This window comes from Streptomyces sp. TG1A-60, assembly GCF_037201975.1.
Lineage (GTDB): Bacteria > Actinomycetota > Actinomycetes > Streptomycetales > Streptomycetaceae > Streptomyces.
Window position 1 is genome coordinate 4,941,109 of record NZ_CP147520.1, and the last position, 56,749, is coordinate 4,997,857.

Here is a 56,749-nt window from a genome sequence, read left to right on the forward strand (position 1 = left end):
TGCTGGCGATGGCGGTACGGGCCGAGGCGGCCGGCGTCGACCCCGAGTCCGCGCTACGGGCGGCGGCCCGGACGTACCGGGACGCCGTGCGGGCCGCCGAGGGGGTTGACGCTTAGAACCGTGTCCTTACGGCTGGTTGCGGCGGGTGGGGGCTTGTACGGGGCGGGTGCCGGACGACCGGACCGGTGGCGGCGCCCCGTGGAGGCGAGCGGCGACCACTCCGTCGCCGCCGGAGGCGACATCGCCGACGCCGTCACCGGCCAGATCTGCGACGCGCCGGTCATCCAGCCCGCACCCTCGGCACGTTCTCGGCGGGGCCGGAGTACGCACGCCCGCGCTGACGGCACTCCACGAAGCCCCGGTGTCCTGACGGCACTCGACGAAGCCCCGGACACTCCGGCTACCGTCGACGAGTGACCAACCAGCCCCATCCCAAGCCCGTAGAAGACGGCGCCCCGGACCTCTTCACCTGGGAATTCGCCACCAACCCCTACCCGGCCTACGCCTGGCTCCGCGACCACGCCCCCGTCCACAGGACACGTCTCCCCAGCGGCGTGGAAGCCTGGCTGGTCACGCGCTACGCGGACGCGAAGCAGGCTCTCGCCGACACGCGTCTGTCCAAGAACCCGGAGTATCACGACGAGCCCGTGCACGCGAAGGGGAAGACCGGCATCCCCGGCGAGCGCAAGGCCGAGTTGATGACGCATCTGCTGAACATCGATCCGCCGGACCACACGCGGCTGCGCCGGCTCGTCTCCAAGGCGTTCACACCCCGCCGGGTCGCCGAGTTCGCGCCCCGAGTCCAGGAGCTGACCGACCACCTCATCGACCGGTTCGCGGACAGGGGCGAAGCCGATCTCATCCACGAGTTCGCCTTCCCCCTCCCCATCTACGCGATCTGCGACCTGCTCGGCGTCCCCCGGGAGGACCAGGACGACTTCCGGGACTGGGCGGGGATGATGATCCGCCACGGCGGCGGCCCACGCGGCGGGGTGGCCCGGTCGGTGAAGAAGATGCGCGGCTATCTCGCCGACCTCATCCACCGCAAGCGCGCGGCGCTGCCCGACGCCCCCGCCCCCGGCGAAGACCTCATCTCCGGGCTCATCCGAGCCTCCGACCACGGTGAGCACCTCACCGAGAACGAGGCAGCGGCGATGGCCTTCATCCTGCTGTTCGCCGGGTTCGAGACGACCGTCAACCTCATCGGGAACGGCACGTACGCCCTCCTCACCCACCCCGGGCAACGCGCCCGTCTCCAGGCATCCCTGGCCGCCGAGGAGACCGCGCTGCTCCAGACCGGTGTCGAGGAACTCCTCCGCTTCGACGGCCCCGTCGAACTCGCCACCTGGCGCTTCGCCACGCGGCCCCTCACGATCGGCGGTGAGGACATCGCGCCCGGTGACCCCGTCCTCGTCGTCCTCGCCGCGGCCGACCGCGACCCGGCCCGCTTCGACGACCCCGACACGCTCGACCTCTCCCGCCGCGACAACCAGCACCTCGGCTACGGCCACGGCATCCACTACTGCCTCGGCGCCCCGCTCGCCCGCCTTGAGGGCCAGACCGCCCTGGCGACGCTTCTCACCCGTCTCCCCGACCTGCGACTCGGAGTGGATCCGGCCGATCTGAGGTGGCGGGGAGGGCTCATCATGCGTGGACTGCGCACGCTTCCGGTGGAGTTCGGTCCGGATCGTCGGCCCCCGAGGGCCCGTGTCGGCCGTTGACGGCCCGCGTCGGCCCCCGGCAACGGCCTCCATCGCCCCCCGCGACAGCCCGTGAGCGGCCGGTAGCAGTACCCCGTTCCGAGCCAGAAGATGACACACCCTCAAGTTCGTGATCTTCACGTGATCTGCGCTGCATTAACTTGTGACAACTGATCGTCTGCCGATACGTTCACGCATCAGTGCGAAGGGTCTGCGCCCGTCGCACAGGTCACCGCTGTCGCGTGAAAGGCAACCGCATGCTCTCCGGGAACGGTCGTCACCGTCGCCCCCGTCAGGCTCCGGCCCTCCTCGTCGCGGCCGGAGTGACCGGCTCGGCCATCGCCATCCCACTCCTCGGCGCCACCGGCGCGAGCGCGGCCAGTGGAACCACCTGGGACCAGGTGGCGGAGTGCGAGAGCGGCGGCTCCTGGAGCGCGGACACCGGCAACGGGCGCTACGGCGGCCTCCAGGTCTCCCAGGAGGACTGGGAGAGGTACGGCGGCCTCGACTACGCGACGAGCGCCGACCGGGCCAGCCGTTCGCAGCAGATAGCGGTCGCCGAGAGGATACTCGCCGACCAGGGCGTCGGCGTCTGGCGCACCTGCGGACTGCTTCACGACCTCGGCGGCGACTCCGGCTCCGCCGACGTGGACACCGGCGTCGCGGGTGACCCGTCGAACTCGGACGGTTCGGATGGTTCGAGCGGTACGAAGGATTCATCTGATTCATCCGGTTCGACCAGCTCGTCCGAATCCTCCGCGTCGTCGGGATCCTCCGGCTCGCCCTCGGGGGTCACCGAGGGTTCCGCCGAGGCTCTCGCCGAATCGGATGATTCGGGAAACTCGGACGAATCGGGTAAATCTGAGCAGAGCGACAGCTCTTCGGTCGTCGACGACAGCGAGACCGGCACCGGCCGCCACCGCGGCGCCAGTGCCGACGAGGCCGCGGGTGCCGGCACGGACGTGACCGACGGCTCCCGTGCCGACTCCTCGCCCTCCGGCCGTCACGCCTCCCGTGGCGGCGACGCGGCGCGCGAGGCCGTGGAGGGGGCGTACACGGTCCGCGCGGGCGACAGTCTGACCGTCATCGCGAAGTCGCTCGGCCTGGACGGCGGATGGCGGCAGCTGTACGCGGAGAACGAGGGCACGGTCGGAACTGACCCGGACCTTATCCTTCCCGGTCAGACCCTCGAAGTCGGTGTCGAAACGGGCGAAAAGTAGCGGGAGTTCAGTCAGGGTTCGCACCTGAATGCCCGTTTTGATCTCGGTGGGAGATGAATCACAGACCCCCTGATCGTCTTTGAAATTCGGCGAATCACGTGATTACGGTCGTGACCGCTCGCCCACAGCGGGCTCATGCGGCCGGCACGCCGAATCCTGCCAACGGCCGCATGGAACAGTCGTCGCGTCAAGCGCCGTAGGCAGGAGCGGGGGACCCAAGGTAAGCGCCGGGTCCGGTGGTTGAGGCCCTTCGGGGCCGCACGGCCGGAACCGGCTCGGGGTGAAGCCGCGCATCGTGAGCCGAGAGGCGAGCGGGCGCGGCCGGGCAACTCAACCGGCCCGAACCCGACAGCTCACCTCGTAGGCGTCGGTGAGGGGATCACTTCATGCTGCTTTCCAGCAAGGGCAAGCACCGCCGCCCGTCCAAGGCTGCCCGCGCCATCGCCGTCGCCGGTGTCACCGGTGCCGCCGCCATCGCCGCTCCGCTGATGGCCGCCGGCAGCGCCTCGGCCGCCACCGCCTCCGAGTGGGACGCCGTCGCCCAGTGCGAGTCGGGCGGGAACTGGTCCATCAACACCGGCAACGGCTACTACGGCGGCCTGCAGTTCGCCGCCTCCACCTGGGCCGGCTACGGCGGTACGCAGTACGCCCCCACCGCCGACCAGGCGAGCAAGGCCCAGCAGATCGCCGTCGCCGAGAAGGTCCTCGCGGGCCAGGGCAAGGGTGCCTGGCCGGTCTGCGGCACCGGCCTGTCCGGCGCCTCGTACGACGGCGCCGCCGCCTCCGGCGGCAGTTCGAACTCCGGCTCCTCCAACTCCTCCTCGCAGGGGAGCACGCAGGAGAACACGCAGAAGAGCACCCAGGAGAACCGCGCCTCCCGCTCCTCCGAGCGCCCCACCGTCGAGACCCCGACCGGCAAGAAGGTCGAGAAGGGCGACGGCGAGTACAAGGTCGTCAGCGGCGACACCCTCAGCGGCATCGCCGCGAAGAAGAACGTCAAGGGTGGCTGGGAGAAGCTCTACGAGCTGAACGAGGACATCGTCGACGACGCCGACTTCATCTACCCGGGCCAGCAGCTCCACCTGAGCTGACCCTCCGGACCGCCACGGTCGCCGGTCCCGGCCGCCCCCACGGCCGGGACCGGCGGGGCCGGTTCGGCCGGGCCGGAAGGCAGGCCGCTCACCGGCTGAACCGCAGCCCGCTCACATCCGTGTTCTCCATAGTGAAGACCTCGTGAGGGCCGTCCCCCCGTCCCCCACGAGCTCCCCGCCCCGGTGCGCATTCCCCCGTACGCACCGGGGCGGGGCTTTTTCTTTTCCCGTTCACCCCTTTTCCCGTTCACCCCCTCTTTGTTCCGTCCGGGAACAATGGGTAGTGTCTGGCTGTCCACGAGACGGTCGGTCGGCTGCCGGCCGCCCCGGGGCGGTTAGGCTCTAGTCGCCATCGCGTCACACCCCAAGAAGGAGATGCTCGTGCCGTCCATCGACGTCGTCGTAGCCCGGGAAATCCTGGACTCCCGAGGCAACCCCACGGTCGAGGTCGAGGTCGGCCTCGACGACGGCAGCACCGGTCGTGCCGCCGTTCCGTCCGGCGCCTCCACCGGTGCCTTCGAGGCCGTCGAGCTCCGTGACGGCGACCCCAACCGTTACCTCGGCAAGGGCGTGGAGAAGGCCGTCCTCGCGGTCATCGAGCAGATCGGCCCGGAGCTCGTCGGCTACGACGCCACCGAGCAGCGCCTCATCGACCAGGCGATGTTCGACCTGGACGCCACCGACAACAAGGGCTCCCTCGGCGCCAACGCCATCCTCGGCGTCTCCCTCGCCGTCGCCCACGCCGCCTCCGAGGCGTCCGACCTCCCCCTCTTCCGCTACCTGGGCGGCCCGAACGCGCACCTGCTGCCCGTTCCGATGATGAACATCCTGAACGGCGGCTCGCACGCCGACTCCAACGTGGACATCCAGGAGTTCATGATCGCCCCCATCGGCGCGGAGTCCTTCTCCGAGGCCCTGCGCTGGGGCGCGGAGGTCTACCACACCCTCAAGAAGGTGCTGAAGACCAAGGGCCTGTCCACCGGCCTCGGCGACGAGGGCGGCTTCGCCCCGAACCTGGAGTCCAACCGCGCCGCCCTCGACCTCATCATCGAGGCGATCAAGGAGGCCGGCTACACCCCCGGCGAGCAGATCGCCCTGGCCCTCGACGTCGCCGCCTCCGAGTTCTACAAGGACGGCTCCTACGTCTTCGAGGGCAAGGAGCGCTCCGCCGCCGAGATGACCGAGTACTACGCCGAGCTCGTCGAGGCGTACCCGCTCGTCTCCATCGAGGACCCGCTGTTCGAGGACGACTGGGACGGCTGGAAGATCATCACCGACAAGCTCGGAGACAAGGTCCAGATCGTCGGCGACGACCTGTTCGTCACCAACCCCGAGCGCCTGGCCCGTGGCATCGAGGAGGGTGCCGCCAACGCCCTGCTCGTCAAGGTCAACCAGATCGGCTCGCTGACCGAGACCCTGGACGCCGTCGAGATGGCCCAGCGCAACGGCTTCAAGTGCATGATGTCCCACCGCTCCGGCGAGACCGAGGACGTCACCATCGCCGACCTCGCCGTCGCCGTGAACTGCGGCCAGATCAAGACCGGTGCCCCGGCCCGCTCGGACCGCGTCGCCAAGTACAACCAGCTGCTCCGCATCGAGGAGATCCTCGACGACGCAGCGGTGTACGCCGGCCGCTCCGCCTTCCCGCGCTTCAAGGGCTGACACCGCCGCCGACAGCGGCGGAAGGCAAGGAGGAAACGTCGTACGTACGTCCCCGTACTCGGTCCCGTACCGTGTGCGGGGACGTACGCACGTGGGAGACACGCCAGACGCACAGGAGAAGGGGCAGCGGGACATGGCCGTGAAGGACCGGGACCGGGACCGCTTCTCCACCGCGACCCGGCTGAGGGTGCTCGGTGAGCAGACCGCCGCCCGGGTCTACCGCTCCCAGACCAAGCGCCAGGCCCACCGCTCCCGCCTCACCGGCCGGGCCGCCCTGCTCGCCCTCGTCCTCTGCTCGCTGATCGTGGCGCTCGCCTATCCCATAAGGCAGTACGTCTCCCAGCGGGCCGAGATCGCCGACATGCAGCGGCAACGCGAGGAGGCGCGCGAGCGGGTCGAGGAACTGCGCGACCTCAAGGCGCGCTGGAAGGACGACGCGTACGCCGAGCAGCGCATCCGGGAGCGGCTGCACTACGTGATGCCGGGCGAGACCGGCTACACGATGATCGACCCGGACGCGGCGACGCGGTCCCGTACGAGGCAGGGGGCGGCCGACCGCCCCTGGTACACCAATGTCTGGGACGGGGTCGACAAGGCCGACGCCGCCGACCAGTGAACCGTCAGCCCATGACGGCCGTGAACCGACGAGCCACACCGAGGACTTGAGTAGCAGGTTATGCAGACCCCTCCGCCGCCCACCCCGCGCACCAAGCCGACCGACGCCGACGTCGAGGCCTTCCAGCAGCAGCTCGGGCGCCCGCCGCGCGGGCTGCGCGCCATCGCGCACCGCTGCCCGTGCGGGCAGCCGGACGTCGTGGAGACGGCGCCGCGACTGCCGGACGGGACGCCCTTCCCCACGACGTACTACCTGACGTGCCCGCGCGCCGCCTCAGCGATCGGCACGCTGGAGGCCAACGGAGTGATGAAGGAGATGACGGAGCGGCTGTCGACGGACCCCGAGCTGGCCGCCGCGTACCGGGCCGCGCACGAGGACTACATCGCCCGCCGCGACGAGATCGAGGTCCTGGAGGGCTTCCCGAGCGCCGGCGGCATGCCGGACCGCGTGAAGTGCCTGCACGTCCTCGTGGGCCACTCCCTGGCCGCCGGGCCCGGTGTCAACCCGCTGGGCGACGAGGCCATCGGGATGCTGCCGGAGTGGTGGGCCAAGGGCCCGTGCGTGGTGCCCGCCACGCCGCCCGCCGGCGAGGGCCAGGAGGCAGGGAAGGGCGGGTCGGGTCACTTCGCGGCCGTGCCCCTCGACGCGGACGCGTCCGAGGAGGCCGGCCGGTGACCCGGGTCGCCGCCGTCGACTGCGGTACGAACTCCATCCGCCTCCTCGTCGCGGACGCCACTGTGTCCGACAGCGCCTTCGGCGCGGGGGTCACGGGTGAACTCGTCGAGCTGGACCGGCGGATGACCATCGTCCGGCTCGGCCAGGGCGTCGACCGTACGGGCCGGCTGGCCCCCGAGGCGCTGGAGCGGACCTTCGCGGCCTGCCGTGAGTACGCGGCGGTGATCAAGGAGCACGGTGCCGAGCGCGTCCGCTTCGTCGCCACCTCCGCCTCCCGCGACGCCGAGAACCGGGACGCGTTCGTACGCGGGGTGCTCGACATCCTCGGCGTCGAGCCCGAGGTGATCTCCGGCGACCGGGAGGCCGAGTTCTCCTTCACCGGTGCGACCAGGGAACTGAATGGCCGCGCGGACCTCGCCAAGCCGTACCTGGTCGTGGACATCGGCGGCGGCTCCACCGAGTTCGTCGTCGGGGACGACCAGGTGCGCGGCGCGCGTTCCGTGGACATCGGCTGCGTACGGCTGACCGAGCGGCATCTCGTGCGGGACGGCATGGTCGTCGACCCGCCCGAGGCGGAGCAGATCGCCGCGGTCCGCGCCGACATCGAGGCCGCGCTGGACCTCGCGGAGCGGAGCGTGCCCCTGCGGGAGGCGCGCACCCTCGTCGGGCTGGCCGGCTCGGTCACGACGCTGTCCGCCATCGCCCAGGACCTGCCCGCGTACGACTCGGCGGCCATCCACCACTCCCGCGTCCCGTACGACCGCGTCCGGGAGATCACCGAGTGGCTGCTGCGGTCCACGCACGCCGAGCGGGAGGCCGTGCCGTCGATGCATCCGGGGCGGGTGGACGTGATCGCCGCCGGCGCCCTCGTGCTCCTGTCGCTCATGGACCGGATCGGCGCGGCGGAGGTCGTGGTGAGCGAGCACGACATCCTGGACGGCATCGGGTGGTCTTTGGCACTCGACCCGCGTTGAGAGACGGACCCGGGACCGTACGCCGGTGACGGCGGCGATGGGGGCGGGCGCTACAGGTTGCGGTTGACGTCCCGCCGGTCGCCCACTTTGACGACGAGGATGACGAGTTCACCGTCGTTGATCTGGTAGGCGACCCGGTAGCTTCCGACCCGGAGCCGGTAGAGCCCCGACGGGCCGGTGAGCTTCTTGATGTCGGCGTCCTCGCGGTACGGGTCGTCGCCGAGCGCGGTCAGCGCGGTCAGGACGCGCATGGCGTCCGGCCGACTGATGGCCCGAAGCCGCCGCTGTGCCGCCGTGGTGAACCGGAAGGCGTATTTCACGCCGTCTCGTCGTCATGCTCGGTGAACAGATCCGCCAGCAGTTCCGCCATCGTCATGGTGGGGCCGCCCTTGTCCAGGACCGCCTCCGCTTCGCGCGCCAACATCACGTCGGCCGCTTCCTCCAGTGCTTCGAAATCCGCGATCGGAACGACGGCCGCCACCGGAGCGCCGTTGCGTGTGATGACCGTCGGAATGCCTTCCTCGGCCCGGTTGATGTGGTCCGCGAGATGCGCGCGGGCTTCCCGAACGGTCGCAGTGTTCTCGGCCATGGGCCTAGTGTACTCGTTTTCGTGTACACGGGAATGGGCCTGGGGAATCGCGATCGTGAGCGATCCGTCGCGTAGTCGCTACCCGCCGGTAGCCTCGCTTGAGCTGTTCGGATAACGTATGAGCGTCTTCGAGGGGTGCTTCGGCACCCCTCGAAGACGTCTCGGCGGAAAACTTCGTGAAGTTCTTCACAAGAGAATCGGCCCTGTTGGGCGGCCTTTTGAGGCTCCGCAGAGCCTTCTCGGGGTCCGGGGGGTCAACGACAGGCCCCCGAGGGGGTTTCACGGGGGTCTCGTCCGTGTGAAACCAGAGGGTGGTCCAGGGGATTCGAGAGGCCGGAACGGCAGTTCACGCGGCATTGACAACGGTCCGTCATGCAGGGTGGTTCCCCTGGTCGACCATGACCTGTGCCACGAGGGTGGCGCAGTGTAGCAGAAGGGGCGGGGAAGCTTGTGAAGGGGCGCACGAGCACCCCCCGGATGGCGGGTACATACTCGATGGCATGAGCACCACGGAGCGTCCCAGGATCCTCGTAGTAGGCGGTGGGTACGTAGGCCTGTACGCAGCTCGGCGCATTCTCAAGAAGATGCGCTACGGCGAGGCGACCGTCACGGTCGTCGACCCCCGGTCGTACATGACCTACCAGCCCTTCCTCCCCGAAGCCGCCGCCGGCAGCATCTCCCCGCGGCATGTCGTCGTCCCGCTGCGACGCGTGCTCCCCAAGGCGGAGGTCCTCACCGGCCGGGTCACCACCATCGACCAGGACCGCAAGGTCGCCACCGTCGCGCCGCTGGTCGGCGAGGCGTACGAGCTGCCCTTCGACTACCTGGTGATCGCGCTCGGCGCGGTCTCCCGCACCTTCCCGATCCCCGGCCTCGCCGAGCAGGGCATCGGCATGAAGGGCATCGAGGAGGCCATCGGCCTGCGCAACCACGTGCTGGAGCAGCTCGACAAGGCCGACTCCACGACCGACGAGGACGTCCGCCGCAAGGCGTTGACCTTCGTCTTCGTGGGCGGTGGCTTCGCCGGTGCGGAGACCATCGGCGAGGTCGAGGACATGGCCCGTGACGCCGCGAAGTACTACAAGAGCGTGTCCCGTGAGGACATGCGCTTCGTCCTCGTCGACGCCGCGGACAAGATCCTCCCCGAGGTCGGCCCGAAGCTCGGCCAGTACGGCAAGGAGCACCTGGAGAGCCGCGGGGTCGAGGTCTACCTCAACACCTCCATGGACTCCTGCGTCGACGGCCACGTCGTACTGAAGAACGGCCTGGAGGTCGACTCCAACACGATCGTCTGGACCGCCGGCGTCAAGCCGAACCCGGTCCTCTCGCGCTACGGCCTCCCGCTCGGCCCCCGCGGCCACGTCGACGCCCAGCCGACCCTCCAGGTCACCGGCACCGACTACATCTGGGCCGCCGGCGACAACGCCCAGGTGCCCGACGTCGCCGCCCGCAAGGCCGGCGTCGAGAACGCCTGGTGCCCGCCGAACGCGCAGCACGCGCTGCGTCAGGCCAGGGTCCTCGGCGACAACGTGGTCTCCGGCATGCGGGGTTTCCCGCAGAAGGAGTACGCGCACTCCAACAAGGGTGCGGTGGCGGGCCTCGGTCTCCACAAGGGCGTCGCGATGATCGTCATGGGCAGGATGAAGATCAAGCTCAAGGGCCGTCTCGCCTGGTACATGCACCGTGGCTACCACGGCCTCGCGATGCCGACCTGGAACCGCAAGATCCGTGTCTTCGCCGACTGGACGCTCGCCATGTTCCTCAAGCGCGAGGTCGTCTCCCTCGGCGCCATCGAGACTCCCCGCGAGGAGTTCTACGAGGCGGCGAAGCCGGCGCCGGTCGCCGCGGCTCCGGCCAGGACCGAGGAGAAGGCCAAGGCCTCCTGACCTCCGGTCGCCCCTGAACGACCCGAAGGACCTCCCGCCATCCGTGGTGCGGGGGGTCCTTCGGCGTTCCGGAGACTCTTCGACCGCCGGGCGCGTTCGAACTCGGGACGCCGGGGTTGTTTCGACAGGTGCGGACGCGGGTGGTGCGAGCAACGCTCACACACCCGCAGCCGAACAACACACCTCACGGCGGGACTACGGCGAAGCCCCGCCGGTGTTTACGTTGGCGTTGGACAATCCGGGATCTCTCGTCACGGAGGTGCGCGCCATGCAGGACGCCGCGTCGCGGCTGAAGGCCCTGTTCGAGCAGGTGTTGGGGACCCCGCTCCCGGTCCGGCTGCGGGCCTGGGACGGATCGGCGGCCGGCCCGCCGGAGGCCCCCGTACTGGTGGTACGGAACCGCAGGGCCCTGCGCCGGCTGCTGTGGAAGCCGGGCGAGCTGGGCCTGGCCCGCGCCTGGGTCGCCGGGGACCTCGGCGTCGAAGGGGACCTGTACGCCGTACTGGATCTGATGGCCGGACACGTGTGGGAGCGGGACGACGACGCCCGGAGTCTCACCGAGGTCCTGCGCGACCCGGATGCGCGGGCGGCGGTCAGGGGACTGCTGAAGCTGGCCGGGCCCGCCGTCCTCCTCCCGCCCGAACCGCCTCGCGAGGAGGTCCGAACCAACCGCCACCGGCACACCAGACGCAGCGACAGACGGGCCGTCAGCCACCACTACGACGTGGGCAACGACTTCTACGAGCTCGTGCTCGGCGAGTCGATGGTGTACTCCTGCGCCTACTGGGCGGCCTCCGACGGCAGCACCACCCTCGAAGCCGCCCAGCACGACAAGCTCGACCTGATCTGCCGCAAACTCGGCCTGGCCCCGGGCCGCCGGCTCCTCGACGTCGGCTGCGGCTGGGGCTCCATGGCCGTGCACGCCGCCCGCGCGTACGGCGTGCGCGTCGTCGGCGTCACCCTCTCCCAGGAACAGGCCGCGTACGCCCGTAAGCGCGTAGCCGAGGAGGGACTGACCGACCGCGTCGAGATCCGCGTCCAGGACTACCGCGACGTCACCGACGGCCCCTTCGACGCGGTCTCCTCCGTCGGCATGGCCGAACACGTCGGCGCGGACCAGTACCTGGAGTACGCGGAGAATCTGTACAGGCTCCTCGCCCCCGGAGGGCGGCTCCTCAACCACCAGATCTCCCGGCGCCCGCAGCGCGACGAGAGCACGTACGCCGTCAACGGCTTCATCGACGCGTACGTCTTCCCGGACGGCGAACTCGCCCCTGTCGGCACCACCGTCACCCAGCTCGAACGCGCCGGGTTCGAGGTCCGCGACGTGGAGTCCCTCCGCGAGCACTACGCCCTCACCCTGCGCGCCTGGGTCACCAACCTCGAAGCCCGCTGGGGGCAGGCGGTCGGCCTCGTCGGACCCGGCCGCGCCCGCGTCTGGCGGCTCTACATGGCCGCCTCCGCCCTCGGCTTCGAAGGCAACCGCATCGGCGTCAACCAGGTGCTGGCCGTGCGGCCCACGGAAGGGGGTGCGTCGGGGCTGCCGCTCAGGGCCCGGACCTGGGCCGCCTGACCGACCGTACGGGGCGTGGAGCGGCCACGTGCGCGCCCCCACGCACGCATACGGGCGTGGGCGGGCCCCCGTTCCTCGCCGGAACGGGGGCCCGCCCACTGACTTCCTCGCACCCTCCGGGGCTACTCCGACTTGATCGCCGTCAGCATGTTCAGCTTCGCCGCGCGGCGGGCCGGCCACAGAGCGGCCAGGATGCCGACCGTGGCGGCCAGGAGGAGGAAGACGGCCAGCCGGGCCCAGGGCAGGACCAGTTCGTACGTCGGCATCCTGGTGGCGAGCAGTTCGCCGACGGCCCAGCCGAAGAAGACACCGAGGCCGATGCCGAGGACACCGCCGAACAGGGAGATCACCAGGGACTCCAGACGGACCATCCGCTTGATGCCCCGCCGGTCGAGACCGATCGCGCGGAGCATGCCGATCTCCTGGGAGCGCTCGAAGACGGACATGGCGAGGGTGTTGACGACACCGAGGACGGCGACGATCACGGCCATGGCCAGCAGGCCGTACAGCATGTTCAGCATCAGGGTGAACATCCGCGCGATGTCCGCGGAGACGTCCTCGCGGTCCTGGACCCGGATGGCCGGATTCTCGCCGAGGGCGCGCTCCAGCCGGTCCTTGGCGGCGGCCGAGGCGCCGCCCGAGGTCTTGACCATGACCGTCATGTCGGCCGGGTCCGCCGAGGCCGGCAGCCGCTCGCCGAGCGTCCTGTTGTCCACGAGGACGCCCCGAAACAGCTCGTTGCCCCGGTAGACCCCGGCGACCGTCAGCCGCTGCCTCTCGCCGCCCCGGAACCCGGCGGTGACCTGCGAACCGGACTCCCAGCCGCGCCGCGCGGCGGTGTCCGCGTCCACGACCACGTCCGCGCCGCCGACCTCGAACGCGCCGTCGTCGACGGTGAGGTCGACGAGGTCGCCGAAGACCGCGCCGTTGACGCCGGTGAGGTACTCGGTCTCACCGTCGACGCGGGACTCGGCGTTGCGCAGCGGCGAGACCGCCGTGACGCCCTCGGTGGCGGCGAGCGTCTTCTCCACGTCCGGGGAGAGGAAGTTGCCGTTGGCCATCGAGACCACGTAGTCCGCCTTGATCGCGTCGGCGGCCATCTTGTCGATGGACGTCTGCAGACTGCCCGCCATCACCGTCATACCGGTGATCAGCGTCAGACCGATCATCAGCGCCGAGGCGGTGGCGGCGGTGCGGCGCGGATTGCGTACGGAGTTCTGCCGGGCGAGCTTGCCGGAGACCCCGAAGACCCGCAGGACGGGCGCCGCCGCCGCGACCAGGGGGCGGGAGAGGAGAGGCGTGAGGACGAAGACGCCGATGATCAGGAGCACCGCGCCGACGCCCATCGGGGCCTGCCCGTCCGAGCCGTCCATCGTCGTGGCGTACAGGACGGTGGCGGTGCCCGCGCCGGCGAGCAGAGCGCCGGTCGAGTTCCGTACGACGAGCGACTTGGCCGTCGCCTTCGCGTGCACGCTGCTCATCGCGGCGACCGGCGGGATCTTCGCCGCGCGGCGTCCCGGCAGCCAGGCGGCCAGCACGGTGATCAGTACGCCGACCAGCAGGGCGCTGACGACCGTGCCGCCGGAGATCACCAGCGGGCCGTCGGGGACGGTCGCGCCGAGCATCGCCATCAGCGACCGCATCGCCGCGCCGATGCCGACACCGGCGGCGAGACCGGTGACCGCGGCGACCGCGCCGACCACGAACGCCTCGGTCAGCACCGAACGCGTCACCTGGCGGCGGGAGGCGCCCACCGCGCGCAGCAGCGCCAGCTCTCTGGTGCGCTGGGCGACCAGCATGGTGAAGGTGTTGGCGATGGTGAACGTGCCGACGAAGAGCGCGATCCCGGCGAAGACCAGCAGCGCGTTCTTCATGCCACTCATCTCCGCGGCGATCTGCGCGGCCTGGTCGTCGGCGAGCTGCCGGCCGGTGGTGGTGCGGGCGGTGTCCTCGGGGAGGATCTTCTCGATGGCCGACTGCAGCTCGGCCTGGCTGGTGCCGGCCGCCGCCGTCACGTTGATCGCGTCGTACTCGCCGTCCCTGTGGAAGAGCCGCTGCGCGGTCGCCGTGTCGAACAGGGCGAGGCTGCCGCCGGCGGCCACGTTGCCGTCGTCCGTGGTGAAGATCGCGGTGATGGTGGGGGTGAGGACCGGCCCGTCGACGGACAGGCGGATCGTGTCGCCCACCTCGTACCCGGCCCGCTTCGCGGTCGCGGAGTCGATGGCTGTCTCGTTCTCGCCCCGGGGGGCACGGCCACCGTTCTTGATCGGATACCGGGGGTCGTTCGTGCCCCAGTAGTTCCCGCCCTGCGACTGGAAGCCGCCGCCGATCAGCTTGCCGTCCTTGTCGGCGAGCGCGGTGAACCCGCTCACCACACCCGTCGCGGACTCGGTGCCGGGCGCCCGCTCGACCTTGTTCAGCAACTCGGGCGTCAGCTTCGGCTGTTCGGCGACGCGGTCGCCCTCGCCCGGCCGGTACCCCGCCTCGATCGCGACGTCCACGTGGTCGAAGCCCTTGGCCGAGCTCTTCTGGAACGCGTCCGAGATGCTGTTGGTGAAGACCAGCGTGCCCGACACGAAGGCGACGCCGAGCATCACCGCGAGCACGGTCATCAGGAGCCTGGCCTTGTGTGAGAGCACGTTGCGCAGGGCGGTACGGAACATGAGGGGATCCCTGTTTCGGGGTCGGGAAGCGACGGTGGGTGGCCGCGAGGGCGACGTGAGGGAGGCGCGGCTCCGGTGCGAACGTTGCCTTCGCGGCGCTAGTGCCGGATCAGGCAATGTTTGCCCTGTCGACGACGGCGCGTAGGCGTCGGTCGTCGGCATGGCGGTTTCGCCAGATGATGTAGCGGCGGATCATGCTGCCCTGTTCCTTGTGGTCGGCATGGTCGGTGCCGTCGAGGGTGAAGTAGCGCAAAGCGGTGAACTGGGCCTCGACGCGGTTGAGCCACGAGGAGTTCGTCGGGGTGTAGGCGATCTCGACGTTGTTCGCCGCCGCCCAGGTGCCGACCCGCTGGCACTTCTTCGTGGTCAGATGCGGGGAAAAGTTGTCGCAGACGATCGCGATGCGGACACCGGCCGGGTAGAGGGTGCGCAGGTAGCGGCAGAACTCCAGGAACTGAGTGCGTCGCTTGATGGGCTTGATGTGGCCGTAGAGCTTGTCCTTGGCCAGGTCCAGAGCGGCGAACAGGTGCCGCACCCCGCCGTAGCGGTTGTAGGTCGCCCGCCGACGACGACGTGGTTCACGGTCGGGGTCCTTGTACTTGCCGCCGCGTTCGGCCCACTGCCGGCCAGGGTGGGGCATCAGGTTGAGCGGCCCGAACTCGTCCAGACAGAAGACGACTTCGGGCTCGCCCTCCTCGGGTATGACCTCGCCGTCGGCGATGGCATACAGGTGCTCGACGCGTGCCTTCTTGGCCGCGTAGTCCGGGTCGCGGGAGGTCTTCCAGGTCTTCAGGCGTTGAAAGGAGACGCCTTCCTCGCGGAGCAGGATGCGAAGGCCCTCGTGGCTGATGTCGTCGACCACCCCCTCGGCGACCAGGAAGTCCGCCAGCTTGGTCAGACTCCAGGTCGAGAACGGCAGGTCGTGCTCGGCGGGCTTGGACTTGGCGATCTTCTTGATCTCGCGACGCTCGGGCAATGTGAACGTCTTGGGCCGGCCGCCCTTGTACTTCGGATACAGCGACTCGAAGCCGTCGGTGTTGAAGTTGTGGATCACATCGCGGACCCGGTCGTCGCTGGTGAACGACACCTCGGCAATCTTCGCCACCGGCATGCCCTGCGCGGACAGCAGCACCATCTGGGCCCGCCGCCAGGTCACCACCGACCCAGTCCCCCTGCGGATGATCCGCAGCAGCCGTCTGCCCTCGTCGTCATCGATCTCACGCACGCGTACTCGTTCTGCCACCCGGACAGAGTGACGGACACGCGCCGCCCGACACAGCACCCGGACGACGCGTCACATCACAACAGGGCAAACGTTCCCTGCTACGGCACTAGCTCGTGCGGGCCTTGGTGTCGAACCGCTTCATGCGGTCCAGGACGGAGTCCGCCGTCGGCTCGTAGAACTCGTCGACGACGCGCCCGTCGGCGAGGAAGATGACGCGGTCCGCGTACGCCGCGGCCACCGGGTCGTGCGTCACCATCACCACGGTCTGCCCCAACTCCCGTACGGAGTTGCGCAGGAAGCCCAGCACCTCGGCCCCCGAGCGCGAGTCGAGGTTCCCGGTCGGCTCGTCCCCGAAGATGATGTCCGGCCGCGAGGCGAGCGCCCGCGCCACCGCGACGCGCTGCTGCTGGCCGCCGGAGAGCTGCGCGGGCCGGTGGCTCAACCGGTCGGCCAGGCCCACCATGTGGATCACGGTGTCCAGCCACCGCTTGTCCGGCTTGCGGCCCGCGATGTCCATCGGGAGGGTGATGTTCTCCAGCGCCGTCAGCGTCGGCAGCAGGTTGAACGCCTGGAAGATGAAGCCGATCTTGTCCCGGCGGAGCCTGGTGAGCTGCTTGTCCTTCAGCGAGCCCAGCTCGGTCTCACCGATGCGTACGGACCCGGCCGAGAAGGTGTCCAGGCCTGCCACGCAGTGCATCAGCGTGGACTTGCCGGAACCCGAAGGGCCCATGATCGCGGTGAACCGGGCCTGCCGGAAGTCCACGGTGACCTGGTCCAGGGCGACGACCCGGGTCTCTCCCTGTCCGTAGACCTTCGACAGTTCCGTGGCGCGGGCGGCCACGGCGGTGGACCGGTCGGCGAGGGGAGTGGTGGTCACGGGTGGGAACTCCTGTCGGGAGGAAGGCGTTTTGGGGTGTTCGGAAGGGCCGTGAGCGAGCCCGGGCGGGTCGAGGACGCGTCGAGGGGCGTGCCGGAGGCCGTACGAGGAACGACTCCATCGTCGGTGCCGAGGAGGGCCGTGTAGTCAGCCGCTGTTCCGGTTCCGGGGGGCGACTTCGGTCGCACGGGCGGACGGCGCGTCATACCCGGGGATGACGGCCGGACTTCGGGCGCGTCAGGGGCGGCACGATCGGTGTGCTCCGCACGCCCTGACCGACACGAGTCACCGTGTCACCGCCCGTATCGGCGGTGGGCCACGTGTTCGGGCGGTGAAATTCCGTCATTCCGCATACGCCCGGCCGTGCCGTCCGAAAGCCTGTTGGCAAGTGCTGATGGACTGTTCCGCGGGCTGATGCACCCTCAGACGTCAATAAAATAAGACAACATCGGTCCGCTCTTCGGCTGTTCGGGGGAAGGGTCCCGATAGGCTCGGAAGCTCAGCGCGGAGCCCATGGCCTGCCCGGATGGTGGAATGCAGACACGGCGAGCTTAAACCTCGCTGCCCCTCGCGGGCGTACCGGTTCAAGTCCGGTTCCGGGCACCTCCGATCAAACTCGCGCAAACCCCTCCATCCCGTCACGTATGCCTCATTCCGACGGCACGCGCTCCCTATACCACGGGCGCGCCGAGCCCTCTCGTCGGAGACGACCGGACGGTTCTGACGGCACCTCGGCGGAGGGGGGTGGTGGTTGATCTCCGGATGGTCGCGGGCCGGTACCGGGTTGGTCATGGGGTGAGGGGGGTGGGGCGGGAAATCAGGGAGGCGCGTAGCGTGTTCGATGAACAGGGCAGGGAAAGATCCTCCCCAAGCACTAGAGGCAATCCTTTGCCTACCCATTACTCTTGAGCCAAGGCCACGCAGGGTGGCCATGGAGGAGTGAAATGAGGAGCAGCAACCCGGTCTTCTCGCGACGGGGGTTCAGCCGCGACAACGGCCACGCGGGCTTCAACACCGCGCCGCAGGCCGGGGGAGCAGCTGTCGGCACCCAGGGCACCCCCTACGCCCAGGGCGGCAACCCGTACGCGACGAACCCGTACGCCCAGCAGGACTCCCAACACGGCGCCCCGCCGCAGGCCCCGGCCACCACCGACCGGATGACGATGGACGACGTCGTCATGCGTTCGGCCCTGACGCTCGGCACGGTCGTCGTCGGCGCGGTCCTCGCGTGGGCCCTCCTGCCGGTGTCGCCCACGAGTTACGGCCTCGCCATCGGCGCCGCGCTCATCGCCTTCGTCCTGGCGATGGTGCAGGCCTTCAAGCGCAAGGCCTCGCCCGCGCTGATCCTGACGTACGCCGCCTTCGAGGGTGTCTTCCTCGGTGTGCTCAGCGAGATGTTCAACTCGCGGTGGAGCGGCGCGCCCTTCCAGGCGGTGCTCGGCACGATGGCCGTCTCCGGCGCCACCCTTCTGGTCTACCGGGCCGGCTGGATCCGGGTCACCGCGCGGTACGCCCGCATCGGCATGACCATCGCGATCGCCTTCATCCTCGTCATGGCGGTCAACCTGCTGCTCGTCGTCTTCGGGCTCGCCCCGGACGGCGGACTGCGCAGCATGGGCCCGCTCGGCGCGATCGTCGGCATCCTCGCGATCCTGCTCGGCGCGTTCTTCCTGACCCTCGACTTCAAGCAGATCGAGGACGGCATCGCCTACGGCGCCCCGCGCGAGGAGTCCTGGCTGGCCGCGTTCGGCCTCACCATGACCCTGGTGTGGATCTACATCGAGATGCTCCGCCTGGTCGCCATCTTCAGCGGGGACGACTAGAGCGCCTTCCGCCGCGCAGTGACGGCGTGACACGGTCGAAGGGCCCGCGAACCGACAGGTTCGCGGGCCCTTCGTGGTTCTCGGCGCCCTCAGCGGAGCTTCCTCGCGGCCCTCCTCAGGTCGTACTCGTGAATGATCGCTTTGGCGTGGCCGTACGCGAGGTCGTACTCGTGCCGGAGCCAGCTGACCTTCTCCTCGAAGTTGAAGAGAGCGGGGCCTTCGTCGACTTTGCGAAGCCAGTCGGAGACCTCACGACCGGTGCACTGGGGGATGCGGGCGAGCAGATTGCGGTGGGTCTCCTCGGAGAAGACTTGGGACATCGGCGCCTCCGGACGAAAGGGAATGTAAGCCGGTCCTTCAGGTCACGTTGCCTGAGCGGCGGCCCGTTGGCAACAGCCCGGCGCGGGCGCGTACTCTCGCGGCGTGCTTGATACGACGCCGTTGACCCGTGCCGTGGACCATTTCGCCGACCGGTTGCGGGCCGCTCCGCAGAGCCGGCTGCAGCGGGGCGCCGCCGCGGAGGCACTGGGGCTGGCCAGGGAGTTGGCACTGCGTGCCCAGCGGCTGGAGTCGCCCGGGGGACCCCTGCGTGAGATGCCGGACGCGGGGATGTTCGCGGCGGCGGACCAGGTCATGGTGGCCGGCAATGATCTCGCGCTCGTTCTGGTGGACGAGAGCGAGCTGGCGCAAGCCGTGGCGCTGGTGGAGGAGGCGCAGCGGCGGGCCGGGGTGTGAGATCGCGCCCAGGTGCCGTAGGAGCGTGCTCCGGCTCGTGCGTGCGGGTCGTCCGTGGTTGCCCGCGCGGGTTCCCGTGCCCCTTGGGCGGCGCTCCTGCGGCGACTGCGGCGACTGCGGCGACTACAGAGCCGCGATGACGCGGTCCGCCAGGATGTAGACCATGTCCTCGCCGCACTGGAACGTGAGGGTGTAGGCGCCGGAGATGCCCGAGCCGCCCAGGAGGACGGGGGTGTCGCCGGTGTGGAGGGCGCCGGCGAGGCGTTCGGCGGTCTCACGGTGGCCGGGGGTCATGCAGAGGGTGGTGCCGTCGGCGAAGACATAGACGTCGAGGGTGCCGAGGGGACCCGGACGGACATCGGCCAGCTCGGTGCGGGACGCGGCGAGGTCCTCCAGGCAGGCGACCGTACGCTCGTGATCGTTGGTGACCGGGGACTGCACCGGCACGAAGTCGGGGTGCGAGGGGTGGCGGCGGCGGGCCGCGGCAAGCTCCGCGGACTCCCCGGCGAACTCGTCGCCCTCCAGGCTCGGCTCGATCACCGGCTCCAGGTGCTCCAGACCCGCGAAATCGGACTGCCGGGGCAGGAACAGGTCACTGTCGGGCAGACCCAGCAGCGAGGGCGCGTCGGAGACGTCACGGGCCTCCTGGGCGGCCCAGAAAGCCCGCGCCTCGGCCAGCTCCCGCTCCCGCTCCTCGGCGAGCGCCTCCGCGACGGCGGCGCGTATCTCCTCCGTGTCGGCGGCCGGACGGGCGGCCGGCACCAGGGCGCGCGCGCCCGCCGTCCGGCTCTCGGCGAGCTCGGCGCGCAAGGCGGCGACCTGCCGGCGCAGACCCGTGAGGGTGCGCAGGACGGCCACGCCCACGGCGGCGGTGGCGGCCGTGGTGAGCAGCAAGGCGATCGGCATAGCGCTCACTGACGTACTCCCGGTTCAAGGTCGACCCCGACTTCCTACATCAGCTTGAAGGGCGGACTAACCAGCTGTCAGTGCGTAACGTCACGAAACGGGCAGGATCCTACCCCCGGTGTTTGCTGGTGAAACGACTCTGACCTGCGCACATCCCTCTCCGGAGGGAGATAGGTCACATCCTGGGGGAGATTGGATCACAAAACGGCCCGGAGCCCCGTGGATTCCGGGGCTCCGGGCCGCAGCATCACCGCGCGCTCGTATGGCTACGGACGCGTGCGGTGCGGACCGGTCAGCTGAGGCGCTCGATGACCATCGCCATGCCCTGGCCGCCGCCGACGCACATCGTCTCCAGCCCGAACTGCTTGTCGTGGAACTGGAGGGAGTTGACGAGCGTGGCGGTGATCCGGGCGCCGGTCATGCCGAAGGGGTGACCGACGGCGATGGCGCCGCCGTTCACGTTCAGCTTGTCCAGCGGGATGTTCAGGTCGCGGTAGGAGGGGATCACCTGAGCGGCGAAGGCCTCGTTGATCTCGAACAGGTCGATGTCGTCGACGGTGAGGCCCGCGCGCGACAGGGCCTGCTTCGACGCCTCCACCGGGCCGTAGCCCATGATCTCGGGGGAGAGGCCGGAGACGCCCGTCGAGACGATCCGGGCGAGAGGTGTGAGGCCGAGCTCGCGCGCCTTGGTGTCCGACATGATCACCAGGGCCGCTGCGCCGTCGTTCAGCGGGCAGCAGTTGCCGGCGGTGACCAGGCCGTCCTCGCGGAAGACAGGCTTCAAGCCCTGTACGGCCTCCAGGGTGACGCCCGCGCGCGGACCGTCGTCCTTGGCGACGACCGTGCCGTCGGGCAGTGTCACCGGGGTGATCTCACGCTCCCAGAAGCCGTTCCCGACGGCCTCCTCGGCGAGGTTCTGCGAGCGGACGCCGAACTCGTCCATGTCCTGCCGGGTCACACCCCACTGGCGGGCCAGGTTCTCGGCGGTCTGCCCCATCGCGATGTACGGGTCGGGGAGCAGGCCGTCCTCGCGCGGGTCGTGCCAGGAGGTGCCGACCGACTTGGAGACGGCCTCCGTGCGGGCCTCCGCCTCGGCGAAGAGGGGGTTGTGGGTGTCGGGCAGGCCGTCGCTGGTCCCCTTCACGCTCCGGGACACCGTCTCGACACCGGCCGAGATGAAGACGTCGCCCTCGCCCGCCTTGATGGCGTGCAGGGCCATGCGGGAGGTCTGGAGGGAGGAGGAGCAGTAACGGGTGATCGTGCAGCCCGGCAGGTGGTCCATGCCCAGCTGCACGGCGACGATCCGACCCAGGTTGTGTCCCGCCTCGCCGCCGGGGAGGCCGCAGCCCAGCATCAGGTCGTCGATGTCCTTCGGGTCCAGCTCCGGGACCTTCGCGAGGGCCGCCTCGATGATCGTGGCGGTCAGGTCGTCGGGGCGCAGGTCCTTCAGCGAGCCCTTGAAAGCGCGGCCGATGGGGGAGCGGGCGGCTGAGACGATCACGGCTTCGGGCATCACGGCTCCATGTTCAAAAGGTGCGGCGCGCAGCGCCTCGTCTGTGGGGCGGTGGCGGGCGACGGGCAGGAGTACGGAAAGCGGGACTGCTGGGGAAGTTACCCGTACGTATGGGCCGGGTCACGGACCTGGGGGTGTGACTCCGGCCGCACTTTTCTAAGCGCTTGCTTTTTGGGTTGGCGGGTGCCCTGGAGCTCAGGCGCCCGGCTGCGCCTCCGCGGCGGCGTTCGGCGCGGGGTCCGACACCGGCACCCTCCGCCGCCGACGCCGCTTCAGCAGAGCCCAGGGCCCACGCGGCCCCGTGGGCATCGCGGCCGTCACCTCGGTGCCGGCCTCGGACGCCGCCTCGGCGGCGGCACGTGCCACCGGCAGGAACCCCTCGCGGCGGCTGACGTCCGGCCGCTCCTCCTCCGCCGGCCACAGCCCCAGCGCCGCGCAGACCGTCGGCAGGAGGGCCATCGCCGCGGTCGCGTACCCCTCGGCGGAGGGGTGGTAGTTGTCGGGGCCGAACAGTTCGCGGGGGTTCTGTTCGAACTCGGGTCCGAGAAGGTCGCCCAGGGAGACCGTGCGGCCCCCCTGCTCGACGGCGCCGATCGTCTGGGCGGCCGCCAGCTGCCGTGAGGCCCGGCGGGCGAGCCAGCGCAACGGCTGCTGCACGGGCTCGATGGTGCCGAGGTCGGGACAGGTGCCGACCACCACCTCCGCACCGGCGGTCCGCAGTCGCCGTACCGCCGCCGAGAGGTGGCGGACCGAGCGGGTCGGGGCATCCGGTGGGTCACGTCGTTCGCGCCGATCATGATCACGCAGACGTCGGGGACCTGCGCCGGGTCCTCCAGGACCAGCGCCACCTGCCGGTCCAGGTCGTCGGACTGGGCGCCCGGCAGCGCGACGTTGCGCAGCCGCACCGGGCGCTCGGCCACCGCCGCGAGCCCCGAGGCGAGGAGCGCCCCCGGCGTCTGCCGGGACCGGTGCACACCCTGGCCGACGGCGGTGGAGTCGCCGAGCATGACGAGCCGGAGCGGGGGTTCGCCGGGGACGTCGTACGAACTGCCGTACGCGCCGTAGGAGCCGTACGTACGGCCGTAGCGGCTGCCGTACGCGTGGCCGTACAGGCCCTCCGCGCTCGGCGGGTGCGGGCTGTGCCCGTTGCCCACGTGGCGCTTGGCCATCCGCACCTCGGCCAGCAGCACACCCACGGCCGCCGCACCGACCAGCCCGATGCCGCCACCGCCAAACGCCGCGCCCGCCGCGATGCGCCGGGCCACCCTCGCCCTAGACATGCTCGACATGCGTCGCCGCCACCTCCTCGTACCGGTACAACCACTCATTGCCCCGTACCGGCCCCCGGCCAATCCCGACCGGTGAGGAACGGGGAGAGAAGAGTGAGGGCGGGGCTTAGGCTGGCGGGACATCACGGCCATCCCTTTTTGCAGCTCCGGAGACAACGGTGCAATTCCACGACTCGATGATCAGCCTCGTCGGCAACACCCCGCTGCTGAGGCTCAACAGCGTGACCGAGGGTATCCAGGCGACCGTCCTGGCCAAGGTCGAGTACTTCAATCCCGGCGGTTCCGTGAAGGACCGCATCGCGCTGCGCATGATCGAGGCGGCGGAGAAGAGCGGCCGGCTGCGGCCCGGCGGCACCATCGTCGAGCCGACCAGCGGAAACACGGGTGTGGGGCTCGCCATCGTCGCCCAGCAGAAGGGGTACAAGTGCATCTTCGTGTGCCCCGACAAGGTGAGCACCGACAAGATCAATGTGCTGCGGGCCTACGGGGCCGAGGTCGTCGTCTGCCCCACGGCCGTCGCTCCCGAGCACCCCGACTCGTACTACAACGTCTCGGACCGGCTGGTCCGTGAGACGCCCGGTGCCTGGAAGCCCGACCAGTACTCCAACCCCGACAACCCGCTCTCCCATTACCACTCGACCGGCCCTGAGCTGTGGGAGCAGACGGAGGGGAGGATCACCCACTTCGTGGCGGGCGTGGGCACCGGCGGGACCATCTCCGGCACGGGCCGCTATCTGAAGGACGCCAGCGACGGCGGGGTCCAGGTCATCGGCGCCGACCCCGAGGGGTCCGTGTACTCGGGCGGGTCCGGACGGCCGTACCTCGTCGAGGGCGTCGGCGAGGACTTCTGGCCGACCGCGTACGACCGGACCGTCGCCGACGAGATCATCGCCGTGTCGGACAAGGACTCCTTCCAGATGACCCGGCGGCTGGCCAAGGAGGAGGGCCTGCTCGTGGGCGGCTCCTGCGGCATGGCCGTCGTCGCGGCGCTGAGGGTCGCCGAGCGGCTCGGCGAGGACGACGTGGTGGTCGTCCTGCTGCCCGACAGCGGACGCGGCTACCTGAGCAAGATCTTCAACGACGAGTGGATGGCCGACTACGGGTTCCTGGAGGACGAGGGGCCGAGCGCACGCGTCGGCGACGTCCTCAGCCACAAGGAGCACGGCGCCATCCCCTCCCTCGTCCACATGCACCCGGACGAGACGGTCGGCCAGGCGATCGAGGTGCTGCGCGAGTACGGCGTCTCGCAGATGCCGATCGTGAAGCCGGGCGCCGGTCACCCGGACGTCATGGCCGCCGAGGTGGTCGGGTCCGTCGTCGAGCGGGAGCTGCTCGACGCCCTGTTCACCCAGCGGGCCTCGCTCGGCGACCCGCTGGAGAAGCACATGTCCGCGCCCCTGCCGCAGGTCGGTTCCGGTGAGCCGGTCGGCGACCTGATGTCCGTGCTCGGCTCGGCGGACGCGGCGATCGTGCTGGTCGAGGGCAAGCCGACGGGTGTGGTCAGCCGGCAGGACCTGCTCACGTTCCTCGCCAAGGGCGGGGCGAAGCAGTAGGAAAACGGAAGGAACCACGTCAAGCGGCCCACCGAGTCGAAGATTTGTGCGTGTCGCGCGTCTGGCTTCGCAGAAGTGGTACCCCCGCGTCACGTCCGCGCAGCACCCGCTTAACACGGCTCCGGCACATTGGTGGCTGTCGGCAGGGCGGGAGCGGCTCCCCGCCCGGGCCGACGACGAAAACGGCGCCAAGGATCTCCGGAGCGGCTCCCGGGCCTCCCTGGACGCCATGGACGCGCAAGTCCGGCCCTGGCCGGCCCCCGCGTCCCTCGCGGGGACCGCCGTCGTCCCGCCCCCCGTCACACGGGGGTGCGGCGGTCCCCGCGCACCCCCGTCCCGCCGGACCCCGCCGGGACTACTCCTCCCGGTCCGGGTCCCCGGCCCTGCCCCGGCGCCGGAGCGGGTTCGGTGCACCACGCAGGGCCCACGCCACGTTCACGGCCACGATGCCCGCCCAGGTGACGAAGAGTCCCGGGAGGTCGGCGACGCCGCCGCCGATGCCGGACAGGGGGATGGCGGCGACGAGGGAGACGACGCCGAAGCCGTAGCGCTCGCCCCAGGTGTCGGTGGACCTGGGGGAGCTGGTGCCGCGGGCCACCACCATCTGCTGCTCGGCGACCTGCCGCCGGACCCGGCGTTCGACCGCGCCGTCGATGCGCTGGTCCACCTTCTCCAGGAACGACTCGACGAGCGCCGACTCGTAGTCGTCGCCCAGTTCTCTCCGGGCGTGCAGGGTGGCGGCGAGTTCCTTCTTCAGCTCGGCGTCCTTGAGCTGTGCGTCACGGGCGTCCATTCCGGTCATGCTGTTCACGGTAGGGAGCCGGGGGGTGCCTGGCACTGGGGATAGCCCCCCTGTTCGCACGCCGGTGAGAGCGGCGGACGTACTGGCTGAACGCGGTGATCCAGCCACGTCCGCTGATCGTCGGCCGCACGGCTTCGTAGCGGCCGGTCCGGGTGGTGTCCAGGAGGGTGCCGGTAAAGGTGGTGCCGATGATCGACTCGTGGACGAACGGGGTGTAGAGCGCGAGTTCGCCCCGGGCGTGCAGCGCGGCCATACGGCCGCTGGTGCCGGTGCCGCACGGGGAGCGGTCCAGGGTGCCGGTCCAGGTCGCCGGGTCGGCGAGGTCCACCTCGCCGTTCGGCAGGACGACCGTGTTGCGGCCGGAGACGCCCGGCGTCGGGGAGGGGCCGTGGAGCATCGTCAGGGAGATCTGGTTGATGCCCGGACTGAGCGGGTGGCTGACCGGGAACTGCCGCTGGGCGGGGGCGCGCAGTACCGCTCCGGCGCGGGCGGTCTCCTTGGCGGCGCCGGTTTCCAGGCGGACGCCGAGGTCGGCGGCGCGTGCCTGGACGTAGAACTGCCCGCCGCAGACGATGTCGACCGGCACGGGCCCGTACTCGGGCAGGTCCAGGACGTGGTCGGGGGCGAGGGCGGTCATCGAGATGATCGCCCAGCGAAAGCGCGGCGTGCAGGCGTCCGAGGCCTGAACGGTTCCGTTCCCTCTCCCACAGGGCGGACTTCCCCGGGAACACCCCGCAGGCGAAGCCCCACCAGGCCGGCGACCTCAGTCGGCGGAGACCTGTTCACGGTCCTTCACGCGCTCTGCTTTCCAGCGTCCGCTCTCGGCCGGCTTCTCCTGTCCGGCATCTCTCTTGCTCGGGCTGTATAACCTCATGCAGAGTTCTCGGTGGCTGAATAGTGTCGTGTCCGCCCGGGCCGAGGAGGCTGCGGGTGATGTCGTGCGGCTCGCCGACGGGCCCGCGCGGCCCGTGCCCGGCACGGCGGCCGTACTGCTCGACCGATTCACCGAGATCTGGACGGACGTCCAGGCGGACCCGCTGAGGGGGGAACGCGTCATGAACCCGGACAAGGGCACGGGCGGGACGGACAGTCCCGCCGCGCGGCTGCAGGCGCTCTTCGAGGGGCACCGGCTGACGCCCACCCAGCGGCGTATCGCCCACAGCATGGTGCGGCGGGCGGCGGACGTGCCGTTCCTGTCGAGTGTGGAACTGGCGGAGCTGGCCGGGGTCAGCCAGCCGTCCGTGACACGCTTCGCGGTGGCGCTGGGCTTCGACGGCTACCCGGCGCTGCGCCGGCATCTGCGGGACGTCGCGCCCGCCGAGCCGGTCGCGGACACCACCGCGTACAACGAGTACCAGCAGGCCGTCCAGGCCGAGATCGAGAACCTGCGGCATCTGGCCGAGGTGCTCGCCGACCCGGCCCCGGTGACGCGGGCCGGGCGGCTGCTGGCCGCGTCCCGGCCGCTGCCGGTGCTCGGCCTGCGGGCCGCGGCCTCCCAGGCGTACGGCTTCGCGTACTTCGCCGCCAAGGTCCACCCCGACGTACGGCTGCTGCACGAGGGCGGCAGCATGCTCCACGACCGTGTCGACGCGGCGGTACGGGCGGGCGCGACGGCCCTGCTCTGCTTCGCGCTGCCCAGGCATCCGCGCGAGGCCGTCGACGCCCTGGCGTACGCGAAGGAGGCGGGGCTCTTCGTCGTCACGGTCGCCGACTCCGCCTTCGCGCCCGTCGCCAAGGTCTCCGACCTGCTCCTGCCCGCCGCCGTCGGCACCGGGCTCGCCTTCGACACCGCCTGCGCCCCGATGCTGCTGGGCCGCGTGCTCCTGGAGGCCATGTGCGACGACCTGCCGGAGGCGCAGGCCCGCCTGGAGGAGTTCGACGCGCGGGCCGCGACGCGGGGGCTGTTCGTGGAGTAGTGCGTCCGGCCGGGGGCGGGCCGGGTGATTCTCAGGCGCGTTTCACGTTCGCTGGCTATCGTGCCGGGCGACTGTCGTACGACCTTGGAATGACGGGAGGCGTGGAGCGTGGCGCGCGGAGGGCAGGGGCTGGCCCGGGTGGCCGTCGTGGTGCGGGCCGGGGCGGCGCCGTTGTGGTGGCTCGGAGCGATCGCGGCGGGGATCGGGGTGGTGCCGTCGGGGGTGACCGGGCGGCGGATCGGGGTGCTGGCCGGGGCCGTGCTGTTCGTCGTCGCCGCCGGTGCGGTGGCGTGGGCGCGGCGCGACCGGTACCTCGCGTCGGCGCGCGGAGCCGCGCGAGCCGGCAAGCACGACGTCCTCCAGGATCGCGCCGTGACCCTCCGCGCCTGGCGCCGGGGCCACCGCTGGCGGCTCCTCCTCGCCTTCGCCGCAGCCCTCGGCTCCTCCTTCGCCGTCCCCGCGGCGGGCGGTCTCCTTCTCGCCGGCCTCGCCACCGGCCTCCACCTCAAGGCCGCCTGGCTCGGCCGCCGTGAACTGGCCACCGGCCGGCTCTTCTGGGTCCGCGTCGACCGGCTCTCCGCCCGGGGAGGAAGCCCGGCGGGCAAACGCGTGGCCGGCTACCGGGTGACCGGCATCGGCGCGGGGGACGCGGGGCCCGGGGGTGGGCGGCGGTAGGGGGCGTCGTTCCGGTCCGGTCCCGAGGTGTTGTCCCGGCCGTGGCGTCAGGACCCGCCGCGCGCCCGGAGGACCAGTTCGCTTCACCGGAGGTTCGGTGACACGGGCACGGGCACGGCTCGCGAGGCGCACATGGGGCGCGCCGGGCTCAGGCGGTGCGCAGGGTCCGCTTCGCGAGCTCGTACGCCGGGAGCGTCTCCTGGTGTCGGCCAGCAACGCCACCTGCGCCAGCACCGTCGTCCCCCGACCGCTCTTCCCACGGTCTCGCCCTCCCCTTCTCGGTCCAGGGCGGACACGCTAGCCCAGGCGCACGGCCGGGCGGCGCTCCCCGGGTGGGGTGCGCCGCCGTACGCGGGGCTCGCGGCGCTAGACCTCCAGCTCCGCCTCGATCCGCTTCAGTTGGTGCCTGGCCATGGCCAGGTTGGCCCGCTTGGAGTCGAGGACCAGGTAGAGGAAGAGGCCGTTGCCGCCGCGACCGGTGAGCAGGCGGATCAGGTGGTACGCGTCGGACAGGGTGATCAGGATGTCCTCGATCTCGCCCTTGAGCCCGAGGTGTTCCATGGTGCGCAGCTTGGCGCGGACGACATCGGTGTTGCCGGCGGCGGCCACGGTGAGGTCGAACCCCTTGCTGCCGCCGATCGTGCCGAGTGCCATGCCGCTGGTGTAGTCGACCAGGGCGGCGCCGGTCGCGCCCTCGATGGACGCGAGGGCCTCTTTCAATGCGGTCTCGGTGTTGGCCATGGTGTGCGGTGTCCTTTCAACTCTCACTGGTGGTAGGTGTGTTCGGAGTGGTTCGGGGGGTGGTGCGCGGGGCGGTGGGGCGGGGGGTCCGGCGGGGCATGGTCGACCTGACCGTGGCCTTGGCCGGTGTCTCGGACGAGGGCGTGATCGGGGCCGTGGTCGGGGCCGCGTCGGCGGTCTTCGCCACCGACCGGGCCGGGTTCCCGGGGGGCGCCTTGGCCGCGACCGCGTCGGTCGGCGGGGGCAGGGCGTCCACCAGTTCACCGATCCGGCCGCCGGTGCGGCGGCCCTCCAGGTGCAGCCGACCCACGTTGACCCGGTCCTGCGCCAGCAGCGTCAGCACGGCGGAGGAGCCGGCCGCGTATGTCGCCACATAGCCGTGGTCGCCGCGCAGCAGCAGTTCGCGGAGTTCACCCCGGCCGGCGGCGTCCGTCATCCGTACGGCGACGCCGAGCGCGGCGGCGGTGAGCGCGGCCAGGCCTTCCGGTTCCACGCCGGGGGTGTCGTGGGCGAGCACCAGCCCGTCCACGCTGGCCGCGAGCACGCCGGTCAGCTGGGGTACACGGGCCCTCAACCGGTGCAGTTCGTCGAGGACTTCGGCCTCCGCGGCCATGAGCTGTCTCCTCTCGGCGGGACGTTCCCGCTGCCGCTCAAAGGGCCTCCAGCGCATCCCTGAGCCTTTGCAGTAGGGCGATCTCGGGGTCGTCTGTGACGGTGAGCGGCCAAAGCGGGGCGGGAGCGGGGGCCTGGCCGCCGCCTCCGCCTTCGCCTTCGACTGGGACGTGGCCCGGGCGGGCTGAGGACGGGATGTGAATCGGAGGGGCCGGGAACGGGGCGTGCGGAGGGGCCGAGGACAGGGCGTGGCCCCCTCGATGGGCGGTCGGTCTCCGCGGGTCACTCGCCGGGTCGTGCGGCGGGTCGCCCGCCGGGCCGTGCGGCGGGGCTGTGCGGACGAGGCCCGCCGCCGCCAGGCGCCGGACGTCGACCAGCGTGTGGAAGGCGGGGCGCCCCAGGGCCAGGGATATCTCGGCGGCCGTGCGGGCGCCGTCGACCTTGCCGAGTACGGCTCCCTGACGGGCCGGAACCGGTGGGCCGTAGAGGTCGGCCGTCCTGATCAGAGGGGCGTCGTCCGTCGCCGGGTCGGGCCAGATACGGTGCAGCAGGTCGCGGCGGCGCCGGGCCTCGCGCTCCACGACGGCCACCGGCACCGGGCGGATCGAACCCAGCCAGTGCGCGGCCCCGTGACGGAAGCTGGCCGGCGCACCGCTCGGGCCCAGGACGAAGTACGCCGCGTCGAAGAGCGCCCCGGCGTGGCACAGCTCCAGCGCGCCCCGCGCGACCCGGCCGCTGTCCACGAGAAACCGTCCGACCCGCAGCCCGGCCCCGGCCGTGTCGACCGCCTCCCGCCAGTCGGCGGTGTCCAGGATGCCGCCGGTGGTGAGCAGCACGTCCAGTCCCGGGGAGCGGGGGCTCTCGGCGTGCACGACCGCGCCCTCGGACAGATACAGCGCACCGCTCTCGCGCAGCAGTACACCGGTGGCCCGCTCGGCGGCGAGCCGGCTCAGCGCGGAGGAGACGGCCTGCCGGGTGGGCGCCTCGCGCACCGGCAGCGGGGGCGCGGGCGCCGGTGTGGTGATCACGCTCATGCCAGCACCAGCCGTCCCGCCATCTCGCCGAGCCGGATCCGGGCCAGCGCGAGGTTGCCGTCCGTACGGGCCAGCCACAGGTGCAGGAACACACTGCTGTCGAACGTCGTCGGCACGAACCGCAGCACGTGGTATGTGTCCCGGCCGCTGACGATCAGGTCCTCGACCGGCAGATCCGCCCCGGACCAGTCCGAACCCGCCTCCGGCGCGAACGCCCGGTGCTCCGCCGCGAGCCGCGCCAGCTCCGCGGCCTCGGCCGCCGTCGTCTCGTGGTCACCGCCGGGCGCCTCCCCGACCGTGCCCAGCGCCAGCCCGCTGGTCCAGTCGACCACCGCGGCGCCCAAGGCACCGGGCAGCCTCATGGCCTCCACCAGACACTCGTCGATTCCGGGCACCGTGGCTCCCCCTCCTGCCTGCGGTTCGGCTGAGTGACGCAGACGCTACGCAACGTGTGCACGAGGAGTGAGGGATCCGGCATTTTCCAGCGGAACATGCGGACGGGCGACTAAGGTAGGTCAGCTTGCCCGGTTTTCACCGCTGTTGGGCGCCCGGACGCCAGCTGGCGCGCTGAGCTGGGGATATGTGAGCGCTCCGCACACCTGGCTCGGACGCCGAGGCCGGGCGTCATCCGTCCGGAGGGCTTGCGGGGCGCGCAAAGGGGGCAGTCGCCACTACCGGGCGCCCCCGGGGGCGCGGGGCGCTGCGCGATCAACCGCAGACAACCCCGGCCGCCGCACGACAGTTCACCGAACTGTCGGGTGACTCAAAGCCCCAGAAGGCCCGACCTCTCCACTCCCCCAGCCTCCGCCACGATCTCCTCCGCGCTCTGCGCCCTGCGCACGACCGCGAACCGCGTCTCCCCCTCGCCGGGGGCGTATCCGTAGATCCCGGGCCGGGGCAGAGAGTTGTACCCATAGTGGTGCGCGAAGTAATACGCGCCGGTGTCCAGCACGGCCGCGTAGTCCCCCGGCTCGAACGGCGGCAGCGCCCGTCCCTCCGCGAGCAGATCCCCCGCGAAACAGGCCGGTCCGGCCACGTCCTGCAGCACCGCCGACCCCTCCTTCACGCGGCCCTCCCCGTCGTACGCCGCGATCCTGAGCGGCCAGGCCCCCGGCGCGTACACCGTCCGCGTCGCCACCTGCACCCCCGCGTGGGTGACCGCGACGGCCCGCCCGCCCGCGCTCTTCGTGTACTCCACCCGCGCGAGAATCGTCCCGTGCTTCGCGAGCAGCGACCGTCCGAACTCGGTGACCAGCCCGTACCGCCCGTCGAACAACCCCGGCACCGCCTCCGCCAGCAGCCGCGCGTACTGCTCGTACGTCGGTGTCGCCGCCTCCGACGCGAAGTTCACCGGCAGCCCGCCGCCGATGTCGATCGTGTCGATCTGCCGCCGTCCGATCCGCCGGTTGATCTCCTCGGCCAGCTCGTACGTCTCGGTGATCCCCCGTGTCATCAGCGACAGCGGCATGCCCTGCGACCCGGTGTGCGCGTGCAGCCGGCTCAGCCAGGGGCGGTCCAGATACGCCCGAACGACCCACTCCCGGGCGCCCTCGTCCCGCAGTGCCACCCCGAACTTCGACGTGGCCGTCGCCGTGGACAGCGCGTCGATCGTGCCGCCGCCGACCTGCGGGTTGACCCGGATCCCGAGCGGGGAGCGGGTGGTGGCCGACCGTACGAGCGCGTCGACACGGTCCAGCTCCTGCGGATTGTCGGCGTTGACCGCGATGCCCAGGGCCAGCGCCTCCCGCAGCTCGGCCAGGGTCTTGGCGGGGGAGTCGAGCACGGTCCGCTGCGGCGGCACCCCGGCCGCCCGCGCCAGGGCCAGCTCGCCGGCGCTCGCCACCTCCGCGCCGATGCCCGCCTCGCGCAACAGCCGCAGCACGGGCACGAGCGGCGTCGCCTTCACCGCGAACGCGTGCAGTACGGGTGTGCCGGGCGCCGTCACCGCGTCGAACGCCCTCCGCAGCGCTCCCGCCGAGGCCCGGATCCCGGTGACGTCGAGGAGCCCGACCACCGGGGTGCCGGAACCGAGCAGCCCCTGCTCCACCGCCGCCCGCACGGCCTCGTCCCGCCGGGCGGCCCGCTCGTCGTCCGTGTCGTACAGCCGCAGCGTGCGCTCGCCGTCCCCCACGTCCCGCCGTGCGGCGGGCCTCTCCCCACCGGCCCCGTCCGTCACGTCTCCCATCCGGTCCCCCGTTGTCGTGTCGTCGTCCGAACCCATGCGGCCAGTGTGTCCAGCCAGACACCCGCCGCACGCCGTCACTGGCCGTACGGCTGTATTGACTAGCTCTATTCATGGAGACAGGATGTGAATAGTTGCTGTAAAGCGAGGAGGCAGACCAGTGTCAGGACCCCGCCCGCCCGTCTCCCACCACCCTCAACCACAGCCCTACGGGCCGCCCCCTCGTCCTGTCCGAGCGCCGCGCGGTACGGAACTCAGCGCCCTGGGCTGGCAGCAGGAAGCCGCCCTGCGCATGCTCCAGAACAACCTCGACCCCGAGGTCGCCGAGCACCCCGACAAGCTCGTCGTCTACGGCGGCACGGGCAAGGCCGCCCGCGACTGGCGCTCCTTCGACGCGATGGTCCGCACCCTGAGGACCCTCAAGCAGGACGAGACCATGCTCGTGCAGTCCGGCCGCCCCGTCGGCGTCATGCAGACCCACGAGTGGGCGCCCCGCGTCCTCATCGCCAACTCCAACCTCGTCGGCGACTGGGCGAACTGGGAGGAGTTCCGCCGTCTGGAGGCCCTCGGCCTCACCATGTACGGGCAGATGACCGCCGGCTCCTGGATCTACATCGGCACCCAGGGCATCCTCCAGGGCACCTACGAGACCTTCGCCGCCGTCGCCGCCAAGAAGTTCGACGGCACCCTCGCGGGGACCATCACCTTGACGTCCGGTCTCGGCGGCATGGGCGGCGCCCAACCGCTCGCCGTGACGATGAACGACGGTGTGGTGATCTGCGTCGACTGCGACCCCCGCGCGATCGAGCGCCGCATCGGGCACCGGTACCTGGACGTGAAGGCCGACTCGCTCGACCACGCCCTCCAACTGGCGGTGGAGGCCCGTGACGCCCGCCGTCCGCTCTCCATCGGCGTCCTCGGCAACGCCGCCGAACTCGTCCCCCGGCTTCTCGCGATGGGCGCCCCCATCGACATCGTCACGGACCAGACCTCGGCCCATGACCCGCTCGCGTATCTGCCGGTGGGCGTCGACTTCGACGACATGGCGTCGTACGCGGCGAAGGACCCGGCCGGGTTCACGGCCCGCGCGCGTGAGTCGATGGCCCGGCACGTCGAGGCCATGGTCGGCTTCCTGGACGCCGGTGCCGAGGTCTTCGACTACGGCAACTCCATCCGTGGCGAGGCCCGACTCGCCGGGTACGAGCGGGCGTTCGCCTTCCCCGGGTTCGTCCCGGCCTACATCCGGCCGCTGTTCTGCGAGGGCAGGGGTCCCTTCCGGTGGGCGGCCCTCTCCGGCGACCCCGCCGACATCGCCAGGACCGACCGGGCGATCCTCGACCTCTTCCCCGAGGCCGAGTCGGCTCAGAACGCGTCCCTGCACCGCTGGATCAGGATGGCCGGCGAGCGGGTGCACTTCCAGGGCCTCCCGGCCCGCATCTGCTGGCTCGGCTACGGCGAGCGGGACAAGGCGGGCGAACGCTTCAACGACATGGTCGCCTCCGGTGAGCTGGCCGCGCCGCTCGCCATCGGCCGCGACCACCTCGACTGCGGTTCCGTCGCCTCCCCCTACCGCGAGACCGAAGCGATGCTCGACGGCTCCGACGCGATCGCCGACTGGCCGCTGCTGAACGCGATGGTCAACGTGGCGTCGGGGGCGTCCTGGGTCTCCCTGCACCACGGGGGCGGCGTCGGCATGGGCCGCTCCATCCACGCCGGCCAGGTGACCGTGGCCGACGGTACGAAGCTGGGCGGCGAGAAGATCCGCCGCGTGCTGAGCAACGACCCCGGCATGGGCGTCATCCGGCACGTCGACGCGGGGTACGACATCGCGGAATCGGTCGCGGACGAGCGTGGTGTACGGGTGCCGATGCGCGAGGGCGGCGACACGTGACCCGGAACGGAGGGAGGCGCGGCGGGATTCCGTCGGCGGGCGCCGAGGCCTCGGCGCCACCCACGGGCCGGGCCGCGCCCACCCGCTCCCCCCGGCGAAACGACAGCCCCCAGCCCGCAGCGGGGGCCGACGGGGCCCACCCCTCACAGCCCGGGCGGGGGACGGACCGGGCCGACGGCCCCCGGGCCGGGCGGGCGCCGCGCACCGGCGGGGCCTCCTTTCATGAGATGTGGCGGGAGCTTCGGCCCATGGGGCGGCACCCGGAGTCCGGTGGATATCGGCGGTTCGCGTGGAGCGGGGCCGATGCCGAGTGCCGGGCCTGGTTCGAGGAGCAGGCGCGGGATCGCGGGCTGGACTACGAGGTCGACCGGAACGGGAACCAGTGGGCCTGGTGGGGGGACCCCGCTGCCGGGGACGCCGTGGTCACCGGGTCGCATCTCGACTCGGTTCCCGACGGCGGCGCCTTCGACGGTCCCCTCGGGGTCGTGTCCTCCTTCGCCGCGCTGGACGAACTGCGGGCCCGGGGCGCCCGGTTCGACAAGCCGCTCGCCATCGTCAACTTCTGTGACGAGGAAGGCGCCCGGTTCGGGCTGGCCTGCGTGGGCTCCCGGCTGGCGGCCGGGCAGCTGACCGTCGAGCAGGCGAGGCGGCTGACCGACGGGGACGGGATCACGTTGCCGCAGGCGATGGAGGCCGCCGGGTACGACCCGGAGGCGATCGGACCCGATCCCGAGCGGCTCACGCGGATCGGAGCGTTCGTCGAACTGCACGTCGAGCAGGGGCGGGCGCTGGACCTGTCCGGGGACGCCGTCGGGATCGCCAGCGCGATCTGGCCGCACGGGCGGTGGCGGTTCGACTTCCGGGGCGAGGCCAACCACGCCGGGACGACGCGGCTGGTGGACCGGCGGGACCCCATGGTGTCGTACGCGGGGACCGTGCTCGCGGCCCGGCGCGAGGCGCGTCTGGCCGGCGCCGTGGCCACGTTCGGCAAGATCTCCGTCGAGCCGAACGGGGTCAACGCCATCCCCTCCCTCGTACGCGGCTGGCTCGACTCCCGCGCCGAGGACCAGGCGACGCTGGACACGGTCGTCGGCGCGATCGAGGACGCCGCCCGCGACCAGGCCCAGGAGCACGGGATCGAACTCGAAGTCGTCCGGGAGTCCTTCACTCCCGTCGTCGAGTTCGCGCACGCGCTGCGGGACGAGATCGCCCGCATCCTGGGCCGGGACACGGCCGGCCTGAAGGTGCCGGTCCTCGGGACCGGGGCCGGACACGACGCCGGGATCCTCTCCGGGAGTGTCCCCACCGCCATGCTGTTCGTACGCAACCCGACGGGCGTCTCGCACTCCCCGGCCGAGCACGCCGCCGAGGACGACTGCCTGGCCGGGGTGACCGCGCTCGCCGACGTACTGGAAGGGCTGGTCCGCAGGTGACGGAGAGGACCTACTGGCTCGAACACGCCTGGCTCGGCACGCATGTCGAGCCGGGCGTGACCCTGACCGTGGCCGGGGAGGGCACCCCCGGAGCCGGCCGCGTCACCGCCGTGCGCACCACGGCGCCCACGCCGCCCCCGGGCGCCGTGGTCCTGCGCGGGCTCACCCTGCCCGGCCTCGCCAACGCCCACAGCCACGCCTTCCACCGGGCCCTGCGCGCCGCCGTGCAGGTCGGCTCGGGCACCTTCTGGACCTGGCGCGAGGTCATGTACCGGGTGGCGGACCGGCTGACTCCGGACACGTACCACGCCCTCGCACGGGCGGTGTACGCGGAGATGGCCCTCGCCGGCATCACCGCCGTCGGCGAGTTCCACTACGTGCACCACGCCCCCGGCGGCACCCCGTACGCCGACCCCAACGCCATGGGGGAGGCGCTCGTCGAGGCAGCCGCCGAGGCGGGCGTCCGGATCACCCTCCTCGACACCGCCTACCTCTCCGCCGGTTTCGGGCAGGAGCCCGGCCACCACCAGCTCCGCTTCTCCGACGGCACGGCGGAGGCCTGGGCGGAACGCTGTTCAGTTCTCAAGGACCGGGATCACGCGCGGATCGGCGCGGCCGTCCACTCCGTACGGGCCGTGCCGGCCGCGCAGTTGGCGACGGTGGCGCGCTGGGCGGAGGAGCGGCGGGCCCCGCTGCACGTGCACCTGTCGGAGCAGACGGCGGAGAACGACGCCTGCCGCGAGGCGCATGGCTGCACCCCCGCCCGACTCCTCGCCGAACACGGGGTGCTGGGCCCCCGCACGACCGGCGTGCACAACACCCACCTCACCGACGAGGACATCGCGCTCCTCGGCGACAGTGGCACCGGGACGTGCATGTGCCCCACGACGGAACGCGACCTCGCGGACGGCATCGGACCGGCCGCCGCCCTGCAACGGGCGGGCTCCCCGCTCTCCCTCGGCTCCGACAGCCACGCCGTCATCGATCTGCTCGAAGAGGCGCGCGCGATGGAGCTGAACGAGCGGCTGCGCACCCGTACGCGCGGTCACTGGACGGCGGCGGCCCTCCTGCGGGCGGCGTCGGCCGACGGCCACGCGGCGATCGGCTGGGACGACGCCGGTGTCCTGGAGGCGGGCGCGCTCGCCGACTTCACGACGATCGCGCTCGACTCGGTCAGGACGGCAGGGCCGCTTCCACGGCTCGGCGCGGAGACGGCCGTATTCGCCGCGTCGGCAGCAGACGTGTCGCATACGGTCGTGGGCGGCCGGCACGTCGTACGGGACGGGGCGCACGCGCTCGTACCGGATGTGCCGAGGGCCCTCGCGGACGCCGTCGAAGCGCTGCGCGGATGACCCCGAACGGACCGCCCGAGCGGCCGGCCCCCCGGCCCGACTCCCCTCCCGAACCCGACCCCACCGCCGACCAGGCAACCAAGGACGCCATGAGCAGCCCGACGACCGTCAGCCCCGCCAACTCCGCGAGCACCGCCAGCACGCTCATCACCAACATCGCTGCCCTGGTCACCAACGACCCCTCCCTCGGCGACGGATCCCCCCTCGGACTGATCCAGGACGCGGCCGTCGTCATCGACGGTGAACGCATCGCGTGGACCGGTGACCAAAGCAAAGCACCCGCCACTGACAACCGGGTCGACGCCGGTGGCCGGGCGGTGATCCCTGGCTTCGTGGACTCCCACTCCCACCTCGTCTTCGCGGGCGACCGGACCGCCGAGTTCAACGCCCGTATGTCCGGCCGGGCCTACAGCGCCGGCGGCATCCGTACGACCGTCGCCGCCACCCGCGCCGCCACCGACGAGGAACTGGAGGCCAACCTCACCCGCTACCTCCGCGAGGCCCTCCGCCAGGGCACGACCACCTTCGAGACCAAGTCCGGCTACGGCCTGACCGTCGAGGACGAGGCACGGGCGCTGCGCATCGCCGCCGCCCACACCGACGAGGTCACCTACCTCGGCGCCCACATCGTCCCGCCCGAACACGCCGAGGACCCCGCCGGTCCCGCGGAGTACGTCGCCCTCGTCACCGGCGAGATGCTCGACGCCTGCGCCCCGTACGCCCGTTGGGTCGACGTCTTCTGCGAGAGGGGCGCCTTCGACGCAGACCAGGCCCGGGCGGTCCTGACGGCCGGCAAAGGGAGGGGCCTGCACCCGCGCATCCACGCCAACCAGCTCTCCCACGGCCCGGGAGTCCAGCTCGCGGTCGAGGTGGACGCGGCGAGCGCGGACCACTGCACCCACCTCACCGACGCCGACGTGGACGCCCTCGCCCACAGCCGTACGGTCGCCACGCTCCTGCCCGGCGCCGAGTTCTCCACCCGCGCCGAGTGGCCGAACGCCCGCCGCCTCCTCGACGCGGGCGTCACCGTGGCCCTCTCGACGGACTGCAACCCGGGGTCGTCCTTCACCTCGTCCGTCCCGTTCTGTGTCGCGCTCGCCGTGCGGGACATGGGGATGACCCCGGACGAGGCGGTCTGGTCGGCCACGGCAGGGGGCGCGCGGGCGCTCCGCCGCGATGACATCGGCCGCCTCACGCCGGGCGCCTACGCCGATCTCGCGCTGCTGGACGCGCCCAGCCACGTCCATCTCGCCTACCGGCCGGGAGTGCCCCTGGTCACGGGGGTGTGGCGCAGGGGCGTACGCGTGGCCTGACCGGTTTCAGAGCCGCTCGGGTGACCTCCGGTTGTCAGGCGTGGACGGGGCCGGCTCCCGCCCGCCACCGCTGGCCGTCGCGCCCCGTCGCCTCGGCGAAGGCGACGGAGCCGAGCGCGTCCGGGGTCACGGCGTGCCCCGGCGCGATCGCCGGGCGGATCACTCCCCGGGAGTCGACCGCGAACCTCAGGTTCTCGCCGTGGTCGCCGTCGAGCGAGTCGCACTCCCGGACGCCCACACCGTCGTCGGTCGCCCCACGGCTGTCGAGGCACAGATCGGGGTCGGCGTAGGACTGGAGGGCGTCCCGGTGGGAATCGAGGCGCCAGCGCTGGGTGTCGCGTGCGGAGCAGGTGGCCGTGACGACGTCGGTGCCGTTCTCCAACTCGCCCCGGATGTCCAGGCACAGGCCCGAGGCGAGGTTCACGACCTGGGCGTAGGCGCCGTTCAGCGGCGGTCCGTACGGCAGCGAGGGCGACGGGCGGCCCGTCTTCGACGGGCTCGGACTCGGGCTCCTCGTCGGCTCGGGGGACTTCGGGGGCTTCGACGGCCGCTCGCTGCCCGAAGCGGTCGGGGACGGTGTCGGGCTCGCCGGGGTGACCGGCGGCACGGGCCCCGGCGGCGGGACGCCGGGCGTACCGACGGCATCCGCCGCGCCGCCCTGAGACGGCGAGTCGCCCGGCCCCGAGAGCAGCAGGAACGCCAGCAGCGGCGCCAACGCCACCCCCAGCGCCACCGAGCTCAGCACGAACCGACGTGACGGCGGCCACAGGGCCGCCCGAGCCCCGGTCCCGCCTGCCTCGGCCCTCGCCCCGGCCACCACGCCGCCCCTGTCGGCGGCACCAGGCCCGTCACCGGCTTCGCCACCGGGTCCTTCCCAGGCCTCGGCCCCGGCTTCCGCTCCGACTCCGGTCCCGGCCCTCGCCCCTGGTCCGGCCACCGCACCGGCACCGACTTCGCCACCGGGTCCTTCCCAGGCCTCGGCCCCTGTCGGCAAACCCGTCCCGGCCGCGGCCCAGGTCCCGGTCCCCGGTTCCGCGAAGTCCGCCGCCGCTCCCGCCGCTCCCGCCGCTCCCGCCCTCGCGCCCGAACGGCCGCCGTCACCCTCGTCGTCACGCCGGCCGTCAGGCCTGTCCGTCTCCTCGACCGCCTCACCGCCCGCGTACGCCGTGCCGCCCCATGGCAGGAGCCCCTCCGCCAGCGTCACGCGCGGATGGTCGCGCAGGGCGCTGAGTTCGCCGTACGCGGTCGTGCAGTGCGCGCAGTGCGCCATGTGGCTGTGCAGGTCGGGGCTGTGCCGGGGAGTGTCCGGGCGTACGGACTCCTCGATCAGACGGCGGAAGTCCTGACAGCGCGGGTCCTCGGAGGCCTGGAGACGGACCCTCAGGCAGGCCTGGCGCAGGGCGTGGAGCGCGGACTCCTGCCGGTACGTCACGTCGTCGGGGGCGAGACCGAGGAGCACGGCCGTACTGTCGTCGGGTTCGCGCTCCACGACGCCGTACCAGATGAGGCCCTGGGCGCGGGGCGGCAGCGACTTGAACGCGGCGAGCAGGGGCGGTACGGGGCCCTCGGGGCCCGCCGTGTCCAGTCGGTGGATCAGGGCGCGGTCGAGGCCGGTCGCGTGCTCGTCCGCGGCCCAGTCGGCGGCCACCCGGGCGGTCAGCAGAAGCAGGTGGTGGCGCCAGGGGACGGCGGGTTCGCTGCCGCGCGCGGTCTCCCGGGTGGCGACGGTGAACACCTGGGTCGCCAGTTGCCGTGCCGCGGACTCGCTCGCGGCGCACAGCCGGGCGTAGGCGAGGACCGACGGGTGGTGGCGTTCGCGCAACTCGCGCAGTGCCCGGTACGCGGTGGGGGAGTCGGCGCGCAACAACGCGGTGAGCCGCGCGTCGGACGTCTCCGCGTACCGCTCCTCGGACGCGTCGTCGGGGTGCTCGTCCCGAGCCCGAGCCATCCTCGTGCCTCCTCGCACCCCCGTGTCCGCCCGTCGGCTTCTGGCATACCCGACAGTCAGGCGGGTGTCCATAGTGACGGACGGAGACCCACGGGGAAGGTGTTTCCCGCGGGAATCGGGGCGCCGCAGGCATGAGCCGGGAACAGTTCGGCCGGGTACGGCAGGAGTGTAACCCCTGCCGTACCCGGCCGAACTGTGTCAGGTGCCGTCGGTGTCACCCCGGGGCGCGTTCACTCTTCGAGTGTCAGTCCCTTGCGCAGTCGTACCAGCGTGCGGGACAGCAGCCGGGAGACGTGCATCTGGGAGATGCCCAGTTCGTCCCCGATCTCGGACTGTGTCATGTTGGCGACGAACCGCAGCGAGAGGATCTTCCGGTCGCGCGGCGGCAGTTCGGCGATCAGCGGCTTCAGGGACTCGACGTACTCGATGCCTTCGAGCCCGTTGTCCTCGTAGCCGATCCGGTCCGCCAGCGCGCCCTCGGAGTCGTCCTCCTCGGGCTGGGCGTCCAGGGACGAGGCGGTGTACGCGTTCGACGCCGCCATGCCCTCGACGACCTCGTCGTTCGTCAGACCGAGGCGCTCCGCCAACTCTCCCACCGTCGGAGCGCGATCGAGCTGCTGGGCGAGCTCGTCGCCGGCCTTGGCCAGGTCGAGACGGAGCTCCTGAAGCCTGCGCGGCACGCGCACGGACCAGCTCGTGTCGCGGAAGAAACGCTTGATCTCGCCGACGATGGTCGGCATCGCGAAGGTGGGGAACTCGACTCCCCGGCTCAGTTCGAAGCGGTCGATCGCCTTGATCAGGCCGACCGTGCCGACCTGGATGATGTCCTCCATCGGTTCGCTGCGTGAGCGGAAGCGGGAGGCGGCGAACTTCACCAGAGCCAGGTTGAGTTCGACCAGGGTGTTGCGGACGTACGAGTATTCGTACGTGCCTTCTTCGAGGGACTCCAGCCGCTCGAAGAGGGTCTTGGACAGGGCCCGTGCGTCCACCGGCCCCACCTCGTCGTACGGGGGGATCTCCGGAAGGTCGGCGAGCGCGTCGCCCGGGTCATGGGCGAGGTCGTCCCGGATTTCTTCCGGAGAGGGTGCCGACGTCGCCCTCTGGGTATGCGATTCGTCGAGCCGGGGTGACATGATGTCCTCCATCGTTCTCGGCATATGGCCGCCGATGCCTATACGTGCACTGCGGTGTGCGGCGCCTCCAAAGCCGGCCGTGTCGATTTGTGTCTCCACTAGCCCTACCCGGTTTCGTGACGTCGCCGCAAGTGCGTCCTGCGGCGAAATGTCCGTTTGCGGGCGATTGTTCGGGTGTCGAGGAGTGTGGAGAAGGCGTAGTGTTCGGGGGCGAGTCAGCAGTCACGACGGTCGGGAGAGAGACGGCATGGACCGTGGGACGGTCGGCAGCGCACAGTCGGGCGGCCGACTACGGGTCGAGGTGCGGGAAGAGGGCCCCAGCGCCGTCGTGACCCCGGCGGGTGAGCTCGATCACCACACCGCCGATCTGTTGCGTGAGCCACTTGAGAGCTGCCTGGACAAAGGGTTCGTCCGCCTGGTGGTGGACTGCTCGTTGCTGGAGTTCTGCGACTCCACCGGGCTCAACGTCCTGTTGGGCGTCCGGCTCAGGGCGGAGTCCGCGGGCGGCGGCGTCCACCTGGCGGGGATGCTCCCGGCGGTGGCGCGGGTCTTCGAGATCACCGGGGCGGACGCGGTGTTCACCGTCCACGACACCCTTGAGGCGGCGTTGGCCGACTAGGCGCGGCCGGCCCGGCCGGGGCCTCCGCCCCGGGGTGCCGGTGGACCGGTCGGCCGGACCGGTCGGGCTCGTCGGACCGGTCGCCCCGCCGTCGGGGCCGCACCCCAGGTGTCCCCCCGGACCGGCGGGTTGTGCGCGTCACAAGTTCTGTGCCGAAAACATGGGTGTTCTGACGGTTCGCTCGGGCAGGAGACATCCTGAACGTGTCGGTGCAGGGGCCGGGAAACGGTTCGGTTACGGCGCGCGTACGAGCGGCGGCGTGGGCGGTGGAGGTTCGGCGGTGGCCTGGTGGCAACCCGGCAGAGGCTTGAAAAGTACGGAAGCTCGGATGGCATTACGGATGACAGCAGAAAACGGCACGTGCCGCGGGTCTTCGTCCCGCACCCTTGATGAGTCCTGAATCGTGAACTGGTGAATCGGTGAGGTGAAGCGCTGATGAGCACCACCCGGCCTTTCTCGCCGGGCGACCGCGGCCCGGAACCGGGTGCCGGCGGCGCTTCCGGGGTGCCCGGCGATGATCCGCCGCCCGTGGCACCACCCGCCGCGGGGCGCCACTTTCGTCGGCTGAGCTTCGACGGCGAGAGCGGTGTGGTGCCGCTCGCCCGTGACTTCACCCGCCAGGCGCTGTACGAGTGGGGGTGGCTGCCCGCCGCGACCGCGGATCATCGGGCGGCGGCGGAGGACGTGCTGCTGGTGGTGTCCGAGTTGGTCACCAACGCGTGTCTCCATGCGGAGGGCCCGGCCGAGTTGCGGATCGGCTGCGACAACAAGGTGCTGCGGATCGAGGTGTCCGACCGGGGGACGGGAACCCCGGCGCCACGGACGCCGCACCGGGCCGGGCGGCCCGGTGGGCACGGGATGTTCATCGTGCAGCGGCTCTGTCTGGACTGGGGGGTCGTACGGACTCCCGGGTCGGCCGGGAAGACGGTGTGGGCGGAGCTGGGAGCACCCGCGTAGGGGTTCCACTGCGTAGGCCGGGTGCCGCCGCGGTGCAGTTCGCCCTGTTTGGGCTGCGGGTCGTCTGTAGTTGACCGCGCCCACGCGGTGGAGCCGCCTGTCGACACGGCCCCGCGTCCCTTGTGTTTCCGGGCGTGCCCATCGGCGAAGGGCCGGGCCCGGTTCATCGACACACATCCGACACCTGCGTGTGTCTTCCTTCTGCAGGAGTCCCGGCGTACCTTGAGCGGCCGATCTGATGTTCCGTCAGAATGTGGGGTGCCGAGGTGTCGTACCGGACGTACCAGCAACGAACCGCCGCGCTCGCGTCCCTCGTGGCCCTGGCCGGCTCGGTGGTGCTGATGGCCGCCCCGGTGGCCCATGCCGAGGTCGTGGACGTCGAGTACAACTGCGAGACGCCGATCGGGGACAAGTCCGCGGTGTCGCCCATCGACATCAAGGGCGTCGAGAGCGGCGACGGCTACGAGATCACGATGTCCTGGCAGAGGGGCGTCTCGTCCAGCCCGGTCGAGCTGGGCAAGGGGGCGGTGACCCCGAGCGCCACGATCCAGCTGGGCGGGGCCGACAGCGGCACGCTCACGGTGACCGGGCCCGCCAACCAGGAGGCGATTCCGGCCAACACGCCCATCAAGATCAATGACCTGAGCGGCACGTACACCCCGAAGAACACCGGCAAGGTCGACTTCACCGCGGGCGTGCTCACCATCAAGGCCCTCGGGACGGTGACGACCTGCACGCCCGGGAACGACCCCGGCCCGTCGTTGACACTCGACGTCACGGCTGCGGGCGGCAGCGCGTCGGGCGGTACGGGTGATACGGGCGGCACGGGCGGCGGTTCCGACACAGGCGGCTCGGGCGGCTCGGAGGCCGAGCTTCCGCGAACCGGCCCCCTGGACTCGGCGGTCGCGCTCGGCACGCTCGGCGGCACGGTGCTGCTCGCGGGGACGGCGGGGGCGCTGTGGGTGACGCGCCGGAACCGGGCGGTACCTCGCTGACGGGAGCCGGAACGTGATCAGAAGGCGGCGAACCCCGACATCGGCCCCGCCCCTGCCTCCACCTCCGCCGACCCTGCTCGCCTTCGTGCTCGGTCTCGTCATCGTGCTCGTGGCGTCCCCCGGGGGCGGGGTCGCCCAGGCTGTGGAGGGGCCGAGCGTTCGGGTGTCCAAGGGGCAGGCGGGTGTCGGTGGTTCGGTGATCGTGACCGGTGGTGGGTGGCGGCCGGAGGCGATCCTGATGGTGCTGATCTGTGGTCGGTCCGTACCGTCGCGGGATGTGCCCGGCGGCACCGACTCCTGTGCCAACGCCGAGGGGCGGGCCGTGACCGCCGACGGCAAGGGCCGGTTCCGCCGGGAGTTGCCGGTGGCCGAGCCGCCCGTGCCGTGCCCGTGCGTCGTGCACGTCTCCACCATCACGGGGCCGAAGGCCGAGGCCGCCGCGGCTTTTCAGGTCGCCGGGCACTCGGTCGAGCCGTTGCCCCGGGAGGCGGCCGGTGGACGCCTCTCACTACTGACGGAAGGCCGACTACGGGGCTCCAGCGGGCTGTTGACCTGGTTCGGGGCACCGCCCACCCGTGAACTGGTCTTCACCGTGGGCAATGTCGGCACCTCCCCGGTGAAGAACCCCGTCTTCCAGGTCGGCACCTCCCACGGTGTGTTCGCGCCCCGGTGGGAGGAACAGCAGTGGCGCGGCACGATCCGGCCGGGCGCGGAGGCCCGCGTCACCCTGCCTGTGGACCTCGCGGCGGGGGCCCACGGCGACTACACCGTCTCCCTCAAGCACGGCGGCAAGGTCCTCGCCGAAGAGCCGTGGGGCGTGGGCCGCCCCTGGGGCGTCACCCTCTTCTGGCTGATGCTCTGCCTCGTCGTCCCGGCCGTGCTGTTCCGGATCGGGATGGCGCTGGTGGACCGGGTGCGACCGGGCCGGACCACGGCAGAGCGGCGGCGGACGCCCCGACTGCCCCGGTGGGTGCCCACGCCGGGCCCCTCGACCGCCGCGCACGCTCAGCCCCGTCGGCCGTCCCGGTCGCGTACGGCCTCGGCCCTGCCGTGGTTCACGCCGGACACCGATGCGGGGGCGGCGCGGGCAGGGCGGCTCTCCGCACGGCAGGAGGACCACTCCTGAGCGCGGGACGGGGCGCCGCACCCGGAGGTGCGGCGCCCCGTCCCGCGTCGCATCATGCGGACGCCGGTCTCAGCCGACGTCGCCCGTGAGGGCCCGGACCTTCCTGCGGTACATGTGGATCGCGAAGCCGGCGAGGACGGCGAGGGTTGCCTCGACGGCGACCATCCCGGTGCCGCTGAGGTCGAAGCCGCCGACGGCGGGGTTGGAGAGCAGTCCCGTGACGGAGTCGCCCGCGGTGACCGCGAGGAACCACACGCCCATCATCTGGCTGGCGTACTTCGCAGGGCCATCTTCGTCCAGGCCGGCACCGGGCGGCCGGGACGTCCCGCACACAGAAGAGACCTTCAGCGCGGATATGCCGTCAAAGTCCCCTGTGTGTCATTACAGGCGTTCCGTCACCATACGGCAGGAGGCTACGGGAGACGGAAGGGCTTGAACGGTGAATTACAGGTAAGAAGACAACTGTGATCGCGCATTCCAAGGTCATCTCGAGGGTAATGGCTCATGAATGCAAGGCAAGGTCGTGGCGGGCGCGATGCCGCCACCTGACGGACGCGGAGTCGGCGCGCGACCCCCACCGGATCCGGACGCCATCTCCACGCACGCCACCGGACCTTCACCGGGGCGGGACGAAACGCCCGCCGGAGTCGATCATGCCCGGTGGAGGTAAGAGAACCGTTGGACCAAGGTGTGAATCACGCTTGTCGATCCCCCTCCACCTGCGGTTCTCGTCGGACTACCATCACCCCATGACCCGTGTACTGCTCGCCGAGGACGACGCGTCCATCTCGGAGCCGCTGGCTCGCGCACTGCGCCGGGAGGGGTACGAGGTGGAGGTCCGCGAGGACGGACCCACAGCGCTGGACGCCGGAATGCAGGGTGGCGTCGACCTGGTCGTACTGGACCTGGGGCTGCCCGGCATGGACGGCCTGGAGGTGGCCCGCCGACTGCGCGCCGAGGGCCACACCATCCCGATCCTCATCCTGACCGCGCGCGCCGACGAGGTGGACACCGTCGTCGGCCTGGACGCGGGCGCCGACGACTACGTCACCAAGCCCTTCCGCCTCGCCGAACTGCTCGCCCGCGTCCGGGCCCTGCTCCGGCGCGGTGCCGCCGAGCCCCAGCAGCCGCCCGCCACGCACGGTGTGCGCATCGACGTCGAGTCCCACCGGGCCTGGATGGGCGACGAGGAGCTGCAGCTCACGGCGAAGGAGTTCGACCTGCTGCGGGTGCTCGTGCGCGACGCCGGGCGGGTCGTCACCCGTGACCAGCTGATGCGCGAGGTCTGGGACACGACCTGGTGGTCCTCGACCAAGACCCTCGACATGCACATCTCCTGGCTCCGCAAGAAGCTCGGCGACGACGCGGCGAACCCGCGCTACATCGCGACGGTACGTGGGGTCGGCTTCCGGTTCGAGAAGAACTGAGCCCTGCCAAGGGCCGAGCCGGGCGCCTCATGGCTCGGTGGCCGCGCGGTACGGCGGCGGACTGTGTGTGGCTGGTCGCGCGGTTCCCCGCATCCTCAGGGCCCTTCTGACGGATCTCCGTGGCATCGAGACGCCCGGCACTCACGCTCGCCGCACCGGGCACGCTCGCCGCACCGGGCACGCTCGCCGTACCGGGCACAGACCCCGGTACGTCCATGCCGGACCGGCCCCGACGGGGCGCGGCGGGCGCTTCTTACCCCCGCCCACGGCAGCCGTCCGGTGCCGCACAATCAGAGGTCCCAGAACACTCGCCCCGCCCGGAGGGCCGCCGTGCGCCGCCGTCTCATCCAGTCCACCCTCGCCGTCGTCCTCGTGGTCATCGCGGTCTTCGGCGTCTCCCTCGTCATCGTCGAGACCCGCACGATCAGCAACAGCGCCCAGGAACGCGTGGAGTCCGAGGCGGTGCAGCTGACGAGCATCGTGGACAGCCGGATCATCGGCGACGAAAGGATCACCGCGGAGGTCCTCCGGAACCAGGTCGGCGACGAGCGCTACGCCCGTATCGAGATCCCCGGCCAGCCCACGATCGAGATCGGCGAGAAGCCCGCCGGGGACGTCATCCGCCACCGGGCCAAGGGCGAGAAGGACGAGATCGTCACGGTCGAGGAGTCCCGCTCGGCGGTCAGCCGGGAGGTCGGCCGTACGCTGCTGATCATCGCGGCGGTCGCCCTGCTCGCCGTCATCGCCGCCGTCGTCCTCGCCGTACGCCAGGCCAACCGCCTCGCCTCACCGCTCACCGACCTCGCCGAGACAGCCGAACGGCTCGGCTCCGGCGACCCGCGCCCCCGCCACAAGAGGTACGGCGTGCCGGAGCTGGACCGGGTCGCGGACGTGCTGGACTCCTCCGCCGAGCGCATCGGCCGCATGCTGACCGCCGAGCGCCGCCTCGCCGCCGACGCCTCCCATCAGCTGCGTACGCCGCTGACCGCGCTGTCCATGCGGCTGGAGGAGATCGGCCTCACCGACGATCCCGCCACGGTGAAGGAGGAGGCGCACATCGCGCTCACCCAGGTCGAGCGCCTCACGGACGTCGTGGAACGGCTCCTCACCAACTCCCGCGACCCCCGCAACGGCTCCGCCGTCTCCTTCGAGCTCGACGAGGTCATCAAGCAGCAGCTGGAGGAGTGGCGGCCGGCCTACCGCAGCGCCGGGCGCGCCGTGGTCAGCTCGGGCAAGCGGCATCTTCAGGCCGTGGGTACGCCGGGCGCGGTCGCGCAGGTGCTGGCCGCGCTGATCGAGAACTCGCTCATGCACGGCGGCGGCACGGTGGCGTTGCGCACCCGCGTCACCGGCAACCAGGCGGTGATCGAGGTCACCGACGAGGGGCCCGGCGTGCCCGCCGACCTCGGGGCGCGGATCTTCGAGCGGGCGATCAGCGGGCGCAACTCGACGGGGATCGGGCTGGCCGTGGCGCGGGACCTCGCGGAGGCCGACGGGGGACGGCTGGAGATGCTTCAGGCGCAGCCGCCGGTGTTCGGGTTGTTCCTGTCGCGTACGCCGGTACGGACACCGTCGGGCGACGACCGGCCTGTCCGCTAGGCGGTCGGGTTCCGCGGATGTCCCGTGGCCTCGCGGCGCGACGCGGCGACCGCGGGTCGTCCGTGGCCGCTCGCGCGGTTCCCCGCGCCCCGTCCGGGGCGCTGCCCGCGCCCGTAGGCTACGGCCGGCCGTTCGACCGCTTCCCCGCGCCCCCGGTGAGCGCGGGCGGGTGGGCGGTCCCCGCTTCGAGGAACGATTCCGCGCCGGCCGTCGCCTCGCGGCCCGGGAGGGCCCGGAACACCCAGGTGCGGTACGACCAGAACCGGAAGAGCGTCGCGATGCCGATGCCGAGGAACTTGAAGATGTTGGACTGCAGTGGACTGTCCCAGCCGAAGCCGTACGTGGCCGTGTAGAGGACGCCGTTCTCGATGACGAGGCCGACCACGCTGAACAGCAGGAAGAGCGACATCTCCCGCGTACGGCCGCCCTTGTCGCGGTCCCGGTACGTGAAGTGGCGGAAGCCGACGTAGTTGAAGGCGATGGCGACGACCGTGGCGATGACACTGGCCCGGACGACCTGGAGGTCGGTGGTGTGCCGCACGAGGTTGAAGACCGCGAGATTCACCAGCAGCCCCGCACCGCCCACCGCGCCGAACTTGGCGACCTCCCGCAGGAGCAGGTCGATCCGGCGGCGCAGGGCGCCGCGGGGCTTCGCATCAGGCCCCGAGGTGGTACTTCCCATGGTGTGCGGCCCCGTCGCTCGGTCCGGTCGGTGAGGTACCGGTGGTCAGCCGGTTGCTGTTCCGTCCGAAATGAGTTGGTCCTCGGTCGAAACCCACTGCTTCAGCCATGCTAACCAGCGCTCCTGGGCAATGCCTGTGCAGAAGCTCACAGGGGCGGCCCGGCCCGGGAAAGGGCGGGGAGGACGGTCGGCGGGGGGTGGCCGATTCCGTGGCCGATACTCTGGGGGTGTGACGTTCCCGGTAGTCGGCATGGTCGGCGGGGGCAGCTCGCTCGTATGACACACGAGGCGGGCATCCCGCTCGGCATCAGGTTCAAGCTCCTCAGTGACACCCCTCAGGATTCCGCGGCGCAGGTCGTCGGCGATGTCGTCATCGGCGACTACCGCGACCTCGACACGCTGCGTGCGTTCGCGCGGGGCTGCGACGTGGTCACCTTCGATCACGAACACGTACCCACCGAGCATCTACGGGCCCTGGAGGCGGACGGCATCCCCGTGCGCCCGGGTCCGGACGCGCTCCAGCACGCCCAGGACAAGGGTGTGATGCGGGCGAGGCTCGACGCGATCGGCGTGCCGTGTCCCCGGCACCGCATCGTCGCGGACCCCGATGACGTGGCCGCCTTCGCCGCGGAGGGCGACGGCTTTCCGGTCATCCTCAAGACCGTCCGGGGCGGCTACGACGGCAAGGGCGTGTGGGTCGTCCGGTCGGTCGAGGACGCCGCCGAGCCCTTCCGCGCCGGCGTCCCGGTCCTCGCCGAGGAGAAGGTCGACTTCGTACGGGAGCTGGCCGCGTGCGTCGTACGGTCGCCGCACGGCCAGGCCGTCGCGTACCCGGTCGTGGAGTCGCGGCAGGTGAACGGCGTCTGCGACACCGTCATCGCGCCGGCCCCCGACCTCGATCCCGCCCTCGCCCTGAAGGCCGAGGAGCTCGCCCTGACCCTCGCCGGGGAACTGGACGTGGTCGGCCATCTGGCCGTCGAGCTGTTCCAGACCCGCGACGGGCGCATCCTCGTGAACGAGCTGGCCATGCGCCCCCACAACTCCGGCCACTGGAGCCAGGACGGCGCGATCACCAGCCAGTTCGCCAACCACGTACGGGCGGTGCTCGACCTGCCGCTCGGCGACCCCCGCCCGCGTGCGGAGTGGACCGTCATGGTCAACGTCCTCGGCGGCGACTACCCGGACATGTACTACGCGTATCTGCACTGCATGGCCCGCGACCCCCAGCTCAAGATCCACATGTACGGCAAGGACGTGAAGCCCGGCCGCAAGGTCGGTCACGTCAACACCTACGGCGACGACCTCGACGACGTGCTGGAGCGCGCCCGTCACGCCGCCGGATACCTGAGAGGCACGATCACCGAATGAGCCCGGTCGTAGGCATCGTCATGGGGTCGGACTCCGACTGGCCCGTCATGGAGGCCGCCGCACAGGCCCTCGACGAGTTCGAGATCGAGTACGAGGTCGACGTGGTCTCCGCGCACCGGATGCCGCGCGAGATGATCGCGTACGGCGAGGAGGCCGCCGAGCGGGGGATCAAGGTGATCATCGCGGGCGCGGGCGGCGCCGCCCATCTGCCGGGCATGCTCGCGTCCGTGACCCCGCTGCCCGTCATCGGCGTCCCCGTGCCGCTGAAGTACCTCGACGGGATGGACTCCCTGCTGTCGATCGTGCAGATGCCGGCCGGTGTGCCCGTCGCGACCGTCTCCGTCGCCGGGGCCCGCAACGCCGGTCTGCTGGCCGCGCGCATCCTGGCCACGCGGGACGAGGAACTTCTCGGCCGGATGCGGGAGTTCCAGCAGGAGCTGAACGACCAGGCCACCGAGAAGGGCAAGCGGCTGCGTACCAAGGTCGAGGGAGCCGGCAACGGCTTCGGCTTCGGGAAGTAAGTGACGCGATGACGGGGATCACGGGGGAGACAGGCATGACATCGCTGGCCAAGGCGCGGGAGCTGCTGCGGGAGTTCCCGGTCGCGGACGGGCACAACGACCTGCCCTGGGCGCTGCGTGAGCAGGTCCGCTACGACCTGGACGCGCGGGACATCGCCACCGACCAGAGCGCCTGTCTGCACACCGACCTGGCGCGGCTGCGCGCGGGCTGCGTCGGGGCGCAGTTCTGGTCGGTTTACGTACCCTCGGACCGGCCGGGGGCCGTCCCGGGCACGCTCGAACAGATCGACTGCGTACGGCAGTTGATCGACCGTTACCCGGCCGAGCTGCGGGCCGCGCTGACCGCCGCCGACATGGAGGCGGCCCGCGCCGAGGGCCGCGTCGCCTCGCTGATGGGCGCCGAGGGCGGCCATTCCATCGACAACTCCCTCGCCACCCTGCGGGCGCTGTACGCGCTCGGTGTCCGCTACCTGACGCTCACCCACAACCACAACATCGCCTGGGCGGACTCCGCGACCGACGACCCGGCGGTCGGCGGCCTCACGGCCTTCGGCCGGGCGGTCGTGCGGGAGATGAACCGCGAGGGCATGCTCGTCGACCTCTCGCACGTGGCCGCGACGACGATGCGCGACGCGCTCGACACCTCGGCCGCCCCGGTGATCTTCTCCCACTCGTCGTCACGGGCCGTCTGCGACCACCCCCGCAACATCCCGGACGACGTCCTGGAGCGGTTGCCGGCCAACGGGGGCGTGGCCATGGTGACGTTCGTGCCGAAGTTCGTGCTCCAGGCCGCCGTCGACTGGACGGCCGCCGCCGACGAGAACATGCGCGCGCACGGCCTCCACCACCTCGACACCACCCCCGAGGGGATGGCCGTCCACCGCGCCTTCGAGGAACGGAACCCCCGCCCGGTAGCCACGGTGTCCACGGTCGCCGACCACCTCGACCACATGCGCGAGGTCGCCGGCATCGACCACCTCGGCATCGGCGGCGACTACGACGGCACCGCCTTCACCCCGGACGGCCTGGACGACGTCTCCGGCTACCCGAACCTGATCGCCGAGCTCCTCGACCGCGGCTGGTCCGGGACCGACCTGGCCAAGCTGACCTGGCAGAACACGGTCCGGGTGCTGGGCGCGGCCGAGGACGTGGCCCGGGATCTTGGGACCCGCACGGGCCCCTCGAACGCCACGTTGGAGCAGCTGGACGGGTGACACCCGGGGCGCCGGGGGTCACCCGGACGGCGTACGGCGGCCTCGCCGCCGCCGTACGACCCGAACGCCCCACCCACCAGGAAGGCGGGCGGCTCCCGTGCCACGGTGACCAGTACTGCGATCACCCAACGGCTACGGAGGACCGCCATGGCAGATCTGCAGGACGAACTCCAAGCGGCCGGCGAGGCCGGCGAGCTCGACACGCCGCCCGCCACCCGTACGAAGCGGAACCCGAAACGGGGCCACCGTCCGGCGGCGGAACCCATGACCTCCGACGCCCGTGGCCCCGACGGCGGGCCTCCCCGCGCCGCAACCTCCGATGCCGCCGCGACCGGGACCGTCCCCGCCGAGGCCACCGAGCCCTCCGCGGAGCTGGCGAAGGCACATGCCTTCCTCGCCGTACACCCCGTCGCCGACGGCTACAGCGGGCTGCCGAGAGTGCTGCGCCAACTGCCCCGGTACGACCTGGAGCTGAGCGAGGGCAGGGTGGACACCGACGTGCCCCGGATGCGCAAGGGCCGTATCGGCGCGCTGTTCTGGGCGCTGCACCTGCCGGAGGGCGTGACGGGCGACCGGGCCGTCGGCGTCACCCTGGAGCAGCTGGATTTGGTCCAGAGGGTCGTCCACGCGAACCCCGAGGGGCTGCGGCTCGTGCAGGGCGCGGGGGAGATCACCGACGCCCGCAACCGCGGCCGGGTCGCCGTCCTGCTCGGACCCGCCGGCGCCCCGGCGATCGGCGACTCCCTCGGCATCCTGCGCGCCCTGCACGTACTCGGCCTCAAGGCCCTCACCCTCGCCGGCGCGTCCTGGGCGGGCGAGAGCGGACTGAGCGGGTTCGGCGAGGAGGTGGTCCGCGAGATGAACCGCATCGGCGTCGTCGCCGACCTCTCCGGCGCCTCCGAGCCGACCGTCCGCCGGGCCCTCGCGCTCTCCCGCGCCCCGGTCCTGTGCACCCGCTCGGCCGCCGCCGCCCTGGTGCCCCATCCGGCCAACCTCTCCGACGACCTCCTCGCCGAACTGGGCGAGGCCCACGGACTGTGCATGGTGCCGCTCACCGCCGAGCAGACCGGCCCGTCGGTCCGCGCGGTCGCCGACCACCTCGACCACGTCCGCGCTCTCGCCGGCCCCGAGTGCGTCGGCCTCTCCGGTGCCTACGACTCCGGTGCCGCCCACCCCCAGGACCTCACCGACGTCTCCTGTTACCCCCGCCTGGTGGTCGAACTCATGCGTAGAGGCTGGTCCGAGACCGACCTCGCCCTCCTCACCTGGGGCAACGTCCAACGAGTCCTGCGCACCGCCGACTTCACGGCGAGAGCGGCAAGGGACCGCCGAGAGGCCTCGTCGGCGAAGATCGCCGACCTGGACGGCTGACCGCCGACCGCGCCCGCGTGTCCCGAAGGGGTCCTCGCGGACCACGCGACCTCATCGGACGCTCGGGGTGCGAGGACCCCCGACCGAGGGGCGCGGGGAACCGCGCGACCAGCCACGCTCGGCGCGCGGCCGTCGACCGCCCCGCGGCCCCCTACCGCCCCCTATCGCGCACTCAGCTCCGGCACAGACAGAACGGATGCCCAGCCGGGTCCGCGTACACCCGGAACCCACGCTCACGGTCCGCCACATCCAACGGCTTCGCCCCGAGCGCCAGCACCTCCTTCTCCGCCGCGTCCATGTCCTCCACGGTCAGGTCCAGATGGAACTGCTGCGACCGCTCCGGCGAGGGCCACTCGGGCGCCACGAACCCGGGCGCCGCCTGGAACGCCAGCGACGCGCCCCCGCCCGGCACCTCCAGGTCCACCCAGTCCCCCTCCCCGCTGACCTTCCCGCCGACCACCTCGGCGTAGAACCCGGCGAGCGCGGCCGGATCGGGACAGTCCAGGACGATGACATCCAGCTTGGCGATGGCCATGGCCTTCTCCTTGCTCTCGCGGGGTCGGTCACCTGTCGGTTACCTGTAGAGCAGGATAACCGGTAACGGTTACCGCATGCATCCCTATAAGCGGTAACGTCACAGGCATGAGCGAGAGAGCGTCCGCCCCCGGCGGGCTGGCCCTCGTCGAGAGCCTGGTGAACACGCTGGACATCGAGACGGGCGCCGACGCCCTGGACACCCCGCAGGGCCGCGCCCGCCTGGACCTCACACCCGGGGAGGACATCGCGGCCGTACGCGAACTGCGGGAGTCCCTCCGGGCGGCCCTGCTGGCCCACGCCGGCCACGCAGCGCACCGCCCGGTGACCCCGCTCGGCGAACTCCTGGCCGCCGCGCCGCTCGTCGTCGCGGTCTCCGCCGAGGACGGCTCCGCGGCCCTGCGCCCCGCCGCACACCCGGCCCGCCTCGCCTGCCGCGTGGCCGCGGCCGTCGCCGAGGCACTCACGGCCGGTACCTGGCAGCGCCTCAAGGCCTGTGAGGCCCCCGACTGCCACTGGGCGTACTACGACCGCAGCCCGGCCGGGCGGGGCCGCTGGTGCACGATGCAGGTGTGCGGCGCCCGCGCGAAGATGCGCCGCTACCGCGCGAAGTAGGCGCTTCGCCACCGCCCGCCACGTGAGCGGGCCCTGGTGCGTGCGATCGCAAGGCGCCGGAGCGTCCTCACGGCGGAGTTATGAGGGCGTTTCGGCAACGCGGCGAGCGTACGTGCCAGGGTTCGGGCGCCAGACAGGAGAGGTCACCCGGCAGGCTCTGAGCCTCGGCCGGAACGCCGTCACCTTCCTGCCGCGTGGCTCGGCCCTACGCGGTCGGCCGGCCCATCGCCCGGTACGTCCAGCCCGCCCGGCGCCACAGCTCCGGGTCCAGCGCGTTGCGGCCGTCGAGGAGGACCCGCTCGGCCGCGACCTCGCCCAGCGCCGCCGGGTCCAGCTCGCGGAACTCCCGCCACTCGGTCAGGTGCAGCACGATGTCGGCGCCCCGTACGGCGTCGAGCGCGGAGCCGGCGTACCCGAGCGTCGGGAAGAGCCGCCGGGCGTTGTCCATGCCCTTGGGGTCGTAGACGGTGACCTGGCCGCCCTGGAGATGGATCTGCCCGGCCACGTTGAGGGCGGGGGAGTCGCGTACGTCGTCGGAGTCCGGCTTGAAGGAGGCGCCCAGTACGGCCACCCGCTTGCCCAGGAAGGGCCCGCCGCCCAGGGCCTGCCGCGCCAGCTCCACCATCTGCCCGCGCTGCCGCATGTTGATGGAGTCGATCTCCCGCAGGAAGGTCAGAGCCTGGTCGGCCCCCAGCTCACCGGCGCGGGCCATGAAAGCGCGGATGTCCTTCGGCAGACAGCCGCCGCCGAAGCCGATCCCCGCCCGCAGGAACTTCTTGCCGATCCGGTCGTCGTGCCCGATGGCCTCCGCCAGCTTGGCGACATCACCCCCGGCGGCCTCGCACACCTCGGCCATGGCGTTGATGAAGGAGATCTTGGTGGCGAGGAAGGAGTTCGCGGAGGTCTTCACCAGCTCGGCGGTCGGGAAGTCGGTGACGACGAACGGGGACCCCTCGGCCACCGGCGTCGCGTACACCTCCCGCAGCAGCTTCTCGGCCTTCTCGCTCCGCACACCCACCACGATCCGGTCGGGGTGCAGCGTGTCGTTCACGGCGAAGCCCTCGCGCAGGAACTCCGGGTTCCAGGCCAGCTCGGCGTCCTCCCCGGCGGGCGCGTGCTCGGCGAGATAGGCGGCCAGCCGGTCGGCGGACCCCACCGGCACGGTCGACTTGCCGACGACGAGGGCCGGGCCCGTCAGATGCGGGGCGAGCGAGGCGAAGGCGGCGTCGACGTAGGACATGTCGCAGGCGTACTCGCTGTGCCGCTGTGGGGTGTTCACGCAGACGAAGTGGATGTCGCCGAAGGCCGCGACCTCGGCGTAGTCGGTCGTGAAGCGCAGCCGCCCGCTGGACCCCTCGATCCCGGCGACATGCCCCCGCAGCAGCTCCTCGAGACCCGGCTCGTACATCGGGACCTCGCCCCGCCGGAGCATCTCGACCTTCGCTTCGACGACGTCGAGCCCCAGTACCTCGAACCCCATCTCGGCCATGGCCGCGGCGTGGGTCGCGCCGAGATAGCCGGTGCCGATCACGGTGATCTTGAGGGCCATGGGTGCTCCTGGGGTGTCCGGCCGTGGGGTGCGCTGCGAGTGCACGACAAGTGCGCTGCCTGAGCATAGTCGGGGCGTGTCAGGGCCCTTCACCGGGCAGATTCCCCGAGTGTCGCGGCCTGTGGCGTGGCCTGTCGTCAAGCTCACGTATCACTCGCGTGGGCAGGCCTCTAAAATTCGGGTTACTTAACGGTAGTTAGCATCAGGAGCGTGAGAGACCTTGGCCGGATCGGCTGATTTCGACCTGTACCGCCCGTCCGAGGAGCACGAAATGCTCCGTGACGCGATCCGGTCCCTCGCCGAGGCGAAGATCGCGCCCCACGCCGCCGCCGTGGACGAGGAGGCCCGCTTCCCGCAGGAGGCGCTCGACGCTCTGGTGGCCAACGACCTGCACGCCGTGCACGTCCCCGAGGAGTACGGCGGCGCAGGCGCCGACGCGCTCGCCACGGTCATCGTGATCGAGGAGGTGGCCCGCGCCTGCGTCTCCTCCTCCCTCATCCCGGCCGTCAACAAGCTCGGCTCGCTGCCCGTGATCCTCTCCGGCTCCGAGGAACTGAAGAAGAAGTACCT

50 protein-coding genes, 1 tRNA gene, 4 pseudogenes and 1 riboswitch (2 of these 56 running past the window's edge) are annotated in these 56,749 nt (G+C 71.5%); of the genes and pseudogenes, 33 read left to right on the top strand and 22 right to left on the bottom strand.

All coding sequences use genetic code 11. The features are described from left to right. From WBG99_RS21495 to WBG99_RS21535, 9 genes are all read left to right on the top strand, one after another. Positions 1-116: the 3' end of a nucleoside triphosphate pyrophosphohydrolase gene (locus WBG99_RS21495; protein WP_338897846.1), read on the top strand. The gene continues 898 nt to the left of window position 1, outside the view; 116 of the gene's 1,014 nt are visible here — the last part of the coding sequence; the start codon falls outside the window, past its left edge; it ends in the stop codon at positions 114-116. Between the two features lie 4 nt (positions 117-120). Next, positions 121-417 (top strand): hypothetical protein, encoded by a 297-nt coding sequence (locus tag WBG99_RS21500; protein ID WP_338897847.1) that lies wholly within the window; start codon positions 121-123, stop codon positions 415-417. Beyond that, positions 414-1,721: a cytochrome P450 gene (locus WBG99_RS21505; protein ID WP_338897848.1), complete on the top strand. Its 1,308-nt coding sequence runs from the start codon at positions 414-416 to the stop codon at positions 1,719-1,721. Before WBG99_RS21500 ends, WBG99_RS21505 begins: the two co-directional genes overlap by 4 nt. Positions 1,722-1,957: 236 nt before the next feature. Then, positions 1,958-2,920 (top strand): transglycosylase family protein, encoded by a 963-nt coding sequence (locus tag WBG99_RS21510; RefSeq protein ID WP_338900425.1) that lies wholly within the window; start codon positions 1,958-1,960, stop codon positions 2,918-2,920. 182 nt (positions 2,921-3,102) lie between these two features. Next, a riboswitch (cyclic di-AMP (ydaO/yuaA leader) is annotated at positions 3,103-3,302 on the top strand. Positions 3,303-3,306: 4 nt separating this feature from the next. Continuing rightward, the gene (locus WBG99_RS21515) at positions 3,307-4,011 is read left to right on the top strand and encodes a transglycosylase family protein (RefSeq protein ID WP_338897849.1); all 705 of its coding nucleotides are present in this window, start codon (positions 3,307-3,309) and stop codon (positions 4,009-4,011) included. 381 nt (positions 4,012-4,392) lie between these two features. After that, on the top strand, positions 4,393-5,673 hold the full coding sequence (gene eno / locus WBG99_RS21520; protein ID WP_338897850.1) for a phosphopyruvate hydratase: 1,281 nt from the start codon (positions 4,393-4,395) through the stop codon (positions 5,671-5,673). A gap of 133 nt (positions 5,674-5,806) precedes the next feature. Beyond that, entirely contained in the window at positions 5,807-6,289 is a 483-nt protein-coding gene (locus WBG99_RS21525) for a septum formation initiator family protein (RefSeq protein WP_338900426.1), read from the top strand. A 60-nt stretch (positions 6,290-6,349) separates the two neighbouring features. After that, positions 6,350-6,964: a DUF501 domain-containing protein gene (locus tag WBG99_RS21530; protein WP_338897851.1), complete on the top strand. Its 615-nt coding sequence runs from the start codon at positions 6,350-6,352 to the stop codon at positions 6,962-6,964. Next, the gene (locus WBG99_RS21535; RefSeq protein WP_338897852.1) at positions 6,961-7,938 is read left to right on the top strand and encodes a Ppx/GppA phosphatase family protein; all 978 of its coding nucleotides are present in this window, start codon (positions 6,961-6,963) and stop codon (positions 7,936-7,938) included. Before WBG99_RS21530 ends, WBG99_RS21535 begins: the two co-directional genes overlap by 4 nt. Positions 7,939-7,988: 50 nt before the next feature. Here the strand turns inward: WBG99_RS21535 and WBG99_RS21540 are convergent, their stop codons facing one another. Together WBG99_RS21540 and WBG99_RS21545 are read right to left on the bottom strand one after the other, a co-directional pair. Then, a complete protein-coding gene (locus tag WBG99_RS21540) occupies positions 7,989-8,258 on the bottom strand; it encodes a type II toxin-antitoxin system RelE/ParE family toxin (RefSeq protein ID WP_338897853.1) in 270 nt (89 codons plus the stop codon). Continuing rightward, entirely contained in the window at positions 8,255-8,527 is a 273-nt protein-coding gene (locus WBG99_RS21545) for a type II toxin-antitoxin system Phd/YefM family antitoxin (RefSeq protein WP_338897854.1), read from the bottom strand. The genes WBG99_RS21540 and WBG99_RS21545 overlap by 4 nt, the downstream gene beginning before the upstream one ends. A gap of 500 nt (positions 8,528-9,027) precedes the next feature. Between WBG99_RS21545 and WBG99_RS21550 the strand changes: the two genes are divergently transcribed. Together WBG99_RS21550 and WBG99_RS21555 are read left to right on the top strand one after the other, a co-directional pair. Next, on the top strand, positions 9,028-10,413 hold the full coding sequence (locus tag WBG99_RS21550; protein ID WP_338897855.1) for an NAD(P)/FAD-dependent oxidoreductase: 1,386 nt from the start codon (positions 9,028-9,030) through the stop codon (positions 10,411-10,413). Between the two features lie 268 nt (positions 10,414-10,681). Next, complete coding sequence (locus WBG99_RS21555) at positions 10,682-11,986, top strand: class I SAM-dependent methyltransferase (RefSeq protein WP_338897856.1); 1,305 nt, start codon at positions 10,682-10,684, stop codon at positions 11,984-11,986. Between the two features lie 122 nt (positions 11,987-12,108). On the opposite strand, the gene WBG99_RS21560 is transcribed toward WBG99_RS21555, so the two are convergent. The 3 genes from WBG99_RS21560 to WBG99_RS21570 form a co-directional block, all read right to left on the bottom strand. After that, positions 12,109-14,649 (bottom strand): FtsX-like permease family protein, encoded by a 2,541-nt coding sequence (locus WBG99_RS21560; RefSeq protein WP_338897857.1) that lies wholly within the window; start codon positions 14,647-14,649, stop codon positions 12,109-12,111. Between the two features lie 109 nt (positions 14,650-14,758). Further along, positions 14,759-15,892: an IS630 family transposase gene (locus WBG99_RS21565; RefSeq protein ID WP_338896412.1), complete on the bottom strand. Its 1,134-nt coding sequence runs from the start codon at positions 15,890-15,892 to the stop codon at positions 14,759-14,761. An 88-nt stretch (positions 15,893-15,980) separates the two neighbouring features. Continuing rightward, complete coding sequence (locus tag WBG99_RS21570) at positions 15,981-16,751, bottom strand: ABC transporter ATP-binding protein (RefSeq protein ID WP_338897858.1); 771 nt, start codon at positions 16,749-16,751, stop codon at positions 15,981-15,983. A 520-nt stretch (positions 16,752-17,271) separates the two neighbouring features. Here WBG99_RS21570 and WBG99_RS21575 point away from each other — a divergent pair. Next, positions 17,272-17,354: transfer RNA gene (locus tag WBG99_RS21575), tRNA-Leu, on the top strand. 341 nt (positions 17,355-17,695) lie between these two features. After that, complete coding sequence (locus WBG99_RS21580) at positions 17,696-18,574, top strand: Bax inhibitor-1/YccA family protein (RefSeq protein ID WP_338897859.1); 879 nt, start codon at positions 17,696-17,698, stop codon at positions 18,572-18,574. 89 nt (positions 18,575-18,663) lie between these two features. Here the strand turns inward: WBG99_RS21580 and WBG99_RS21585 are convergent, their stop codons facing one another. Further along, positions 18,664-18,894 carry a DUF4287 domain-containing protein gene (locus WBG99_RS21585; protein ID WP_338897860.1) on the bottom strand — a complete coding sequence of 77 codons (231 nt, stop codon included), beginning with the start codon at positions 18,892-18,894 and terminating at the stop codon, positions 18,664-18,666. 103 nt (positions 18,895-18,997) lie between these two features. On the opposite strand from WBG99_RS21585, the gene WBG99_RS21590 reads away from it, so the two are divergent. Then, positions 18,998-19,309, top strand: coding sequence for a hypothetical protein (locus tag WBG99_RS21590; RefSeq protein WP_338897861.1), 312 nt, complete (start codon positions 18,998-19,000; stop codon positions 19,307-19,309). Positions 19,310-19,432: 123 nt separating this feature from the next. Here the strand turns inward: WBG99_RS21590 and WBG99_RS21595 are convergent, their stop codons facing one another. The 3 genes and pseudogenes from WBG99_RS21595 to WBG99_RS21605 all read right to left on the bottom strand — a co-directional run bounded on the left by WBG99_RS21595 (position 19,433) and on the right by WBG99_RS21605 (position 23,149). Next, complete coding sequence (locus WBG99_RS21595; protein ID WP_338900427.1) at positions 19,433-20,215, bottom strand: hypothetical protein; 783 nt, start codon at positions 20,213-20,215, stop codon at positions 19,433-19,435. Between the two features lie 292 nt (positions 20,216-20,507). Continuing rightward, a complete protein-coding gene (locus tag WBG99_RS21600; protein WP_338897862.1) occupies positions 20,508-21,728 on the bottom strand; it encodes an acetyl-CoA C-acetyltransferase in 1,221 nt (406 codons plus the stop codon). A 195-nt stretch (positions 21,729-21,923) separates the two neighbouring features. Then, positions 21,924-23,149 (bottom strand): annotated as a pseudogene (locus WBG99_RS21605) (SGNH/GDSL hydrolase family protein). 26 nt (positions 23,150-23,175) lie between these two features. Here WBG99_RS21605 and WBG99_RS21610 point away from each other — a divergent pair. Further along, a complete protein-coding gene (locus tag WBG99_RS21610; RefSeq protein WP_338897863.1) occupies positions 23,176-24,570 on the top strand; it encodes a cystathionine beta-synthase in 1,395 nt (464 codons plus the stop codon). 355 nt (positions 24,571-24,925) lie between these two features. On the opposite strand, the gene WBG99_RS21615 is transcribed toward WBG99_RS21610, so the two are convergent. Together WBG99_RS21615 and WBG99_RS21620 are read right to left on the bottom strand one after the other, a co-directional pair. Beyond that, on the bottom strand, positions 24,926-25,372 hold the full coding sequence (locus WBG99_RS21615) for a hypothetical protein (RefSeq protein WP_338897865.1): 447 nt from the start codon (positions 25,370-25,372) through the stop codon (positions 24,926-24,928). Then, a pseudogene (locus tag WBG99_RS21620) lies at positions 25,350-26,072 on the bottom strand (proline racemase family protein); the annotation flags it as partial. The gene WBG99_RS21615 and the pseudogene WBG99_RS21620, both read right to left, overlap by 23 nt. 355 nt (positions 26,073-26,427) lie before the next feature. On the opposite strand from WBG99_RS21620, the gene WBG99_RS21625 reads away from it, so the two are divergent. Both WBG99_RS21625 and WBG99_RS21630 read left to right on the top strand, forming a co-directional pair. Then, entirely contained in the window at positions 26,428-27,288 is an 861-nt protein-coding gene (locus WBG99_RS21625) for a MurR/RpiR family transcriptional regulator (protein ID WP_338900428.1), read from the top strand. A gap of 108 nt (positions 27,289-27,396) precedes the next feature. After that, positions 27,397-27,963 carry a hypothetical protein gene (locus WBG99_RS21630; RefSeq protein ID WP_338897867.1) on the top strand — a complete coding sequence of 189 codons (567 nt, stop codon included), beginning with the start codon at positions 27,397-27,399 and terminating at the stop codon, positions 27,961-27,963. Between the two features lie 366 nt (positions 27,964-28,329). Here the strand turns inward: WBG99_RS21630 and WBG99_RS21635 are convergent, their stop codons facing one another. The 5 genes from WBG99_RS21635 to WBG99_RS21655 all read right to left on the bottom strand — a co-directional run bounded on the left by WBG99_RS21635 (position 28,330) and on the right by WBG99_RS21655 (position 32,535). Further along, positions 28,330-28,704 carry a hypothetical protein gene (locus WBG99_RS21635; RefSeq protein ID WP_257544620.1) on the bottom strand — a complete coding sequence of 125 codons (375 nt, stop codon included), beginning with the start codon at positions 28,702-28,704 and terminating at the stop codon, positions 28,330-28,332. Between the two features lie 16 nt (positions 28,705-28,720). Then, on the bottom strand, positions 28,721-29,317 hold the full coding sequence (locus WBG99_RS21640; RefSeq protein WP_338897870.1) for a roadblock/LC7 domain-containing protein: 597 nt from the start codon (positions 29,315-29,317) through the stop codon (positions 28,721-28,723). A gap of 37 nt (positions 29,318-29,354) precedes the next feature. Then, the gene (locus WBG99_RS21645; protein ID WP_338897871.1) at positions 29,355-30,350 is read right to left on the bottom strand and encodes a hypothetical protein; all 996 of its coding nucleotides are present in this window, start codon (positions 30,348-30,350) and stop codon (positions 29,355-29,357) included. Continuing rightward, entirely contained in the window at positions 30,347-30,745 is a 399-nt protein-coding gene (locus WBG99_RS21650) for a hypothetical protein (protein WP_338897872.1), read from the bottom strand. The genes WBG99_RS21645 and WBG99_RS21650 overlap by 4 nt, the downstream gene beginning before the upstream one ends. Positions 30,746-31,113: 368 nt before the next feature. Then, complete coding sequence (locus WBG99_RS21655) at positions 31,114-32,535, bottom strand: diaminopimelate decarboxylase (protein WP_338900430.1); 1,422 nt, start codon at positions 32,533-32,535, stop codon at positions 31,114-31,116. 157 nt (positions 32,536-32,692) lie between these two features. Between WBG99_RS21655 and hutU the strand changes: the two genes are divergently transcribed. The 4 genes from hutU (at position 32,693) to hutI (ending at position 38,521) form a co-directional block, all read left to right on the top strand. After that, positions 32,693-34,423, top strand: a complete 1,731-nt coding sequence (gene hutU / locus WBG99_RS21660) for a urocanate hydratase (protein ID WP_338897874.1) — start codon at positions 32,693-32,695, stop codon at positions 34,421-34,423. 227 nt (positions 34,424-34,650) lie between these two features. Further along, positions 34,651-35,856 carry an allantoate amidohydrolase gene (locus WBG99_RS21665; protein WP_338897875.1) on the top strand — a complete coding sequence of 402 codons (1,206 nt, stop codon included), beginning with the start codon at positions 34,651-34,653 and terminating at the stop codon, positions 35,854-35,856. Beyond that, positions 35,853-37,208 (top strand): formimidoylglutamate deiminase, encoded by a 1,356-nt coding sequence (locus WBG99_RS21670; RefSeq protein WP_338897877.1) that lies wholly within the window; start codon positions 35,853-35,855, stop codon positions 37,206-37,208. The genes WBG99_RS21665 and WBG99_RS21670 overlap by 4 nt, the downstream gene beginning before the upstream one ends. Continuing rightward, positions 37,205-38,521: an imidazolonepropionase gene (gene hutI / locus WBG99_RS21675; protein ID WP_338897879.1), complete on the top strand. Its 1,317-nt coding sequence runs from the start codon at positions 37,205-37,207 to the stop codon at positions 38,519-38,521. The genes WBG99_RS21670 and hutI overlap by 4 nt, the downstream gene beginning before the upstream one ends. Before the next feature lie 34 nt (positions 38,522-38,555). Here hutI and WBG99_RS21680 read toward each other — a convergent pair whose 3' ends face one another. Continuing rightward, positions 38,556-40,469, bottom strand: coding sequence for an RICIN domain-containing protein (locus WBG99_RS21680; protein WP_338897880.1), 1,914 nt, complete (start codon positions 40,467-40,469; stop codon positions 38,556-38,558). A gap of 230 nt (positions 40,470-40,699) precedes the next feature. Beyond that, complete coding sequence (locus tag WBG99_RS21685; RefSeq protein WP_338900431.1) at positions 40,700-41,602, bottom strand: RNA polymerase sigma factor SigF; 903 nt, start codon at positions 41,600-41,602, stop codon at positions 40,700-40,702. A gap of 247 nt (positions 41,603-41,849) precedes the next feature. Here WBG99_RS21685 and WBG99_RS21690 point away from each other — a divergent pair, with 247 nt between their 5' ends. The 4 genes from WBG99_RS21690 to WBG99_RS21705 all read left to right on the top strand — a co-directional run bounded on the left by WBG99_RS21690 (position 41,850) and on the right by WBG99_RS21705 (position 45,299). Continuing rightward, positions 41,850-42,221: an STAS domain-containing protein gene (locus WBG99_RS21690; RefSeq protein ID WP_338897881.1), complete on the top strand. Its 372-nt coding sequence runs from the start codon at positions 41,850-41,852 to the stop codon at positions 42,219-42,221. Between the two features lie 435 nt (positions 42,222-42,656). After that, the gene (locus WBG99_RS21695; protein WP_338897883.1) at positions 42,657-43,178 is read left to right on the top strand and encodes an ATP-binding protein; all 522 of its coding nucleotides are present in this window, start codon (positions 42,657-42,659) and stop codon (positions 43,176-43,178) included. A 251-nt stretch (positions 43,179-43,429) separates the two neighbouring features. Further along, complete coding sequence (locus WBG99_RS21700; protein WP_338897885.1) at positions 43,430-44,173, top strand: peptidase; 744 nt, start codon at positions 43,430-43,432, stop codon at positions 44,171-44,173. Between the two features lie 85 nt (positions 44,174-44,258). After that, on the top strand, positions 44,259-45,299 hold the full coding sequence (locus WBG99_RS21705) for a hypothetical protein (protein WP_338897886.1): 1,041 nt from the start codon (positions 44,259-44,261) through the stop codon (positions 45,297-45,299). 69 nt (positions 45,300-45,368) lie between these two features. Here WBG99_RS21705 and WBG99_RS21710 read toward each other — a convergent pair. Further along, positions 45,369-45,584: pseudogene (locus tag WBG99_RS21710) on the bottom strand (MFS transporter); the annotation flags it as partial. 464 nt (positions 45,585-46,048) lie between these two features. Between WBG99_RS21710 and WBG99_RS21715 the strand changes: the two are divergent. Both WBG99_RS21715 and WBG99_RS21720 read left to right on the top strand, forming a co-directional pair. Then, positions 46,049-46,726, top strand: coding sequence for a response regulator transcription factor (locus WBG99_RS21715; RefSeq protein ID WP_149828951.1), 678 nt, complete (start codon positions 46,049-46,051; stop codon positions 46,724-46,726). A gap of 330 nt (positions 46,727-47,056) precedes the next feature. Next, on the top strand, positions 47,057-48,325 hold the full coding sequence (locus WBG99_RS21720) for an ATP-binding protein (RefSeq protein ID WP_338897887.1): 1,269 nt from the start codon (positions 47,057-47,059) through the stop codon (positions 48,323-48,325). 118 nt (positions 48,326-48,443) lie between these two features. Here WBG99_RS21720 and WBG99_RS21725 read toward each other — a convergent pair whose 3' ends face one another. Continuing rightward, entirely contained in the window at positions 48,444-49,007 is a 564-nt protein-coding gene (locus WBG99_RS21725) for a GtrA family protein (protein ID WP_338897889.1), read from the bottom strand. Between the two features lie 229 nt (positions 49,008-49,236). On the opposite strand from WBG99_RS21725, the pseudogene WBG99_RS21730 reads away from it, so the two are divergent. The 4 genes and pseudogenes from WBG99_RS21730 (at position 49,237) to WBG99_RS21745 (ending at position 53,481) form a co-directional block, all read left to right on the top strand. Beyond that, a pseudogene (locus WBG99_RS21730) lies at positions 49,237-50,375 on the top strand (5-(carboxyamino)imidazole ribonucleotide synthase). After that, positions 50,372-50,896: a 5-(carboxyamino)imidazole ribonucleotide mutase gene (gene purE / locus WBG99_RS21735; RefSeq protein WP_338897890.1), complete on the top strand. Its 525-nt coding sequence runs from the start codon at positions 50,372-50,374 to the stop codon at positions 50,894-50,896. Before WBG99_RS21730 ends, purE begins: the two are co-directional and overlap by 4 nt. Positions 50,897-50,931: 35 nt before the next feature. Beyond that, positions 50,932-52,110 carry a dipeptidase gene (locus WBG99_RS21740; protein ID WP_338897891.1) on the top strand — a complete coding sequence of 393 codons (1,179 nt, stop codon included), beginning with the start codon at positions 50,932-50,934 and terminating at the stop codon, positions 52,108-52,110. Between the two features lie 147 nt (positions 52,111-52,257). Beyond that, positions 52,258-53,481 carry a dipeptidase gene (locus tag WBG99_RS21745; protein WP_338897893.1) on the top strand — a complete coding sequence of 408 codons (1,224 nt, stop codon included), beginning with the start codon at positions 52,258-52,260 and terminating at the stop codon, positions 53,479-53,481. A 172-nt stretch (positions 53,482-53,653) separates the two neighbouring features. Here WBG99_RS21745 and WBG99_RS21750 read toward each other — a convergent pair whose 3' ends face one another. Further along, positions 53,654-54,016 carry a VOC family protein gene (locus WBG99_RS21750; protein ID WP_338897895.1) on the bottom strand — a complete coding sequence of 121 codons (363 nt, stop codon included), beginning with the start codon at positions 54,014-54,016 and terminating at the stop codon, positions 53,654-53,656. A gap of 107 nt (positions 54,017-54,123) precedes the next feature. Between WBG99_RS21750 and WBG99_RS21755 the strand changes: the two genes are divergently transcribed. Then, complete coding sequence (locus tag WBG99_RS21755) at positions 54,124-54,630, top strand: CGNR zinc finger domain-containing protein (RefSeq protein WP_338897896.1); 507 nt, start codon at positions 54,124-54,126, stop codon at positions 54,628-54,630. A gap of 205 nt (positions 54,631-54,835) precedes the next feature. Here WBG99_RS21755 and WBG99_RS21760 read toward each other — a convergent pair whose 3' ends face one another. Further along, a complete protein-coding gene (locus WBG99_RS21760; RefSeq protein ID WP_338897898.1) occupies positions 54,836-56,179 on the bottom strand; it encodes a UDP-glucose/GDP-mannose dehydrogenase family protein in 1,344 nt (447 codons plus the stop codon). Between the two features lie 220 nt (positions 56,180-56,399). On the opposite strand from WBG99_RS21760, the gene WBG99_RS21765 reads away from it, so the two are divergent. Continuing rightward, positions 56,400-56,749 carry the 5' end (the start) of an acyl-CoA dehydrogenase gene (locus tag WBG99_RS21765; protein WP_338897900.1) on the top strand. The gene runs 808 nt beyond the window's last position, so only the first 350 of its 1,158 coding nucleotides appear in the window; it begins with the start codon at positions 56,400-56,402; its stop codon lies off the right edge, out of view.

Coding starts and splice junctions, on each gene's coding strand:
- WBG99_RS21510 (WP_338900425.1), top strand. CDS start 1,958: ATGCTCTCCGGGAACGGTCGTCACCGTCGCCCCCGTCAGGCTCCGGCC.
- WBG99_RS21515 (WP_338897849.1), top strand. CDS start 3,307: ATGCTGCTTTCCAGCAAGGGCAAGCACCGCCGCCCGTCCAAGGCTGCC.
- WBG99_RS21525 (WP_338900426.1), top strand. CDS start 5,807: ATGGCCGTGAAGGACCGGGACCGGGACCGCTTCTCCACCGCGACCCGG.
- WBG99_RS21530 (WP_338897851.1), top strand. CDS start 6,350: ATGCAGACCCCTCCGCCGCCCACCCCGCGCACCAAGCCGACCGACGCC.
- WBG99_RS21545 (WP_338897854.1), bottom strand. CDS start 8,527: ATGGCCGAGAACACTGCGACCGTTCGGGAAGCCCGCGCGCATCTCGCG.
- WBG99_RS21550 (WP_338897855.1), top strand. CDS start 9,028: ATGAGCACCACGGAGCGTCCCAGGATCCTCGTAGTAGGCGGTGGGTAC.
- WBG99_RS21555 (WP_338897856.1), top strand. CDS start 10,682: ATGCAGGACGCCGCGTCGCGGCTGAAGGCCCTGTTCGAGCAGGTGTTG.
- WBG99_RS21560 (WP_338897857.1), bottom strand. CDS start 14,649: ATGTTCCGTACCGCCCTGCGCAACGTGCTCTCACACAAGGCCAGGCTC.
- WBG99_RS21580 (WP_338897859.1), top strand. CDS start 17,696: ATGAGGAGCAGCAACCCGGTCTTCTCGCGACGGGGGTTCAGCCGCGAC.
- WBG99_RS21585 (WP_338897860.1), bottom strand. CDS start 18,894: ATGTCCCAAGTCTTCTCCGAGGAGACCCACCGCAATCTGCTCGCCCGC.
- WBG99_RS21595 (WP_338900427.1), bottom strand. CDS start 20,215: ATGCCGATCGCCTTGCTGCTCACCACGGCCGCCACCGCCGCCGTGGGC.
- WBG99_RS21600 (WP_338897862.1), bottom strand. CDS start 21,728: ATGCCCGAAGCCGTGATCGTCTCAGCCGCCCGCTCCCCCATCGGCCGC.
- WBG99_RS21615 (WP_338897865.1), bottom strand. CDS start 25,372: ATGACCGGAATGGACGCCCGTGACGCACAGCTCAAGGACGCCGAGCTG.
- WBG99_RS21625 (WP_338900428.1), top strand. CDS start 26,428: ATGAACCCGGACAAGGGCACGGGCGGGACGGACAGTCCCGCCGCGCGG.
- WBG99_RS21635 (WP_257544620.1), bottom strand. CDS start 28,704: ATGGCCAACACCGAGACCGCATTGAAAGAGGCCCTCGCGTCCATCGAG.
- WBG99_RS21640 (WP_338897870.1), bottom strand. CDS start 29,317: ATGGCCGCGGAGGCCGAAGTCCTCGACGAACTGCACCGGTTGAGGGCC.
- WBG99_RS21645 (WP_338897871.1), bottom strand. CDS start 30,350: ATGAGCGTGATCACCACACCGGCGCCCGCGCCCCCGCTGCCGGTGCGC.
- WBG99_RS21655 (WP_338900430.1), bottom strand. CDS start 32,535: ATGGGAGACGTGACGGACGGGGCCGGTGGGGAGAGGCCCGCCGCACGG.
- WBG99_RS21665 (WP_338897875.1), top strand. CDS start 34,651: ATGTGGCGGGAGCTTCGGCCCATGGGGCGGCACCCGGAGTCCGGTGGA.
- hutI (WP_338897879.1), top strand. CDS start 37,205: ATGACCCCGAACGGACCGCCCGAGCGGCCGGCCCCCCGGCCCGACTCC.
- WBG99_RS21680 (WP_338897880.1), bottom strand. CDS start 40,469: ATGGCTCGGGCTCGGGACGAGCACCCCGACGACGCGTCCGAGGAGCGG.
- WBG99_RS21685 (WP_338900431.1), bottom strand. CDS start 41,602: ATGTCACCCCGGCTCGACGAATCGCATACCCAGAGGGCGACGTCGGCA.
- WBG99_RS21690 (WP_338897881.1), top strand. CDS start 41,850: ATGGACCGTGGGACGGTCGGCAGCGCACAGTCGGGCGGCCGACTACGG.
- WBG99_RS21695 (WP_338897883.1), top strand. CDS start 42,657: ATGAGCACCACCCGGCCTTTCTCGCCGGGCGACCGCGGCCCGGAACCG.
- WBG99_RS21700 (WP_338897885.1), top strand. CDS start 43,430: ATGTGGGGTGCCGAGGTGTCGTACCGGACGTACCAGCAACGAACCGCC.
- WBG99_RS21715 (WP_149828951.1), top strand. CDS start 46,049: ATGACCCGTGTACTGCTCGCCGAGGACGACGCGTCCATCTCGGAGCCG.
- WBG99_RS21725 (WP_338897889.1), bottom strand. CDS start 49,007: ATGGGAAGTACCACCTCGGGGCCTGATGCGAAGCCCCGCGGCGCCCTG.
- purE (WP_338897890.1), top strand. CDS start 50,372: ATGAGCCCGGTCGTAGGCATCGTCATGGGGTCGGACTCCGACTGGCCC.
- WBG99_RS21740 (WP_338897891.1), top strand. CDS start 50,932: ATGACATCGCTGGCCAAGGCGCGGGAGCTGCTGCGGGAGTTCCCGGTC.
- WBG99_RS21745 (WP_338897893.1), top strand. CDS start 52,258: ATGGCAGATCTGCAGGACGAACTCCAAGCGGCCGGCGAGGCCGGCGAG.
- WBG99_RS21750 (WP_338897895.1), bottom strand. CDS start 54,016: ATGGCCATCGCCAAGCTGGATGTCATCGTCCTGGACTGTCCCGATCCG.
- WBG99_RS21755 (WP_338897896.1), top strand. CDS start 54,124: ATGAGCGAGAGAGCGTCCGCCCCCGGCGGGCTGGCCCTCGTCGAGAGC.
- WBG99_RS21760 (WP_338897898.1), bottom strand. CDS start 56,179: ATGGCCCTCAAGATCACCGTGATCGGCACCGGCTATCTCGGCGCGACC.